This window comes from Shewanella sp. BJSY2023SW001 (assembly GCF_047314685.1).
Classification (GTDB): Bacteria; Pseudomonadota; Gammaproteobacteria; order Enterobacterales; family Shewanellaceae; genus Shewanella; species Shewanella indica.
Genome location: NZ_JBKORF010000054.1, coordinates 1 through 57025, shown reverse-complemented (window position 1 = coordinate 57025; position 57025 = coordinate 1). Strand labels below are relative to the sequence as shown.

The following is a 57025-nucleotide window of genomic DNA, read 5'->3' as shown; positions in this document are numbered from 1 at the left end:
TTGCGGCCCTGGCTGACCCAACTGAGGATGGCGCGGATGATCAGGATCCAGAACAACAATACCCCAGCCTTTTTAAACAAGGACACCAGCGCAAACATCAAGGTGGCAACCAGGTTGAACTCCTGGCCCGCCATCAGGGTCAGCAAGAGTATTTTGACCACCACCACCAGCAGTGCCAGCACCACAGAGGCCGTATCCAGACTGCCTATGGAGGGCAGTATCCGCCGCATGGGCGCTACAATGGGGTGGGTGGCCTTGACGATAAACTGGCTGAAGGGGTTATAAAAATCTGCCCGCACCAGCTGCAGCCAGATCCTCAGTATGACTACCATAAAATAGAGGTCGAATACGACTGTAATCAGGTAAATCAATGCGTCATTCATGAAAAGTTTCGCCCTTGGGTCGTTTAGAATTCTTTGGCCATGGCTTCAGCCCTGGCAATACAGTTGTTCATTGCTTGCTTGATCAGTCCCTTGAGATCACCCCGTTGGAAGGTTTCCACTGCTTCATGGGTGGTACCGCCCTTGGAGGTGACATTCTGCCGCAGTTGGCCGGCGCTCAGCTGAGGATTTTGAATCACCATCTGTGAGGCACCCAGCGCTGCCTGCTGCACCAGTAACCTGGCCTTGGATTCATCCAGCCCCAGCTCTTTGGCCGCATCCATCATGCCTTCCATAAACAGGAAAAAATAGGCCGGAGAGCTGCCCGCCAAGGCGATCACCAAATTGAGATCCGCTTCTTTGTCTACCCACAGGGTCTCGCCGCCACTGGCCATAATCTGCTGACAAAGATCTTTATCCGCCTGCTCAACCCCACTTGCGGCATAAAGGCCTGTCATGCCACAGCCAAGTTGGGTTGGGGTGTTGGGCATAGTGCGGATAAGCTTAATCTGTTGGCCGAAGTAGTCATTGTATCTGGCGGCCGGGATCCCTGCCGCTATGGTAATAAACAGTTTATCGGCCAGCGGCAGTGTTGCCAGTTGCTCACACACCTGTTGCATCAGTTGCGGTTTGACCGACAGCACTATGATATCGGCCCAGTCACAGGCGGCTTGGTTGTCTGTGGTGGTGAGGATGCCGAAATCGCGCTTGAGGGCATCGAGTTTAGCTGTGCTTGGGTTGCTGGCTTGGATCAATTCAGCCGGATAACCGCTGCCCACCAGCCCGCTGATGATACTGCGGCTCATATTGCCGGCGCCGATAAAACAGATTTTCTTTTGAGCCATGCTGTCCCCTGTCACTTGTGATTGGAGTGTATCCCGCATCGGCTTTGACCGTGCGGGAGATATTAGTATTTGGGCCAATACTATCAAAAACAAGGTCTCAGCGGCCAATCTCAGATCTTATTGGCTGGTTTATCGGCCGTAGTTACGCTCGCCGAAAATAGCGCTGCCGACTCTGACCATGGTAGAGCCCTTGGCGATGGCGAGTTCAAGATCCTGACTCATACCCATGGACAGGGTATCCACCTGTGGAAACTTGAGCTTCAGTTCGGCAAACAGTTGCTGCATGTGCGACAGCTCCGCCTCAAGCCTTGGGCCTTCACCGGCACTGGGAATTGTCATCAGTCCCCTGAGTTTGAGGTTGGGCAATGAGTCCACCAGGCTCGCCAGCTCAAACATTTCGCTCTGTGTTGCTATTCCTGCTTTGGAACTCTCACCCGAAACATTGATTTGAATGCAGATTTCCAGTGGTTGCATGCCTTCAGGGCGCTGCTCCGACAGGCGGCGGGCGATCTTTTCCCGCTCCAGGGTGTGCATCCAATGGAAGTGCTCGGCGACAATTCTTGATTTATTGGATTGCAGCGGGCCGATAAAGTGCCATTCTATATCGGGACAGCGCTGTGCCAATTCCATGGCTTTCTGTTGCCCCTCCTGGACATAGTTTTCGCCAAAGCAACGTTGCCCGGCGGCATAAGCTTGTTCAATGTCGGCGACCGGTTTGGTCTTGCTGACAGCCAGCAGCTTGATCTCGCTTGCATTTCGGGACGAAATTTGCGCCGCTTGAGCTATCCTGCGCTGGGCTAGTGCCAGTCTGTCTGCTATTGTTGTCATGATGTAAACTTTTTGGTTGAACGGATATCCCAAACTATGGAAATCACTGAATTATTGGCCTTTAGTGTAAAGCATAACGCTTCGGATCTGCACTTATCGGCCGGTGTGCCTCCCATGATACGCGTCGACGGTGAGGTCAGAAAGATTAATGTCCCTGCGCTTGATCACCAAGGGGTTCACAGACTTGTCTACGACATAATGAATGACAAGCAGCGTAAGGATTATGAAGAGTTTCTGGAAATCGACTTTTCCTTTGAAGTTCCCAATCTGGCGCGTTTTCGTGTCAATGCCTTCAATCAGTCCCGCGGCGCCGCCGCGGTTTTTCGTACTATTCCCAGCGACATTTTGACTTTGGAACAACTGGGCGCGCCGGAAATCTTCAAGAAAATCGCTTCATATCCTCGCGGCCTGGTGCTGGTAACCGGCCCCACAGGTTCGGGTAAGAGTACTACCCTGGCGGCGATGATAGATTACGTCAATGAGAACCGCCACGATCATATTCTCACCATTGAAGACCCTATCGAATTTGTGCACCAAAACAAGCAATGCCTTATCAACCAGCGGGAAGTGCATCGCCATACCCACAGTTTTAACGCCGCCCTCAGAAGCGCTCTGCGTGAAGACCCGGATGTCATTCTGGTCGGTGAGATGCGGGATTTGGAAACCATACGCCTGGCGATGACAGCAGCAGAAACCGGCCACTTGGTGTTCGGTACCTTGCACACCACCTCGGCGGCCAAGACCATTGACCGTGTGGTTGACGTATTCCCCGCAGGCGAGAAGGACATGGTGCGTACCATGTTGTCTGAGTCGTTGCAGGCGGTTATCTCCCAGACCCTAATCAAGAAGGTTGGCGGCGGCCGGGTGGCGGCCCATGAGATCATGATGGGTACCCCGGCTATCCGAAACCTTATCCGTGAGGACAAGGTGGCACAGATGTATTCTGCTATCCAAACCGGTATGGCTCATGGCATGCAAACCTTGGAGCAGAGCCTGCAGAACCTGGTGAATCGCGGCTTGATCAGTCGGGAGGATGCCATGGCCAAGAGCTCCAACAAACAAGCGAATTTCTAAGGAGTCCCCCATGGACGTCAGACCTTTTCTCAAGGCTATGGTGGAGCGCAAGGCCTCGGATCTCTTTATTACCGCCGCCTTTCCTCCCAGTGCCAAGGTGGACGGTGAACTCAGACCCTTGGCGGAAAACGCCTTTACCCCGGCGCAGTCGCTGGAGTTTGTCGAATCTTTGATGACGCCGGAGCAGAAAAAAGAGTTTCACGAGACCCGTGAATGTAACTTTGCCGTGGGCGCCAAGGAGCTGGGGCGTTTCCGGGTCAGTGCCTTCTGGCAACGGGAGTCGGCGGGCTGCGTGATGCGGCGCATCGAAACCAAGATCCCTACTGTGGAGCAGCTGTATCTGCCGCCCATCCTCAAAGACTTGGTGATGAGCAAGCGTGGGTTGGTGATTATGGTAGGGGGAACAGGTACGGGTAAGTCCACCTCACTGGCGGCACTTATCGGTTACCGTAATGCCAATGCCAGGGGACACATACTTACTATCGAAGATCCGGTGGAATTTGTTCACCAACACGGCAAGAGCATTATCACCCAGCGGGAAGTGGGTATAGATACCGAGTCGTTTGATGCGGCGCTCAAGAGCTCATTGCGCCAGGCGCCGGACGTTATCCTTATCGGTGAGATCCGTACCCAGGAAACCATGGAGTTTGCCCTGTCGTTCGCCGAAACCGGCCACTTGTGTATGGCAACCCTGCACGCCAATAACGCCAACCAGGCGCTGGATCGCATCATGCACCTGGTGCCTGAGAGTAAGCACCAACAGCTCTTGTTTGACCTGTCGCTTAACTTGCGTGGTATTGTGGCCCAGCAGCTGGTGCCCAAGGTGGACGGCAGCGGTCGGCGCGCCGCCATCGAAGTGCTGATTAACACTCCCAGGGTGGCCAGTCTTATTCAAAAGAACGAGCTGCACGTGCTTAAGGAGACCATGGCCAAGTCCAACGAGCAGGGGATGCAAACCTTCGATCAGGCGCTGTTCAAGCTCTACTGTGAAGGGGAGATCAGCTACGCCGATGCACTGCATCATGCTGATTCGCCGAACGACCTGCGACTCATGATTAAACTCCACAGCAACGACACAGGTAATTCAGGTTTCATGGAGGGGGTCACTCTGGATATGGATTAATAGGTTGATACCGTTTTCAGTAGGATTTTAACTACTCTACTTGGATGAAAAGGCGTCACTCTGACGCCTTTTGTGTTGATATTGAGTGGATTGTTCGAAAAACAACTGTGTTTTTGTTATTGTGTTGCGCCTGTTTTGTGAAAAGGATGGAAGGGGAATGCAATTGCGGCAAACCACTTTATTTTCAGCTTTGGGTCTGGCGCTGGCCGGTTGTTTCACTCTGCCGGCCGCGGCCGTGCCGGTTTCCGACGAGCTGGATATCGGCGGGGCGGTACGAGTCAACTATGGCTGGAAAGACTATGATGACGATGCCAAGTTAGAGTTCGAGCTGTTTCGTGCCGATGTCAAATACGACAATGGAGAACTGTTTGCATCGGCTCAGTATCGTTGGTATCAGGATCAGGATGTGATCCAGCATGCCTTCTTTGGCTATCGTTTTTCAGAAAATTCGGACATTCGCCTCGGGGTCACCCAGGTGCCTTTCGGTTTGCTGCCCTATGCAGCTCATTCCTTCTGGTTTGGTGCGACTTATTATCTCGGCTTTGAGGATGACTATGATGCCGGTATTCACTGGCACTACAGCAAGGACGGTTGGCGTTACGATCTCGCCTGGTTTGCCAATGATGAATATGGCGACGGCAGTCGCTTCAAACGTTATTCCTTCGATGTTGCTACCACAGAAAATGCTCCCTATGAAGAAGCCGGGCAGTTTAACGCCAGGCTAGAGCGCAGCCTGAAGTATGGCGAGTTTGCCCATAAACTGGGTGCCTCTGTGCAATACAGCCGTTTGGACTACAAGCCCATGGCTGGCGCTGTTGCCGGTGAAGACACTGATGGTCTGGCGGTAGCCGCCCATTGGCAAATGGATTGGCATGCCTGGCAGACTCAGGTGCAGTATCTGCATTATGACTATGACATGCCCGGCGAGCGTCTGGCGCTGTCGGCTTTTGCCTATCCGTTTGAGATAGCGGCCGAGGCCGATGTGGTTACATTTAATTTGTCGCGCAGCATAGATGTTGATTGGGGCCCTATTACTCAGCTCAACTGTTACAACGACTACAGCCAGGTATTTGCCTCTGGTACCGGGTTGGATGACTCGGTGCAAAATGTCACTGGGTGCGCCATCAGTGCCGGTAAGTTTTACTCTTATGTCGACTGGATTGCCGGTAAAAACATGTGGTTTGTCAACGGCCCGGGCATAGGTATTGCCGAAGGTGACAGCAGCTGGCATTCGAGGCTGAATATCAATGTCGGCTTCTATTTTTAACAGCTGAAGCTAAACTGCTGTAGAGTGCAAACAAGAGATCAAACAAATGGAGGTGTTATGCTGAAGACATTCAAGCCCCTGGCAAGATTGAATTTAACCGTGCCGACATTGAAGGGACTGGCTTTGACTGGTTTGGCTTTTACAGCATGGGTTTTGGCGCCCACGGTGGCTGTTGCCGGTCAGTGCCCCGATTACCTCAATATCAAGTTGAGAAAGCTCCATTCCCAGGAGTCTGTCGACCTGTGTGAACTCACCCAAGGTAAACCTGTGCTTCTGGTCAATACCGCCAGCAACTGTGGTTTCACGCCTCAATTCAAGGCGCTTGAAGCCCTGCATAAGGACTACCGCGAGCGTGGGCTGGTGGTGATAGGTTTCCCATCCGATGACTTCTTCCAGGAAGAAAACCAAGAGAAAGATACCGCCAAGGTGTGTTACATCAACTATGGCGTGACCTTCACCATGGTGGCCACCTCTGCGGTTCGCGGCAGCGATGTGAACCCGGTATTTGCTTATCTGGGGCAACAAGCCGGGGCGCCCAAGTGGAATTTCTACAAGTACCTGGTCAGTGGCGATGGGAAACAGGTGCAGAGCTTTAATTCCCGAGTCAAACCCGATAGCGATGAATTGATCAAAGCGATTGAATCTGTGCTTTAATATCTGACTTATTCGTTTTCTATCTGAGGTGATTTTGGCTAAGTTTATCGGTCTTGATAAAGACAAGGGCCACGCCGGGCGTGGTAAAACCGGGATATTGCTGTTAAATCTGGGGACGCCGGACGCACCGACACCCGCGGCGGTGCGGCGTTATCTGGCCGAATTTCTCTCCGATCCCAGGGTGGTGGAGATCCCCAAGGCGCTGTGGAAGCTTATTCTCCATGGCATTATTCTCAGGGTCAGGCCGGCCAAATCGGCGGCCCTTTACCGTGAGGTGTGGACTGATAAGGGCTCGCCACTGATGGATATCAGTGAGCGCCAGACCCGGGCCTTGGCAGAAAAGCTCAAGGCCGAAGGTGTTGAAGCCGAAGTTGCCTTGGCGATGCGTTACGGTAACCCGGCGGTGGGCGATGTGCTCAAACGCCTGCACAACCAAGGGGTCGATAAACTGGTTGTACTGCCGCTCTATCCTCAATATGCCGGCCCTACCACGGGCTCTGCGTTTGATGCCATAGCCAAAGAGTTGACTCAATGGCGTTACCTGCCGTCGCTGCATTTTATCCATACCTACCACGATAATCCGCTGTTTATCGAGGCGCTGGCCGAGTCCATCGAAGCAGACTTTGCCCAACACGGCAAACCGCAGAAATTGGTGCTGTCGTACCATGGTATGCCGGAGCGGAATCTCAAGCTGGGCGACCCTTACTACTGCTTCTGTATCAAGACCTCAAGATTGTTGGCCGAGCGTCTTGGGCTGGCAGAGGATGATGTGATCAGCAGCTTCCAGTCCCGTTTCGGCAAGGCCAAATGGCTGGGCCCTTACACGGATGAAACCATGATGGCTCTGCCAAAGCAGGGGATCACAGATGTAGCCGTTGCCTGTCCGGCATTCAGCGCCGACTGCCTGGAAACTCTGGAGGAGATTGCCGGGCAGAACCGTGAGTTCTTCGAGCAGGCCGGTGGTAAGTCATTCCGCTATATAGCGGCGCTCAACGACAGACCGAGCCATATAGAGATGATGGCGGAGCTGGTTCGTCCCTATCTGTAAGCGCTCTTCCCCCCCTATTCAGGGCTGCAATCCGGCAGCCCTGCCAACAATATTTGACACTACCTTTCTTTGCGGATCGCTTCGCTGCCCTTGTTGCCTGCCACGCTATGCCTTAGCTTGGCAAGTTGAATGTTAATTTATGGTTAACAACAGAAAAATAAGGATAAGGCATCATGGATCGCGAGCAGATATATGCCAGCATGGCCGGAGAGGGTCGACTGGATTATGAAAAGTACCTCAATACTCCCAAATTGCTCAGCTGTCAGAAGCCCTATGAGCAGCTGTGTAACGCCGATGAGCTGCAGTTTCAAATAGTGCATCAGTCGGAGGAGTTGTGGATGAAGCTCATCTGTTACACCTTGCTGGAGATTGATGAGCGTATGGCCGCAGGGGAGACCTTTAAGGTGTTGACCCTGTTTGCCCGGGTACATAAGGCGATGGGGTTTCTTATCGAGCAACTGAGTATTCTCGACACTATGTCTATCAAGGATTATCAGGCCATTCGGCTGCAGCTGGGCAACGGCAGTGGTCAGGAATCACCGGGATTCAAAACCCTGTTGCAGCTTTATAAGCCGCTGTGGCTCGCCTTTGAGCGAGTCTATCTTGAGCAAAAGGGGCTGACGGTCGAGCAGATATACAACAGTGAATACCATCATGATGAAAGCTATATGGTGGCCGAGGCCATGATAGAGTACGACCAGCTGTTTCAGCACTTCCGTTACCACCACATCAAACTCATTCACAGAAGCATAGGCATAGACAGCATGTCGCTGAAGGGGCGCAGCACCGAAATCCTCAACTCAGGTATGAAGATGCAGTTTTTCCCTAAACTATGGCAAATTCGTGGTCAGATGACAGATATCTGGGGCGGTGTTTACGGTGTCAAACGCGACTCGATTGCCGACTGAGGAGCATGGAATGTCGTTGAAATCGCGTTTTCATCTGCCCGAAGGGCACTATTTTTTGTCCCATTCTGTGGGCGCCATGCCAAAAGATTGCGAAGCTGCGGCCGGCGAGTTTCTCGGCGCCTGGAAGCATCAAGGCGGTGACGCCTGGCCTGTGTGGCTCGAGGGGGTTGAGCAGTTTTTGCAGCAACTTGCGGCTTTGACCCGAGTTCCCGCCAGTGGCTTTTGCCCGCAGCTGAATCTCTCTTCGGCTTTATCCAAGCTGGTCGGCGCCCTGCCGAATGCCAAGCCCGGTCAGCGGATCTTGGCCACTGAACTGGATTTCCCCTCCATGGGGTTTGTACTGCAACAGGCCGAGAAGAAGGGCTACCGCCTGCAGTTGCTTGAGCCGCAAGCCGGGCTGGTGTCTTTGAGTCAGTGGCAACAGGCTTTGGGAGAGGATGTGGCGCTGGCCTTTATCACCCATGCCATTTCTGAAACCGGTCAGTTGCAGTCCGTGAGTGAAATTTGCGCTCTGGCCCGAAGCTTAGGAGTAATGACTGTGGTGGATATTGCCCAGTCTCTTGGAGTCATACCGATAGATTTGGGGCAGTGGCAGGCTGATGCTGTCTTGGGGTCCTGCGTTAAATGGTGTTGCGCTGGCCCGGGGGCGGCCTTTTTATGGCTCAGCGATAGGTTGGCCCAGACGCTGGAGCCTGTGGATCTGGGATGGTTCTCCCATGAGGCGCCGTTTGAGTTCGATATCCATGATTTTCGCTACGCCAAGGGAGCAAAAAGGTTTTGGGGGGGCACGCCTTCCGTATTGCCTTACATGTTGGCAGCGGCGTCACTGCAGCAGCTGCGCGCTTTCGGCGATAGTCAAATCTATCAACACAATCAGCGCCTGGGGCAGGGGATCCTGGATTGTGCCTTGAGTCATGAACTCAAGGTGGTGACGCCCAATATCAGCGGTGAGCGCAGTGGCACTGTGGTAGTCGATTTCGCCGATAGGCAGGCGGCGCAGCAAGTGTTCAATCGAGTGGGGATCAAGACGGACTTGCGCCCAAGGTTCGGTTTTCGCTTTTCGCCGCATATCTATACCGATGGTGAGGATATGGAGGCTTTGTTGCAGGGGCTCAGACAGTTGGCCGGCAAAAGGTCCTGATAGCTTGGGGGCAGGGTCTGGGGCCGAACAGATGAGACTCATTCCTGGGGAAGCAGAAATAAGATTGGGCCAGCTGCGGCTTAAATTCTCCGGGAGTCTTTAAGCCGCCTGAGATTTCAGTACTGGTTCTCGAAATAGCTTTCGATGATCAGCACAGCAGAGACGGCATCGATCTGGCCCTTGGTCAGCGCCTTGAAGCCACCGAGTTCAAATAATCTGGCCTTGGCATCGGCCGTGGTCAGGCGCTCATCCTGAGTGGCCACCTTGACACCGAAACGCCCGGCAATACGGTTGGCAAACTTACGGGCTCTCTGGGTCATCTCCTGCTCCGTGCCATCCATATTGAGTGGCAGCCCCACCACCACCAGATCCGGTTGCCATTCTTCGATTAAAGCTGCTATCTGCTGCCAATCGGGAATACCATCCACTGCCTTGATGGATGTCAGTGGGCTGGCACTGCCGGTCAACTGCTGACCTATGGCTATGCCTATGCTCTTGGTGCCGAAATCGAAGCCCAGTACGGTTTTTGCAGTCATTTTGCCTCTGTAATCAAGCGTGTCCCATCTGGCTGGACATTTGCCAGATATCGAATCCCAGTGATTGGGTGGCCTTGAGCCAGCGATGCTCATGGGGAGTATTGAACAGTATCTCGGGTGTGGCGGGAATGGTCAGCCAGCTGTTTTCCGCCAGTTCTTGCTCCAGCTGGTGGCGGCTCCAACCCGCGTATCCCAGCGCCACCAGAAAATGCTCCGGCGCCTTTGAGGTGCCAAGGGAGGTCAGAATATCCCGTGAATTGGTCAGCATTATCTCGTCATTGATGGCAGTGCTGTTGGCCCAATAGGGTTGACTGCTGTGCAGTACAAAGCCTCGCTCAGGGTTGACCGGGCCGCCCACCAGTACGCTGTTGTCTACTGATGGCTTGAGGGATACCTCTTCTGCCAACTCCATCTGCAGCAGCAACTCGTCAACCTCAATGCCTATGGGACGGTTGACCATGAGGCCCATGGCACCCTTGTTGTCATGCTCGCACACATAGATGAGTGAACGCTCGAAGAAGGTATCATCGAGCGAAGGCATGGCGATAAGAAAATGATTTTGCAAACTGTCCATCATACTGCTCCTGGTACTTGTTGCCTGTCAGCCGCCGGCCAGCTTCACCTTGTAGCCCAGCTTCTCCAGCAGGCCCTGGAGTTGCTCTCGATTGTCGGTTTGAATCTCGATGTCGAACGCTTTTACCGTGCCACCGCAACCGCATTGCTTCTTGAGTTTTTGCGCCAGTTCTTTCAGCGCCTTGGCATCCAGTCCCAGCCCTTTGATCACTGAAACACCTTTGCCTTTGCGGCCCTTGCTGTCTTTATGGATCCGCACTATACCATCGGATGCCGGGATGGCGGTTTCTTCCTTGGGCTGGCTGATACGGCCTTTGTCGGTACTGTATACCAAACTGACATTAGGATCTGTTTTCATTGTTGATGCTGATCTATGGTTTATGGGCGCAGTCTAGCAGATTTAGTCTAAGCGCCCAATGGCTTGCTCCAAGCCGCTGAAATCAAAAAAAAGCCACCGTTAAGGTGGCTGGTAAAAAACTGAAATTGCGCAGGGAACAAGATCAGCAACCGGCTTGGACGCCGGCAATCACAAGAAGATGTCAGGAAAGTAGTATTCCGCCAAGCACTGCCATCACAGATAAAAAGGCGCAGGGCAGCATCAGCATTCTAAGTTTGGGCAGTAGTAGTGTCAGTGTCGTCAGCACGAAGCCGAAAGCGGCCAGATCAAAAGGTGAAATCTGTTGCTCGACCAATCTGGCACCGAGCCAACCGAGAATGAGCAGCGGCAGGATAAGCAAACGCCTGGCTTGATTGATGCTGCCTATTCCGGCTAGTTGCTGGGTTTGTTGCAGCAGAGAGTTTCGAGTCAACAAAACGCCACTGGCAATAATAAAGAATGCGAGATACCAAAGCATGAGTCACCCAAGGATTAATCTATATGATAATCATTATCATTAAGTGTCATGCTGAAGTCAAGCTGAATCGGTAAACTAAATTTTGTTAAATTCAGTTGTAGAGCAGAAGATTGAAATGTAAGCTGATTTCATGGGTTTTTGTGGCCATTTCCAGGCCTGGGTAAACGAGGAAATTTCGATGAAGTATCTGATAACAGCCGCAATGGCACTGATGTTAAGTGCTTGCAGTACACTGAATACTGGCTGGGATTATGACCCGGGTGTGAACTTCAGCCAGTACAAGAGCTATGCCTGGGTGGAAAAGCAATCCGAAGACACCAGCTATCATCTGGATGGTTTGATGGATCAGCGAGTGCGTGATGCCTTGGATCGGCAGTTGGCACAAAAGGGCTTGCAGATTGCTACCAAGGAAAACGCCGATATTCTGGTTAACTATCTGACCAAGGTAGACAAGAAAATCAATGTCGACACTTTCAACACCAACTATGGCTACAATCCATATTGGGGGCCAGGTTGGGGCTGGGGTGGCAATATGCAGACCCAAACCACAGTACGCGAATATGAAGTCGGTACCTTGATTGTGGATCTGGTCGACGCCAAGTCCGGCAAGCTCATCTGGCGTGGCTCGGTGGCTGACACCATTCGCGACAGCGATACTCCGCAAAAGCGAATTGCCAAGGTTAACGAGGCGGTTGCCAGTGTGATGAGCAACTTCCCGCCCAAGGTGGAAAAATAACCTCTGAGTTCCACTAGGTCCATTTAGGAAATCCAGTATCGGAATAAAGCGGCGCAAAGCCGCTTTATTGTTTTTTAAGCCGTTCGCGCAGCAGTTGCCGCATTCTGACATTGACTCTGGATATCTGGCTGACCGATGACTGGAGTACATACACATTGGCCTGCCAGCCGTCTAGTTCAAAATCCAGTTTTACGGCCAGCAATTTCCCCCTTATACATTGCCTCTTGGACCAAGGGCAGTTCTGTGGACACAGTGACAGGCGTGAGTGTTTTCTTAAGTCTTATGCCATTGAGTGGAACTACTTGTACAACCCAGGGGTTAAGCGGTTTTACGGCAATAACCGTGATGCGCGTGGTATTGGACTCAGGTTATTGCATACCCTAGGGGGGAAGGCCGACTCATTTGGGTGACGGTTCCCGCTATTGCCTTGGCGCTGGAAACCAGTTTGTTCAACGCTTTTTTTATCGAAGCCGGTATTCTGGGAGCTTCTTTTGCTACAACCTTTTGTTTAACGGGCTCTATTACTGCTTGTGGCTCAAGTCTATCGGCCCATCAAGGTGTTTTATAAAAAGGTAACTATATGCAAAAGATTTCAGCTGCTGTAGCAACTTACTACCGCAGATACTGGTTTATCTTGGCTAAAATTAAAGACGATTATACAATGTGTTAGCCGGTGACTTGTGACTTGGCGCACTAAAGCAAAGTGAACCGGCGGTGAATTGTGTTCTGCCTGAAACTCATCTATACAGTTGAAGGATTGATAGTTAGGGAGGCCTGGGTGAATCGTTATTTGGGCTTGGCAGGGGGGATTCCTCTGCTGTTGCTGAGCAGCGTTGTGTTTGCCTGGGAAGATTCTGACGGTGACGGTGTCCCTGATGCAAAAGATGCCTGTCCCGATACCCCGGCACAGGCACCCGTGAGCGCCAATGGTTGTGTCTTGGACAAAGCCCCCTCCCTGACAGATATCTGTTTACCTACAACATCAGGTGACGTCTATCCCCAAAATTGCGGTACAGCCAATCCAGTAAGGCTGTATTTCGACTTGGGTTCGGCGCAGATCCCCCTGGCTCAGTGGCCGCAACTTGCCAGAATGAAAGCATTTCTTCATCAATATAAGGTAAACTTGCATATTGAAGGACATGCCGACATCAGCGGTTCAGATGCCATAAATCAACCTTTGTCCGAAGCCAGGGCCGAAAGTGCCAAAATGGTGCTGATTGAGGATTATGGTTTTCCGGGGGCGCAATTCAGTACTCACGGATATGGTAGCAAGCAGCCTGCCGCCGATAATACCAGTGTCTCGGGTCGCAGCCTTAACCGTAGGGTTGAGTTTGTGGTCGATTTAAAAAAGTAAGTTAAATAAGGTTTTTAAGGGAGTATTTTAATGGAAAATCTCGAAGGGCTGTTCAAACAAGCGCCCGAGTTAATCGCGGCCTATGGCATCAAGATACTGCTTGCCATTGTCATTTTCTTTGTCGGTAAGTATTTGTCCAATGTGGCCAAGAAAGTCACGGCCAAAATGTTGGGCAAGCGCAAGATAGATCAGACAGTGGTTTCCTTTGTTGCCAATATGGCTTGGGCTGTGGTGTTTGTATTTACCGTTATCGCTACCTTGGGGCAGCTAGGTATTCAGACAGCCTCTCTGGTTGCGGTTCTCGGTGCTGCCGGTTTGGCCGTGGGCTTGGCACTGCAGGGCTCACTGTCCAACTTCGCCGCCGGTGTCTTGATGGTACTGTTCCGCCCTTGCCGTGTGGGTGACTATGTTGAAGCCGCAGGTGTTGCCGGTACTGTAGATGAAATCACCATCTTCTCTACCCGTCTGAAAACGCCGGATAACAAGGTCATCATAGTGCCTAACTCCACTATCATGAACGGTAGCATTACCAACTACTCTGCTATGGACAAGCGCCGTATCGATCTGGTGATCGGGGTTTCTTACGATGCTGATATCCGTCATACCAAGCAAATACTGACAAGCATTCTCGATAATCACGAGAAAGTGCTGAAAGAGCCTGGCTATACAGTGGGTCTGCACACACTAGCTGACTCTTCGGTTAATTACGTGGTTCGCCCTTGGGTGAAGTCTGCTGATTACTGGGGTGTCTACTTCGAACTGATGGAGCAGATTAAACAGTCTCTGGACGAAAACGGTATTGGCATTCCATATCCTCAGATGGATCTGCATGTCAAAGAGCTGCCATCCAAATAAGCTCTTAGAAGAAGACCGGCAGATGCCGGTCTTTTTGTACCTGTGTCCGGATAATGCGCTATATTAGCCAGGGTGAATTTAAAGCTGGAGCGAGAGAGAAAACTATGTTGCAACTGACAAAGTGGAGTGTTGTGTGTGCATTGACCTTGGCAAGTGCCACGACTATGGCGGCAGAAGGGAAAGTGGCCGCCGAGGTCAGGATGGGGGGCCAGAGTGTCACTCTGATGGGCAAATTGCCCGAGCTTAACCAGCTTGCTCCAGGGTTTAAGGTGGTGGATGACAAGTTTTCCCCGGTGACTTTAAGTGACTTCAAGGGTAAGACAGTACTTATCAGTGCAGTTCCCAGTCTGGATACCGGCGTCTGTGCCCTGCAGACCAAGAGGTTCAATAAAGAGTTCAGCAAGTTTGATGATTCAGTGGTCATGTTGACCGTCAGTGAAGACTTACCCTTTGCCCAAAAACGTTTCTGCAAGGTGGAGAATGTTGATAAAATCAAGGTATTGTCAGACTCAGTCTGGCGCGACTTTGGTAATAAATATGGTCTGCTGATCCCTAGCCGAGGCTTGCTGGCCAGAGCGATATTTATCATAGATGCCAATGGCCAGCTCAAGTACCGTGAGTTGGTGAAGGATGTGTCTCACCATCCAGATTACGATGCGGCGCTCAAGGCCTTGAAAGAAATCAGCCAGGGGCAAACATAAGGCTAAGCACGCCATGTGTCGCTGCCCTTTGGCGCTGGCTTGGGGTCAGCGGCTAAGGCTTTTCAGCCAGGCTATTTCTTCGGGCCAGATCTCCGGGCGTATGGTTTCCAATATTAAGGGTATCCCCTTGGTGGCTGGGTGGCCGAGAATATACTCGAAAGCGGTTTTGCCTATTTCGCCCATGCCCAGGGAGTCGTGGCGATCGACCCGGCTGCCGAGTCCCGTCTTGCTGTCGTTGAGGTGCATGCCCTTGAGGTATTGAAAGCCCACTATGCGTCCAAAGGCGTCAAAGCTTTCCCGGCAGCTTTCCTGAGTACGAATGTCGTAACCCGCGGCAAACATATGGGCGGTATCCAGGCAAACACCGACTCTGGATTTATCCTCAACCCCGTCTATGATCTGCGCCAGTTGTTCAAAGCTGTGTCCCAGGTTGGAGCCTTGTCCTGCGGTATTTTCGATGACGGCACAGACGCCATCACAAGCTGCCAATGCGAGGTTGATTGAATCGCTGATGTTACGCAGACAGTGGTTTTCACTTATCTGTCGCAAGTGGCTGCCGGGATGAAAGTTCAGCAAGGTTAATCCCAATTGTTTGCAGCGAAGCATCTCATCGACAAAGGCGTCGCGGGATTTTTCCAGCAGCAAGGGATCCGGATGTCCCAGGTTAATCAGATAGCTGTCGTGGGGCAGAATCGCCTCGGGTCTGAAGCCCAACTGTTGGCAGTTTTCCTGAAAGGCGGCGATGGAATATTCGGTTAAAGCTGCCGCCTGCCAGCGTCGTTGATTCTTGGTAAATAGTGCAAAGGCACTGGCCCCTATCTTGTGGGCATTGAGCGGAGCATTTTCCACACCACCTTGGGCGCTGACATGGGCTCCAACCCATCTTTCCTGACTCGTCACCCAGGCCTCTCTATATATTTGGCAAGCTGGATAAGTCGCTAATATTGCAAACTTGTCTATGCTTGAATGACTGAAAAACAACGGAAAGGGACTTTAACGTGTTTTCCTCTGCGGCTCAAACCGAATTCCCTGGCGATTGGTCTCGACTGTTGATTGAACTGGCTAAATTGCAATTGGGTTTGACCCGGGGACAGGATGTATTGCCAGCCTTGTGTCAGACCCTGGTACATGCCTCAGGGGCAGAGGCTTTGTTGATGGTGGAACGCTCAGAATTGGGTGCCAATGATATGTCGGAATCAGTCACCTGCTGGTGTCGGGATCCGGTTATCTATCTGACACTTTGGAGCAGTGTTAATCAATGGGCCAAAGAAGCGAGCCAACAAGAGCTTCATCAATGGCAGAAGTTTACTGTCTGGCCCATCAAAAATTCAGAACTATTGTTGTTTTTCCATTCATCGGCTCCCGGTTGGTTTGAGTCTTTGGCTGCATGTCAGGCCAATATCGGCCCCTTGGTGGGGGCCATCTATCAATGTCAGCTCAGCCGTAGTTCATCACAGTCGGCAGAGGATGAACTCTGCTTCAAGGCCGTTATAGACGGTGCCGACAGTTTATTACTGCTATTTAGTCTCGAACCTGAGCGAGAACTTATCCTTTACGCCAACCCGGCGGCCACCGCTGTGACCTTATATGCCAACCGGGAGTTGGTTGGCGCCAATTTAACCGGCCTGTTGTTTGAAGGCGAAGAAAGTGACTCCTTCAAAGAGCAGTTGCGCCGCAAGGGCTGTTATAGCGGGGAACTTTGGTGTCATAAAGGCGATGGCGGCAGGGAGTTATTGCATCTCAACTGTTATTGTATTTCCCGAAGTCGGCGTATATACGCCGTTATAGGTCGCGATTACAGCGAGCAGCATCAGTTGCAACAGGCCGTGGCCAGAACCCAGAAGATGCAGGCCATAGGGGAGTTGGTCGGCGGCATAGCCCACGACTTCAACAATATTCTAGGGGTATTGAAGGGCAACCTGGAGTTAATGCAGCTTAAAGTCTCTGATCCTAAAGCTGAAAAATACCTCAATACCGCCTTTAAGGCCTGCCAGCGAGGCACAGATTTGACCCGCAGACTGTTGTCGTTTTCGCGTCAGGAACAGTTCAATGCCGAGCCTTGCCAGGTCAATGAGGTGATTGAAGGTTTGCAGGAGTTGTTTGCCAAGTCCTTGACCAGTCAAATAACCCTGAGTATTGAGCTGGCACCGGATAACAAGCCTGTGATGCTCGACAAAGGTGATCTGGAAGACGCCTTATTGAATCTGCTGCTCAATGGCCGCGATGCCATGGAGGGCAAGGGAGAGCTCAAGATCCGTACAGGCAGTTGCTACTTGAGTGGTTATCTGCCCGGGATCGCCATAGGCAAGACCCAGGTGGAGCCTGGGCATTATGTATGGATCAGTGTGATTGATGGCGGTAGTGGTATTCCAAAAGCCTTTCAGGACAAGGTATTCGACCCATTTTTTACCACCAAGGACAAGAGTAAGGGCACAGGTCTTGGACTGGCTATGGTGTACGGTTTTGTTAAACGTTCCAAGGGTTATATCGCCATCTTGAATACGGGGTCGAGTGGCACTGAGTTCAGATTATGGTTTCCGCAGAGTCGAAAACTGACCCTTGAACCTCAGTTTGGCTCTTACACAAGTGAAGTGCCCAGGGTGCGGCGGCCTTTGAAGGCAATCGTAGTGGATGATGAGCCGGAGATGTTGGCGGTGATGGCTGACTATTGCGATTTACTGGGGATTGAAGTGGAGTTGTTCCACGACCCCCTCACTGTGCTGCAACGTTACGAGCAGCAGCGTTGTGATGCCGAGCTTCTTATCACAGATGTGTTGATGCCTGGTGGTATCAACGGCTACGAACTGGCACAAAAACTCAATGTTAAACACTCTCTGCTGGTGTTGCTGATCTCCGGCTTTATCCAGAACATAGGTATTTCCAGCGCCGATGAGATGCCGTTTCCGGTACTGCATAAACCCTTTGATCTGACAGGACTGACTCTGGCACTCAAGCAGGTGGGAATTAGGTTTGCTGATGACAGTAAGGGAGATTTATGGACAATTTAACTGTCTGGGTGGTGGATGATGATCTTGATTATCTGGCTTTGATAGAGGAAGTCTTGCAGGATGATTACTCAGTCCAAGTTTTCGACTCGGCAGCTGCTTATTTGGCAGCGTTGGAGTCGGCGACACCGGAAATCATCCTGATGGATATCAATCTACCGGATTCCAGCGGTGTGGACCTCTGTGCTCACTTGCAATCACAGGGGCGGGAGGCGTCAGTGGTATTTGTTTCCGGTATGAATACTCTTAATGAGCGTCTTAAAGCTTATGAGGCCGGGGCGGTGGATTTCATCGCCAAACCCTTTGAGCTGAAAGAGCTGTTGGCCAAGGTTCGCAGCGTGGCGCAATATCAGCAGCGCAAACAGTCTCTGATGCAGGCTGAGTCCATGTCGAGAAACATGGCGTTTCAGTCCATGAGTGAATCGTCCCAATATGGCTGTGTGTTGCAGTTCTTCCGCCAGTGTTTTCTTTGCAGCAACTACCGTGCTCTTGCCGATGCTTTTTTTGAACTGATGACTCAGCTCAACCTCAATACCTGTCTGAAAATACGCACAGACAGCGCCGAGTATTTTGTGCCGGACAACACCCAGATAAGCCCGATAGAAGCCAATATTTTCGAGCTTTTGGACAAACAGGGACGCCTATATGACTTTGGTAATCGAACCATGTGCAACGACAAGCATGTGTCATTCTTGATCAAGAATATGCCGGTCGAGGATGAGGTGTTGTACGGCCGACTCAGGGACGTGATTGCCGTTGTGGTCGAAGGATTGGAGGCCAGGGTATTGGATATAGAGCGCCAGCAGATGCTGCGTCGGGTGATGGATAGGTTGCACCTGTTGATGAAACAACTGGGTGATTCCATGCAGCAACAGGATCAACGCTTTTGCGATACCTTATCTGGGATCACTACTGAAATTCGCAGCAGCTTTCATGTGCTGGACATGACAGAAGAGCAGGAGAGTTACTTTACCTCAATGGTCGAGCGGCACCTGCGTGAAGCCAGTTCTGCCGGTGAGGCATTTAATCGTATCCGCAGTTCTCTCAAAGGAATGTTGGCGATGATGGAGGAAAGTCTGCGGGGCTGATATGCTTGCTAAAGCTTGGATAAGAGCCAATAACAGTATGGCCGGATAGCCTCACTGGACAAACATTGGTTAGAGAATAGGTGTTGTATTTATCGCTAATTTATGAATTGTTGATTTAGAAGGTTATTTTCCTTGATCTTTATCATGTCCCAGGAAAACATCTATGGTTAGTATTGAGTAATCTTTGGCCTGTTTACTACTATTACCTAGAAAGGCCCGACTTAAGATGGAGTGCCCTATGCTGCAAAGATTGATGAATGACCACAAGCATATTGCCATATTGCTGAAGTTGCTAAAGGGGAAATACCAGAAGCTGGCCGAAGGTGAGCATGTCAATTTTAATCTGGTACGGGATGTTGTTGAGTACATGCAGGGCTATGCTGAACATAGCCATCATCCGCTAGAAGATATCATTTACGACTACTTTCTTATCAAGGAAAGTCGTACCGAGCCGACCAGGCGCCTTGAACAGGAACATCAAAAGCTGATTGATGCCTCATCAACCTTGATGGCGACCCTTAACCTTATTCTCAACGATGTCGTCGTGGCCAAGGAAAAATTGGTTACTGAATTAAAAGAGTATGTGGATTTGCAAGAGAAGCACATGCTATACGAGGAGCGGGAAATTTTTCCTCTGCTTGCCAAGAGCTTGCAGGATGAGGACTGGCAGAAGATCCAAAGTATGTGTGAATTGAAGTTGATAGAGGATCCATTGTTCAGCAGCGATGATAACCAGTTGTTTGATGAGTTGAGAAACTACATTCATACTGCCGATAGATAATTTTGGTAGTGTTTAGAAATCCGTGTCACACTCGTCAGCGATTAACAAAAAAGAGCGCCAAGCGCTCTTTTTTAATGTCTCTCATATTCAGAGGAGGTTGTCGATATCATAATTAAAACTGCTGTCTATCTCCTGTAACTCCTTCAGCAGGCGATGTTTGTCTTTCAGTGCTTCAATCTCTCGCCATTTGCGCTTCTTGCTGGAGCTTCGAGAGCGGCTTGGTCTTTCAACGACTTCATCTAGCGCACTACCATAATCCAAACGATCCATGGCAACCTCCTTTGTTGTATGTTTTATCAACACTTAAATATCATACTTGGCAAACAGGGTGCAAGAATAATGTTTCTATTTTGTTAAAGTTGGATGATGCTTTGATGAAGGTGTATAGACAAGATGGCAGGCAAAAAAATACCAGCCAGTGGAGTTGGCTGGTATTTATTGATTTTTAAGCTGAAAAGGCTATATTTTAGCTTTTCTAAAGAGGTTGATCAGAGCATTGCTGGAAGCATCCAGATCCTGACTATCTTGTTCTGCACCGATACGCGACAGCACTTCATTTCCCAGCGTTTTACCCAGCTCAACTCCCCATTGATCGAATGAGTTGATATCCCAGATAGCACCCTGAACCAAGGTTCTGTGCTCGTAGAGAGCAATCAAGGCGCCCAGGGTAAGTGGGGTCAACTTGTCCATCAACAGGGTATTGCTCGGCTTGTTACCTTCCATAACCTTATGTTTGGCAATAAGCTGTTTCTCAGCTTCTGAGAGTGGGCTGTCGGCCAGTTCGGCCAAGGCTTCATCAAAGGTTCGTCCCTGCATCAGCGCCTGGGTCTGACCAAAACAGTTGGATGCCAGCTGAGCGTGATGCTCACCGATAGGATTATGGCTTTGCAGCGGCAGAATAAAGTCAGCCGGGATCAAGGCCGTACCTTGGTGCAACAGCTGGTGGTAGGCGTGTTGGCCATTGGTGCCTTCTCCGCCCCAAATAACCGGCCCTGTGCTGTAATCCACCGAATCGCCGTCCAGAGTGACGGACTTGCCGTTACTCTCCATATCCAGCTGTTGGAAATAGGCCGGAAGCCCTCTGAGGTAGTGATCATAGGTCAACACCACGTGGGACTGGGCATTGAAGAAATTGTTGTACCATACAGAGAGCAGACCCATGATCACCGGCATATTCTGCTCAAGAGGTCTGGATGCGAAATGTACATCCATTGCTCTGGCGCCGGCCAACAGTGCCTTGAAGTTATCCATGCCTATCAGGGCGGCTATGGGCAAACCTATGGCCGACCAGAGAGAATAGCGCCCGCCAACCCAATCCCACATTGGGAAGATGTTGTCTTCATCTATGCCAAACGCCGTTGCCTTGGCAACATTGGAGGTAATGGCCGCAAAGTGCTTGCTTATATCCTGCTGTGAACCGCCTTTGGCCAGGAACCATTCTTTAGCGCTGAGGGTGTTGGTCAGGGTTTCCTGGGTGCCAAAAGACTTTGACGACATCAGGAACAGAGTGGTTTCAGGATCCAGCTTCTTCAGTTTTTCACTGATGGCTGTGCCATCGACATTGGCGACGAAGTGGCATTGGAGTTTACCGTTCCAATAGGGACGCAGAGCCTCGGAGATAATCTTGGGGCCGAGGAAGGAACCGCCAATTCCGATGGAGATAAGATCTGTGATTTTCTTGCCGGTATAGCCGCGCCACAGACCTGAATAGAGCGACTCGACAAAAGTCTCCATTTGAGCCAGGGTTTGCTGAATTTCAGGGACCACATTGACGCCATCGACACGAATATCTGCATCGGCCGGAGCTCTCAGGGCTGTGTGCAACACAGCACGTCGCTCTGTGGTATTGATTGCTTCACCGGCAAACATAGCTGCTATTTTTTGTTCAAGTCCGGCTTCTTGGGCGAGCTTGAGTAACTCCTGCAGAACGGCCTCAGTGAGGCGGTTCTTGGAGTAATCCAACAGCAGTCCACAATCTTTAATCGACAGTTGATCAAAGCGCTGCGGGTTTTCGGCAAAGAGTTCACGCATGTGAGGCAGATCTGCACTCATCGCCTTGAGAGTCTGCCAGGTAGCAGATTGAGTCAAATGTGTCATGAGTAGTCCCTGATCTTCAGTTTCAAAACAATCCTTGATTAGCTCAGTTTAGCCTTGAGCATGGTCTCTAGTTTGCCCTGATCTATAGCAAAGTTACGGATACCTTCGGCCAGTTTTTCCACTGCCATGGGGTCTTCGTTGAACTCCCAGCGGAACTCTGCCTCGGTCAATGGCTTGGGTGGCTCTTGGGTTTCAGTAGCCGGTTGCAGCTTGGTTACTATCTGGATGTCTGAGTTGGCCAGCTCTTCGAGCAAAGATGGGCCTATAGTCAGACGATCACAGCCGGCTAGCTCAATGATTTCACCTGTGTTACGGAAACTGGCGCCCATAACCACTGTCTTATAACCATGCTGTTTGTAATAGTTGTAAATCTGGGTTACTGAGATTACGCCAGGATCTTCACTGGCGCTATAATCCTTGCCGGTATTTTTCTTATACCAGTCGAGAATGCGGCCGACAAAAGGTGAGATCAGGTAAACTCCTGCTTCTGCGCAGGCTCGGGCCTGGGAGAAGCTAAACAAGAGTGTCAGGTTGCAGTTGATACCCTTTTGTTCCAGTTCCTTGGCGGCGCTGATACCTTCCCAAGTGGAAGCCAGTTTGATCAGAATGCGAGACTTGTCGATACCGGCCGCTTCATAGAGTTTTACCAGCTTGTTGGCCTTGGCGATTGAGCCGGCTTTATCGAATGACAGGCGAGCATCTACTTCGGTTGAAATCCGTCCCGGTACCAGCTTGAGAATTTCCACCCCTATGTTGACCGCCAACTTATCTGCGGCGTCTTCCAGTTGTTGCTGTGGATCCTGGCTCTGAGCTTTAGCCCAGGAAATTGCATCATCGATCAGCGGTGCATATTCCGGGATTTGCGAGGCTTTGAGGATCAGCGATGGGTTGGTGGTGGCATCCTGTGGATGATAGAGTTTGATCGCCTCAATGTCACCGGTATCAGCAACTATGGTTGTAACGGATTTGAGTTGCGTGAGTGTGTTTGCCATGAAAAACATCCTTCTCAGATTGCGGCCGTTTACGCGGAAATTGCATGACGCTATTAAAAGCGATTTTGCCTCTGTTTCCAACCAGGATTGAAAAAAAATTACAAAAATGGTGAGAAATTGTCAATGAAGGCCGTTGTCGGTTAAAGGAAGTGTACTCCCATAGCCGAGGGAATTCTAATGACAAAAAAGAGTGAAAAATAAAAAAGTCGCTGCAGGGCAGCGACTTTTTCAGAAGAAGTTCAGTTTTACTTCAGCAGAGCTTCTTTTTCTTTAAAGCTCAGGAGAGCTTCGATACGGCGGTTAACCTTGTTGGCTTCAGCAGAAGAACCCTGCATCAGCGGCTGGCTTTCACCGTAGCCCTTGGCGTTGATACGGCTGGCATCGATGCCATACTGCTCAACCAGTACTTTGGCAACGGCGTCGGCGCGCTTCTGAGACAGCCACTGGTTGTAATCGGCTTTACCAGGCAGAGAGGCGTGGCCGGCGATTTCCAGATCAGCTTTAGGATACTTGCTCATAAAGTCAGCAACTTTCTGGATTTCAGCCATAGAGTCGGCTTTCAGTACAGATGAGTTGTTATCGAACTGAGCTTTAACTTCCAATGTTTCCAGTTTTTCAACATAGATAGAGCAACCGTTGGCATCTACCTTGTGGTTGGCTGGTGTGTTTGGACACTGATCCATATCGTCGTTGACACCGTCGTTATCGCTGTCAACTGGTTCTACGACCACAGGAGCGACTACAGGAGCTGGTTTTGAAGTGCTGCCGAAACGGTAGCTCAGTTCAAGACCCCAGTAGTTGCTTTCCATCGCCAGAGTGTTCCACTTTTCTTCGTCGAGGTTTTCATAACGACGATACTTGGCGGCCAGTTTCAGGTTCTCTGTGATGTTGTAACCGATACCAGCACCGAAGTAAGGCGCAACACCGCTATCGCTGTAGTACTCGCTACCCCATTGTCTGTTATTGGAAATGTGGTAGTTCATGGCACCAGCTTCAGCAGACAGGCTCCACTTATCAGCGAAAGGCCAGAAAGCCACTAGGCCCAGAGTGGCGCCCTTGACACCTACGTCGTTGAGTTTATTGCTGTAGTCGGTCCATTCGGCACGACCTAAATCGCGGTAACCCAGTTCTACACCGAAGTAATCGTTGAACAGGTAACCTGCAAATACGTCCCAAGCATATGGATCGTCTTCACCACAGGTTTTCATGGTTTTCTGATCACAGTTAGGTTCGTAGTTGTTTACACCGAGGCCAGCACCGACATACCATGGGCTGAGCTCGTCTGCTGCAGATGCTGCAAAAGGCATCATAGATGCAAGCAACAATACTTTAAATGTCTTATTCATCATGTTCTCCAAGTCCATTGCTATTTAATTACCCATATGTCCCGTATAGGAAACACGACTAGCACTTAATGTGGGGTTCCGTTTAGTGTTTTAGCTAGCTGGCTCAATTATCCATTGAAATACAGCAATTTTCCACTTTTCAAGCGATAATTTTATTGTTCATTATTTGTGCTGTCTGGTTTTTTAACAATTGAAACTAAAGAAAAAGCGCCTGTTAGAAGGCGCTTTTTTATTTTTGCAAAACAATTTCTTAACTAAAATTTTTGCTTTTTGTTTAGCTAAGGTTCAGCTTAGCGGGTCCAAATCCAGTTTTCGATATACTCAGGATCTACACCATTGGCCTTGATATAGTTTCTATGGTCAACCAAACGTTGCAGCATATCTGTGGTAATCGCGACGTGACGGGTTTCATCAATAACACCTTGCTGGAATAATTTGTAAGCCATATCTATTACCAGGTGATAACGAGAAGTACCGTTACGTACACCCATATCAAATGGGGTGGTGGTTGAGCCTTCTTCTTCATAACCTTTAATTCTGAATCTATGACTACCTTTGTAATCGAAGATCAGTTTTTTGATGGTGTTTGGATAACCGTGATAGTTAAATACCACACCTTTGTCTTCGGTAAATATCTCATCCATCAACCAAGGTTTTTCCTGGAATTTAAGGCTGCCCAGGCCACTGCTGTGTAATTCTGTGACGCTTACAAAGCGGATACGCACTCTTGGCAGTAATTCGCGGATTAATACCAATGCCGCCATACATTCCTGAGTCACATAGTCACCACAACCTACCAGGACGACATCCGGGTTTTCATCAGAGGCAAAATCCCACACCATTACACCTTCTTTGGCTTGTTTACGGGCCTCATCAAGGCTCAGCCATTGCGGTAGCTCTTTCTTACCGGCGACAAGAATATTCAATTTGTCACGGTCGGCGAAAGCTCGCTCTGTGTAAACCAAAGTGGTGTTGGCATCGGCTGGCAGGTAAGCCGAGATTATCTTGGGGTGTTTCTCAAGCATGGCCCCCAGGAAAGAAGGATTCTGGTGAGAATAACCGTTGTGGTCCTGACGCTCCAGCAAAGAGGAGAGAACTACGTTACAGGCCGGCAGCGGCTTGCGGAAGTGAACCCCTTGGCTGGCATAGACATACTTACAGTATTGGTCGGCCATGGAAGACACTACCTGAGAGAAGGATTCATAGGTAGGGAACATGGCGTGACGGCCGGTGACAGTGTAGCCGTGCATCATACCGAACAGCAGGTTTTCGGACAGTAGTTCCATAACCCGACCATCGCGGCTCATATCTTCATCCCAGCTTTCAATCGGCCATTGCCAGGCACGATCTGTGGCTTCAAATACCGCTTGCAACTGGTTGGAGTAAGTTTCATCCGGGCTGAAGATCCGCAGGTTGCGCTGGTCTTTATTAAGACGGAAGGCTTCGCGCATCCATTGGCCCATTTTCAGCATGGAGTAGCCACGATGACCTCTTGGGACTTCAGGGCCGTAGGCCAGTTTGGATAGGTCAGGATTGCTGAGGGCGCGTACCACTTCACCGCCATAGCTCATCTTTTGACGGCCACAGCAGAGTTCTGCAGGTGGCAACAGCGACTGGATGTCTTTGTCGAAGATTATCTGGTTCTGCTCGTTGATTGAGTAGAGTTCAGAGAATTTATAGCTGTCTAGCCAGCCATCCAATGCGGCCAGATGACCTTTGTCGGTGGCGCATTTGTTGACAATTACCTGGTGAGACTCGCAGTTGCCTTCGAGTTTTTTGCCATCGTATTCGGGAACACCTGTCCAGCCTTTGGCGGTGCGCATCAGGATCACCGGCCAGCGTGGCTTAACCACATCTTCACCATTGCGGGCACGCTTCTGGATGTCGTTGATCATCTCGTAAGCTGTATCCATCGCCTTGGTCATCTGCAGGTAGACATCTTCTTCCTGCTCGCTGTCCACTATGATGGGATGGTAACCCAGGCCTCTGAATTCAAGTTCCAGCTCTTCGTGGCTCATGCGTCCCATACGGGTAGGGCCGGAAATCTTGTAACCATTAATATGAACAATCGGCAGTATGGCACCGTTGGTGGCGGGGGAAACCAGGCGGTTGGCATACCAGGATGCAGCCAGTGGGCCGGTTTCAGATTCGCCGTCACCGACAAGCACTGCGGCAATCAAGTCTGGATTATCCAGCACGGCACCCCAGGCAACAGACAAGGAGTAGCCCAGCTCGCCCCCTTCAAGGATTTGTCCTGGAGCTTCGGGGTTGGCATGTGAAGGGTAACCGTAAGCGGCGGAGAATTTACGACAGATATCTTCAATACCGGTTTCGTTGTAGGGGATGGTTTCTGGATAGAAGTGGCTTAGAGAGCCTTCGAGGAAGAGGTTGGCCTGTACAGCGGGGAAACCGTGACCTGGGCCGACCAGATAGAGGAACGGGCGCTTGTGCTTGGTAATCAATCTGTTCACGTTAGCGTATACAAAGTTGATCCCCGGGCAGGTTCCCCAATGGCCCAAGAGCCTTGGCTTTATATCACTGTGTTGTAACGGGCGTTTGTACAATACATTGTGCTTCAGGTAAATCTGTGAGGTTGCCAGGAAGTTAGTGGCCCGGACAAATTTCTTCAGTGCACCTATCTCTTGCTTTTGGGTCATATCGTGCCTCGCTTGAGCTAGCTAAAAGTGAATCAGATTATCTTGTGGCTACTATATTTGTAGTTTTATTACAAAAACGTGCCCAACATCCAAGTTTTGAAAGTTTGTTTAGCTGGTGGTTTTTTTAGAAAATTAGTGTGACACCATTGTTGTTCAAGTTAAAACTCTAGTTTGTTCTGGTATTTTTATGGTGAATTTACTGTCGGTCGAGTGATTAAGTGTGATCTTGATCACGCGGTATTTTCAAGTTCCTATGCTATTTTCTTCGCCCTCAAGCCCGGTCGGCATACCTTGGGGTATGTAGGATAATTCGAAAAGAAACTGGCCGACGCTTATCCTTTTTCATTCAGGAAGGAATCTTAACCACAAACTTGGCGATATACCGTCAGAGATGGGCCAGGTTTGTCACGGGAAAGCTTACAATTATGATAATAGAAACCATAGTCGATTTTTTGAACTCTCTGCTTTGGGGAAAACTATTGGTCTATGCCTTGGTGGGCGCTGGCTTGTACTTCACTCTAAGGCTTTTGTTCATTCAGCTTACTCACCTGGGGCATTCTGCCAAGGTGATGGCTACCAGTAGGCAGGGCTGTGACAGCGGCTTGTCTTCATTTCAGGTATTTTGTACCAGTATGGCCGCCAGGGTCGGTGCCGGTAATATGGCCGGGGTGGCCGTTGCCATAGGTGCCGGTGGCCCTGGTGCTGTTTTTTGGATGTGGCTTATCGCTCTGTTGGGTATGGCTACGGCCATGATTGAGTCGACTTTGGCTCAGATCTATAAGGTAAAAGATAAAGATGACCAGTTTCGTGGCGGCCCCTCCTATTATATGGAAAGGGGGCTTGGCCAGCGCTGGATGGGGATTCTCTTCTCCGTATTCTTGATCATCGCCTTTGGTTTGGTTTTCAATGCCGTTCAGGCCAATACCATTACGGGAGCATTGGAAATTGTGTTTGATGTCAAAGAGGCTTACTGGTTTGACATTAAAGCAACTTATTGGATAGGTATTCTGCTGGTGATCACCAGTGGCTTGGTCATCATGGGTGGGCTGCGTAAAGTTGCGCGGGTATCCGAGGTAGTTGTACCTATTATGGCTTTTGCTTATATCCTGATCGCCTTGGTCGTTGTCGGGATGAATATTGAGCAATTGCCGACCATTCTCAAACTGATAGTCAACAGCGCCTTCGGTTGGCAAGAGGCCGCTGCCGGTGGGGTGGCTTATACTGTGGCTCAGGCGATGCAGTCAGGGATAGCCCGCGGTTTATTCTCCAACGAGGCGGGTATGGGGAGTGCTGCCAACGTCGCTGCCAGCGCCTCACCGACACCAAACCATCCTGCTTCCCAAGGGTTTGTACAGATGATAGGAGTGTTTATGGACACTATTGTTATCTGTAGTGCAACAGCCGCAATAATCTTGCTGGCTGGCGATCTCAGCAGTGTTAATATCGGCGAGGGGGACAAAGGGATCCAACTGACCATAGCGGCTTTGACCACTCATGTTGGAGATTGGGGTGGCTTTTTTGTGGCCTTTGCCATCTTACTGTTTTGCTTCACCTCAATAATCGCCAACTACTCTTATGCCGAAACCAATGTGCTGTTCCTTTCCAATAATAGCCGTAAAGTGTTGCCCCTGTTCCGCTTGTGCGTACTAGGCATGGTGATGTTTGGAGCTGTGGCGAAAATAACCTTGGTATGGAATTTGGCCGATCTTTCCATGGGCTTGATGGCGACAGTCAACATCATTGCCTTGGTACTGCTTTCCGGTATTGCCATGCGGGTGATTAATGATTACCGCGATCAGTTGAGTGAAGGCAAAGAACCTGTGTTTGATAAGAGCAAGTTTCCTGAGCTTGAAGAACATATTGAAGAGGGTATCTGGACCGGTGAACCTGTGGTTCGCAGTGGCAAAGGCTGGTAACTGAAACCGGCCCCAGATTGGGGCCATCGGAAAAACCACGCTATCAATGCGTGGTTTTTTTATTTACTGCCAGTATCATGGGCAGTTCTATACCAAATAAGACGGAGTGAATATGCTGATTTTGGTTTCACCGGCCAAGACGCTGGATTATGACAACCCGGCGGCGGTATCTGAATACAGCCTGCCACAGTTTCTCGAGCACAGCAGCGAGCTTATTCAGGTTTGCCGGGAGCTGACCCCAGCCAATATTGCTTCTTTGATGAAAGTCAGTGACAAAATTGCCGGCTTAAATGCCGCCAGATTCGCCGAGTGGCAGCCTGATTTCACCCCGGAGAATGCCAAGCAAGCACTCTATGCTTTCCGTGGTGATGTATATACAGGTCTGGATGCAGACAGCCTTGCCCCGGAAACGGTTGCTCGGGCTCAGCAGCATCTGCGTATTTTATCCGGGCTCTATGGTCTCTTGAGGCCCCTGGACTTGATGCAAGCCTATCGGCTGGAAATGGGTACCTCTTTGGTGAATCCCAGGGGCAGTAACCTGTACGCCTTTTGGGGCGATATCATCACAGATGCCATCAATCAGGCATTGGCTCAGCAAGGGGATGATATTGTGGTGAATTTGGCGTCCAACGAGTACTTCAAAGCGGTTAAACCCAAGCAGGTTGCCGGACGTATTATCACGCCTGTATTCAAAGACTGTAAAAATGGTCAGTATAAGGTAATAAGCTTTTACGCCAAGAAGGCCAGAGGCATGATGGCTCGTTACCTGTTGGAGCAAGAGGAACAGAGTCTGGAGCGATTAAAGGCATTTAACAGCGCCGGCTATTATTACAGTGAAGCCGAGTCCAGCCCTGGCTCCCCTGTGTTCCTGCGGGAAGAACAGAGCTGATACCCTTTCCCGCTATATAAAGATAAGAAAGCCGTTCATTATTGAACGGCTTTTGGCTTCTAAAGCGTGTGATTTACTGCTTGGCAGGCAGCGGTCGCAGTTCCAGTTCAGACTGTGCCATCAAATAGGCGAACTGGGCATAGGCCGCAACGTTTTGTGCCAGCGCCTTGGGATCTATTTTGTCCAGGGTATCGTTGGGGGTGTGGTGGTAGTCAAAGTAATCGGTACCATCCTGGCGCAGGGAGGCCACAGGAACGCCACTGGCCGGCAACATGGAAACATCCGGACCACCATAGGCACTGTTGTCACCGGCGGCAACGCCGTTTTGTTGCATCACCTGGGTCAGTTGCTGTAGTTTGGGCAGCACTTGCTCATTGACCTGAAAGTCGATGCGGTAGATAGGGCCAGCCCCGAAATCCGATTCGGCGGCGATATAGTGTTTATCCAGTTCTGCAGCGTGGGCCTTGGCATAAGCCTTGCCACCAACCAAGCCTATCTCTTCGGCGGCATAGAGCACGACACGTATCGTCCGAGCCGGCTTTTCCGGCAAATCTTGAATAAGCTTAGCGGCAGCGGTGACAATCGCGACCCCGGCACCGTCATCTATAGCGCCCGTGCCTTCATCCCAGGAGTCCAGATGAGCCCCTATCAGTACGATTTCATCTGGCTTGCTGCTGCCGGTGACTTCGGCGATGACGTTATAGGAAATGGCGCTGCCCTTGTTCTTGGGAGACATCTTCAAAGAGAGGGTGATATCGGCAGAACGCTTGAGCATGGCATTGACCAGATCGGCATCCGGCGCTGACATGGCCGCCGCCGGGATCCGCTTTAAGCCTTCTTCATAACGCATGGTGCCGGTATGGGCCATACGGTCATGATCTGTACCTATTGAACGGATAACTATTGCCAGGGCACCTTTTCGCGCTGCCTCTATAGCGCCTCGTGAGCGGCCCCCTACGCTCTTGCCATAACCTTTACCTGTCTTGTGTCGCTCGGTTTTCTGATCGATAAAGACAATTTTGCCGGCAACATCATCAGGATTGGCTTCTTTAAGTGCAGCGAGGCTGTCAAAACGCACTATCTTGGCCGTGATACCTTCAGTAGGAGTGGCCACACTACCTCCCAATGCCGTGATAACCAGAGGCTGTTGGAAGGGGGCCACTATGCTGGCACTGGCTTCACCGCGTTCCCACACCGGAACTTCCACAGCTTCTTTATAAACACGGTCAAAACCCAGTGACTGCAGCTTTTTCTCCGCCCAGGCAACCGCCACGGCGTCTTTTGGGCTACCAGCCAGGCGAGGGCCGACTTCCACAGTTAAAGATTCCACAATTTGAAAGCCGAGGTCAGAACTGAGGGCTTTTTGCTGCAATGACTCAGCAAGCAGTTGATTTGTATTGGAAGGTGAGGGGGATTGACAGCCAATAAGTGATGAAATCAACAGTGGAAGTAACAGGGCGGTTCGATAGCTTTTCATGTGTTTCCTTTGTTTTTATTAGGTATGTCCCATTTTTGAAAACAATCTAACAAAAAGTGTGCTTTATGTCCCGACTATCTCCGTAAGGCAAGGCTATATTAGGGACGGAGTTTGTATTAGGAGAATAGGCTCGTCATGAATATTGAGTTGATGCAGCAGCGAGCGGACCATGCCGTCGTGTTATTGAAGGCGCTGGCCAATGAGAGGCGTTTATTTATTCTGTGCTATCTCCTGAGTGAGGGAGAGATGTGCGTTGGGGAAATGAACAAGAAACTGGGATTGAGTCAGTCGGCTTTGTCTCAGCATCTGGCTTGGTTGCGTAAAGACAATCTGGTGGCCACCCGCAAAGAAGCCCAGACAGTGTACTATTCGCTCAAGAGTGAAGAAGTGCGCGAAATCATCAAGCTGTTGAATAACATCTATTGTCATTGATGTTATTGAATTTTAGATATAAAAAAACCGGCAATGCCGGTTTTTTTTATACAGGTATCGAATTAAGCAGCCAGTGCTTTGATACGAGTGTTCAGACGAGCCTTATGACGGGCAGCCTTATTCTTGTGGATCAGGCCTTTGGTTGCCATACGGTCAAGAATGGGTTGTGCAACAGCGAAAGCTTCAGTAGCCGCTTTGTGATCGCCAGCTTTGATAGCAGCGATAACTTTTTTCACGTAGGTACGCAACATAGAGCGACGGCTAGCGTTGTGTTGACGACGCTTTTCTGATTGAAGCGCGCGCTTCTTTGCAGTCTTGCTATTAGCCAAGGTGCAACTCCTAAAAACTGGATTTGATACTTTTAAAGGCCGAGGAGAATGCCCGGTTTTCGTCACTTTGTCAATGACAATGATTGAATATCCATCATAAAGATAAATTAATCCAACCTGATTTGGCTATCCTCAACCCAACTCGTGTAAGATGTGGCGCAATTCTACCAGCAATTGCTGGCATGTGACAGAGCTTAAGTGGAATTTTTGAGACTTGCCGCCGTTTATGGCGGCTTGAGTCTTCTGGGGGAATATTTGAGCAAAAAATTGGTACGGTCCGGCGCTATCGTCAGCGTCATGACCTTGATTTCCCGTGTATTGGGATTAATACGGGATGTGGTAGTCGCCAACTTGATGGGCGCGGGCAGCAGTGCCGATGTGTTCTTTTTTGCCAACAAGATCCCTAACTTTTTGCGGCGATTGTTTGCTGAAGGTGCTTTTGCTCAGGCCTTTGTACCTGTATTGACTCAGTATCAGGAGAAAGAGTCCAGCGAAGAGGTCAAACTCTTATTATCAAAGGTAGCCGGTACCTTGGGGTTATTGGTAACAGTCGTGACCTTGATTGGGGTTTTGGCTTCGCCAATATTGACCGCTTTGTTTGGTGCAGGCTGGTTTATGGCCTGGGTTAATGATGAGCCTGACGGCGCCAAGTTTGAACTGGCTTCGTTAATGTTGAAGATCACTTTTCCCTATCTTTGGTTTATCACTTTTACCGCCTTGGCCGGCTCGATTCTCAATACCCGTGGCCGTTTTGCCGTTTCGGCCTTTACTCCGGTATTTCTCAACGTCGCCATTATCGCTGCAGCATTGTGGTTGAGTCCTACCCTGGATAAGCCTGAAATCGGTTTGGCCTGGGGGGTGTTCTTCGGTGGTGTGATTCAGTTTTTGTTTCAAATTCCTTTTCTGCTGCAGGAAAAAGCGCTGGTCAAGCCCTCTTGGGGCTGGAATCATCCCGGGGTGGTTAAAATCCGCACTTTGATGATCCCGGCGTTATTTGGGGTTTCTGTGTCACAAATTAACCTGCTGCTGGATACTTTTATCGCCAGTTTTCTGGTTACAGGCTCCATCAGTTGGCTCTATTATTCGGATCGCTTGTTGGAGTTCCCGCTGGGGTTATTTGGTATTGCCATTGCTACCGTTATTTTGCCTGCTCTTTCCAAAAAACACGTTAATGCAGAGGGGGAGGGGTTTGATCGCACTATGGATTGGGGGGTTCGCGCCATTCTGCTGCTGGGTTTACCGGCCATGATGGGGCTGATTGTATTGGCTCAGCCCATGTTGATGGTGCTTTTTATGCGTGGTGCCTTTAGCGTCAATGACGTGGAAATGGCTTCCTATTCTCTGGTGGCCTACGGCTCAGGTTTGTTGAGTTTTATGCTGATCAAGGTGCTGGCGCCCGGATATTATGCTCGTCAGGACACCAAGACACCTGTGCGTTATGGCATCATTGCTATGGTTAGCAACATGGGTTTCAATATTATTTTTGCCGTGCCATTTGGGTATGTAGGACTGGCCATTGCTACTTCTCTGTCTGCTTTACTCAACGCGTCTCTTCTATATCGCGGTTTGCATCTGGCTGGTGTATATAGAGTTAGTAAGCAAACTATTATCTTTTTTATCAAGGTCTTATTGGCAACGGCGGCAATGGTTTGCCTGTTAATTTACTTTTCACCAGAGCAGGCGCAATGGCTTGAGTGGTCGTTTGTTGAGCGATTCGCTCATCTGTTTTCCCTGATACTCGGCGGTGCTTTAGGGTACTTTATGGCATTGGTACTGTTTGGGATCCGTCCGTGGCGGCTCAAAGCCCGGAACTGAGGGCTGATTCTGCTGCCGAGCTGTTATATAATCCGCCAATTTACGTTTGAGCAGTCATTGATTTCATGGAACTGATTCGCGGAATACACAATATATTGCCGGCCCATCGCGGTTGTGTGCTGACCATAGGTAACTTTGATGGTGTACACAGGGGCCATGCCGAAGTGATAGCCAATCTGGTCAAAAAGGCGCGTCACTTTGGTTTGCCGGCCACCCTGATGACATTTGAGCCGCAACCGCAGGAACTGTTTCGCGGCCAGGATGCCCCTGCGCGCTTGAGCCTGCTTCGTGATAAGGTCAGGTTGCTTGCTGAACTGGGAATAGACAGACTTGTGTGTGTCAATTTCAATCAAAAGTTTGCCCAGATGCCGGCCAAGGAGTTTGTCGAAGAGTTGCTGGTGCGTAAACTTGGGGTCAAGTATCTGGTGGTCGGTGACGATTTCTGTTTTGGACGGGCGCGTCAGGGCAACTTTGAGCTGCTTCGCACTGCCGGTGAACAACACGGTTTTGCGGTAGTCAGTACCCAAAGCTTTTTGGTTGGCGATCACAGGGTCAGTTCCACCATGGTCAGAGAAGCACTGGCCAAGGGCAATCTTGATCAGGCCAGACGTTTATTGGGACATCCCTATACTCTCAGTGGTAAGGTGGCACATGGCAAAAAGCTGGGCCGGACGCTAGGGTTCCCCACAGCCAATATTGCCATGAAGCGTAAAGTGGTTCCCGTGAGGGGCGTTTTTGCGGTCAGGCTCTGGTGGGATGGTAGCGAACAATACGATGGCGTTGCCAATGTGGGTTTTCGCCCCACGGTTCAGGGACAAAACTGCCAGTTGGAAGTGCACCTGTTTGACTTTGAAGGTGACCTCTACGGGCGTAAAGTAGAAGTGGAATTAGTGGCCAAGATCCGTGACGAGAAACCGTTCGAGTCCCTTGAGGCACTTAAGAAACAAATAATGAATGACGCTGATGAGGCTCGCGCCTTACTCAGCAATGAAGCAGGCTGAGCTCTCTTAGCTAAATTAATGGTATTAGGATCAATGAGCGACTATAAATCAACTTTGAATTTGCCGGAAACCGAGTTTCCGATGCGTGGTAATTTGGCAAATCGCGAGCCAGAGATGTTGAAACGCTGGACCGAGGAGAATCTGTACCAACAGATCCGTGATAGCCGTATTGGCCGCAAGCTTTTCATTCTGCACGATGGCCCTCCATATGCGAATGGCGATATTCATATTGGTCACTCAGTTAACAAGATCCTCAAAGATATTATTATCAAATCCAAGACCTTGTCGGGGTTTGATGCGCCTTATGTGCCAGGTTGGGACTGCCATGGTCTGCCGATTGAACTCAAGGTAGAACAGAAAGTGGGTAAGCCTGGACAGAAAATTTCTGCCGCCGAGTTTCGTGACGAGTGCCGTAAGTATGCCGCCAAACAGGTGGATGGTCAGCGCAATGACTTTATCCGTCTCGGCGTACTCGGTGACTGGTTCAAACCTTACCTGACCATGGATTTCAGCACTGAGGCCAACATCATTCGCTCATTGGCTAAAGTGATCGACAACGGCCACCTGCACAAAGGGGTTAAGCCGGTGCATTGGTGTACCGACTGTGGTTCTGCCCTGGCCGAAGCCGAAGTGGAATATGAAGACAAGACTTCACCGGCCATAGACGTGGCCTTTGCCGCCGTGGATAAGGCTAAAGTGCTAGCTGCTTTCGGGGTTACTGAGTATCAAGCGCCAGTCTCCATGGTTATCTGGACTACTACTCCCTGGACCTTGCCTGCCAACCGCGCTTTGTCACTGAGTCCTGATTTGGACTATGTGCTGGTAGAGATTGAGTCTGAAGAAGGTGCCAAGCAAGCGGTTATTCTGGCGGAAGCCCTGCTGGAAAGCTGTATCACCCGTTATGGTGTCAAGAGCCATCAGCTCCTGGGTCGCGCCAAAGGTGCCGAGCTTGAGTTGATGCAGTTCCAACATCCTTTCTATGATTTCAGTGTGCCGGCGATCCTTGGCGATCACGTGACCACAGAGTCCGGTACCGGTGTGGTACACACTGCCCCTGGACACGGTCAGGACGACTTTGTGGTTGGCCAGAAGTATGGTTTGGAAGTGGCTAACCCTGTAGGTGATAACGGCGTTTACAAGGCAGATACCCCGCTGTTTGCCGGCAAGCACGTGTTCAAGGCCAATGATGAAATTGTAGCGCTGCTGCAGGAAAAAGATGCCTTGCTGCACCGCGAAGCTTATCGTCACAGCTACCCTCACTGCTGGCGCCACAAGACTCCTATTATCTTCCGCGCCACACCGCAGTGGTTTATCTCCATGGATAACAAAGGGCTGCGTACTCAAGCTATGGGTGAAATTGAGCAAACCCAGTGGATCCCGGATTGGGGACAGAGCCGGATTGAGAAGATGGTCGAGAACCGTCCTGACTGGTGTATCTCGCGCCAACGTACCTGGGGCGTGCCTATCACTCTGTTTGTTCACAAGGAAACCGAAGAGCTGCATCCAGACAGCGTGGCTTTGATGGAGCGTGTTGCTCATCGCATTGAGCAGCAGGGCATTCAAGCCTGGTGGGATCTGGATGAGTCTGAACTCCTGGGTGAAGATGCAGCACAGTACCGCAAGGTGACCGACACTCTGGATGTTTGGTATGACTCAGGTTCTACCTTCTCATCAGTGGTTGCCGCCCGCCCTGAATTCCAGGGGCAGGGAATTGACCTCTACCTGGAAGGCTCGGATCAGCACCGTGGTTGGTTCATGTCATCACTGATGATTTCAACCGCCATGAACGGCAAGGCACCATACAAGCAGGTACTGACCCACGGCTTTACCGTGGATGGCAAGGGCCGCAAGATGTCCAAGTCTATCGGCAACGTGATTGCACCACAGCAGGTAACCAACAAACTGGGCGCCGATATTCTGCGGCTGTGGGTGGCTTCTACCGACTACAGCGGTGAAATGACGGTATCCGATGAGATCCTTAATCGTAGCGCCGATGCTTATCGCCGTATCCGTAACACCGCCCGCTTCCTGCTGGCTAACCTGAGCGGTTTTGAGCCAGAGACAGACATGATTGCCATCGAAGACATGGTGGCACTGGATCGTTGGGTGGTGCGCCGCGCCGCCAAACTGCAGGAAGAGTTGCTGGAAGCCTATGATGCCTACAACTTCCATATAGTGACCCAGAAGCTGATGCAGTTCTGCTCGGTTGAATTGGGCAGCTTCTATCTGGATATCATCAAGGACAGACAGTATACCGCCAAGCGTGATGGTCACGCCCGTCGCAGCTGTCAGTCGGCTCTGTATCTGATTGCCGAAGCCATGGTGCGTTGGGTGGCCCCGATTCTTAGCTTCACTGCCGATGAAATCTGGCAGTTGCTGCCCGGTAAGCGTGACGCCTATGTGTTTACTCAGGAATGGTACCAGGGCCTCAAGGCTGTCCAGCTGGACTCAGATTTGAGTGATGAATACTGGGCACAGTTGCTGCAGGTTCGTGATGAAGTCAACAAGGCACTGGAGCAAGGCCGCCGCGATAAGCTGATCGGCGGCGCGCTGGAAGCCGAGGTGACTCTGTTTGCCGATGCGGCGCTGACTGAAGCTTTGGCCAAACTGGGTGACGAGCTGCGCTTTGTGCTGCTGACCTCCAAAGCCGTGGTTAAGCCGCTTGCCGATGCGCCTGCCGCTGCCCGTGAAACTGAGCTGGCATCACTTAAGCTAAGCGTTGCCAAGTCAGAAGCGGCCAAGTGTGATCGCTGCTGGCACCACAGAGAAGACGTTGGCCAGATCGCCGAGCATCCGTTGCTGTGTGGCCGCTGTGTGACCAATATCGAAGGAGAAGGTGAACAGCGCCTGTTCGCCTGAGGATAATAAACATGCCCGCAGACTGGAAACAAAGTGGCCTGCGCTGGTATTGGGTGGCTGTGTTGGCCTTTTTGGCTGACCAGCTGTCCAAACAGTGGGTATTGGGGAACTTCAAGCTGTATGAGTCGGTGCAGCTGTTGCCTTTCTTTAATCTGACCTATGTGCGTAACTATGGTGCCGCCTTTAGCTTTCTCAGTGATGCCGGTGGCTGGCAGCGTTGGTTGTTCACTGCCGTCGCTGTCGGCTTCAGTGTGTTGCTGACCGTTTGGCTCAGACGGCAATCGGCTGGATTGTGGCGCCTTAACCTGGCTTACACTCTGGTGATTGGCGGCGCACTGGGAAATCTTGTCGATCGCCTGATGCATGGCTTTGTGGTGGACTTCCTCGATTTTTACTGGAAAACCAGTCATTACCCGGCATTCAATATCGCTGACTCGGCTATCTGTGTTGGCGCAGTCCTGATCATCTGGGATTCATTTTTCGGCGGTGACAAGGCCGCAGCCAAGCAGAATGAAGCCAAGGAGTAACGCAGATGTCTGATGTAAAATCCCTCTTGTGCCACCTTAATATATTGCTGGAAGACGGCTCGACTGCTGACAGTACCAAAGCCTCCGGTAAACCTGCCAGGCTCAATATTGGCGACGGCAGTCTGAGCCCGGCGTTTGAAGCTGAGCTTCTTGAGCTGAAAGCCGGCGATAATCACAGCTTTACCTTGGCCCCAGCCGATGCTTTCGGCGAGTCCAATCCCGATGCCATTCATCACTTGGATCGCACTCGCTTCCCGGCAGATATGACGCTGGAACCCGGTGTTATAGTCAGCTTTGCTGGCCCTGGCGGCAGTGAAATACCCGGAATAGTGAGGGAGATAGCCGGTGATTCTGTCACTGTGGATTTGAACCATCCGCTGGCGGGCCACCAGGTGACCTTTGAACTGGAAGTATTGCAGGAGCTTTGATATGTCAGTAGCAAAATCTACCGGTCTTAACATATTACTGGCCAATCCCAGAGGCTTCTGTGCCGGTGTTGACCGGGCTATCAGCATAGTGGAACGGGCGCTGGAACTCTTTTCCCCGCCTATCTATGTGCGCCATGAAGTAGTGCATAACCGTTATGTGGTTGAAGATCTCAAGCAGCGCGGGGCGATTTTTGTCGATGAACTGGATCAGGTGCCCGACAACAGCATAGTGATTTTCAGTGCTCATGGGGTGTCGCAGGCGGTGCGCAATGAAGCCAAGCGTCGTGGTCTTAAGGTGTTTGATGCCACTTGTCCTCTGGTGACCAAGGTGCATCTGCAGGTGACCCGCGCCAGTCGCAAGGGTATTGAGTGTATTCTTATCGGTCATGCCGGCCATCCCGAAGTGGAAGGCACCATGGGGCAGTACGATAACCCTGAAGGGGGAGTCTATCTCATTGAGTCTCCGGCCGACGTGGATGCATTGCAGGTGAAAGAGCCGGACAACCTTTGCTTTGTTACCCAAACCACGCTGTCGGTGGATGATACCCTGGATATTATTGCCGCGCTGCAGAAGCGGTTCCCTTCGATTGAAGGGCCCAGGAAAGACGATATCTGCTACGCGACCCAAAACCGTCAGGATGCGGTACGTAAAATGGCCCAGGATGTGGACTTGCTGATTGTGGTTGGCTCCAAAAACAGCTCCAATTCCAACAGACTGCGGGAATTGGCGCTCAAGTCTGGCACTCAGGCCTATCTGGTCGATAACGCCGATGATGTAGAACGTGAGTGGTTTGATGGTGTCAGCAAGGTTGCGGTTACTGCCGGGGCTTCTGCTCCTGAGGTGTTGGTGCAGCAGGTTGTTGAGGCTATAGCTAAATTGGCGCCGAGCGTGGTGACAGAAGTGGAAGGGCGCAAGGAAGATACCGTATTTGCCGTACCGGTTGAGCTAAGGTAAGAAACCGCGAGTTTATCGCGCTTATTTAAGCGAACAGCATTTTAAAAAGAGGCTATCTAAGCCTCTTTTTTTTATGGAAAAAATACTTCTTATCAGGCTTGAATTTATTAGCGATACTTGTTACTGGCGATTTACATTCGACTCAACTATCATTAACAGGTATTATTGTTGCGTTTAGCTAACTATAAGATATTAAAGAACTAATAGGCTGAATTTATTGTCAAAAACATGGCGCTGTCTGGAGATTTGACACCTATGAAAAAACGCAGGGAGGGGTTCTCTCTGATTGAGGTTATGGTAGCGCTCGTCATTTTGGTGATAGGGCTTATCGGGATATTTAACTTACATATAGTAGCCAAGCGCGCCAGCTTTGAATCATTTCAACAGACTCAGGCGGCCTACTTTGCCAACGATATCCTCAATCGGATGAAGCTCAATAACAAGGTTTTGAGTAGTTATGAGGGCTCCTATGATGGAAGCGGAAGTGCCCCTGCAAAATCCTGTGATGTGGGCCTTAGCGCCACTGTGACCTGCACTACTGCCGAGACTTTGGCTTGGGATCTTTACCAATGGCAGGAGCTCTTTACCGGCGCTGCTGAAAAGGCAGATAGCCGGAATGTCGGCGGCCTCGATAGCGCCACTGCTTGTCTGACTGTCAATGGCAGTGATGTCACTATCGTGATGGCATGGCGAGGCATTCAGGAAACCGCCGGCACCGCTTATGAAGCGACTGACTGCGGCGATAGCCTGGGGAAGCGTCGGCGGGTTTTTATCCTCAAGACTGTGATTAACCAAGGTTAAGGCGATGAGTGTGACAAATTCAAAGCAGTCGGGTTTTTCTCTGGTTGAGCTCATGGTGGCCATGGTTATCAGCCTGTTTCTGACACTAGGCTTGTTCGCCATGTTCAGTATGTCTGCCACCAATGTTACTACCACAGGGCAGTTCAATCAGTTGCAGGAAAATGGCCGTATCGCGCTGGCTATCATGGTACCGGATCTGAGTCAGGTAGGTTTCTTCGGAGATATGACGGGTACAGACTTTGTGCTGGGTACCAATACTCGGGTCGATAATACAGTTGGGACAGATTGCACCGGCGAGGGGCTCAACAACGCCACTCTGCCTAATGATAAACCTGCCCACTTCAGACGTCTTTGGGGCTATGAGGCCGGGGTGAGTACCGGCTCACTGAGCTGTGTCAGTTCAGTGATTGATAGGACAGATGTGATTCAGATTAAACGTCTGGTGGGGCCTCCCGGTACCGGCGGTGGTTTTCGGGTAGCGACAACGGCCAGCCAGGCGGTGTTTTTTAACGATACAGATCCCGCCCTTGAAAACCAAAGGGTGTGGGAATATCAACACCATGTTTACTTTATCAAAGACAATAACGGCGTGCCGGTTCTGACCCGCAAATCACTTTCTAAAAATGGAATGGATGTGGACGAACCCTTGGTCGAAGGCATAGAGAATATGCGCATTCTCTATGGGTTTGATGAGGATGGTGATGACACAGCCGATAGCTTTATGCCGGTGCAGAGTGTGACGGATCTAATGTGGGATAACCAGCTGTTTCAGCGAATTGTGGCCTTGAGAGTCTTTTTACTGGTACGTTCAGTTGCAGAGGACAAGGCATATACAAATGAGAATACCTATCAAATAGGTGATAAAACAATTACATACCCAAGGCCAGACGAGAATGACAATGTAAAACCTGATCACTTCCGCCGTAAGGTGGTTTCGACCACTGTGGTGCTTGAAAACCCGGTGTTGATAAGGAATTAAGTAGATGAAGATAAGGCAGCAGCGGGGAGTTGTACTTTTTTTTGCACTTATCCTCCTGATTATTTTGACCTTAATTGGTGTGGCACTGGCGGTTAACTCCAGTCAGTCGCTGCGCATGGCCGGCGCCGGTGCCGAGCGGGTGGAAGCCAAAGCCTTGGCCGATGGTGGGTTGCAGGCGGTTATTACAGAGTATGCCGGGGCGCCATTTGCGAATGTTAAAGATGAAGTGGGTTTGGACAGATTTTATGGTAAGCAGGTTATTTCGCCTTTACCGGAAACAGGGGTGAAGGATGTTAGTTGTCAAAGAACCTCCAATGCTACCGGAGCCAATTTAGTGAGTTGTCGCCGATTTCAGATAACAAGTACAGTCAGTTATGGCCGCGATAGCCTAGGTTCGTTAACGGTTGCATCCGGAGTTGAACAGCAAATACTTACAGGAAACTAAAATTATGTTTAATAAACTATTACTAAGTGTTCTGATGGCCATGGTTGTAGTTTCTGGAGTTACTATTGCTGATGATACAGAACTTTACCTAATTGATTCTACAGTCAGAAGTGGTAAACGTCCGCAAGTGCTATTTATCTTCGATAATTCGGGGAGTATGTCCACCGAAGATGAAAATGCTATAAGTTCATACTGCTCTGAAGAAGATTATAATAATAAACGTTGCACGTACGCTGATGGTTTTTCTGATTACCTTACTGGATATGCAGGCTATATTAATGAAAAAGGTATATATTGGAACGCTGGAGGTATAGATAATACGAGTACTATGCCTGTGCCTGATGACCCAACAGAGTCCCGTAGATTTTATAGTGATAATAATAATTGTCAGCTTGCCGCTGATGCATTAACTTCTAGAGGGCGATATACTGGCTATTTGCGGGAGTTTAAACTGAAAGGGAATTCCGGTAAATGGTATTCTCTGGCAGATAATGAAGGGTTTAATCAAGGGCAGATTGTTGATTGTTACGAGGATGTATTAAATGAAAATCCTGGCAATCCTGGGAAAAATAAGAAGGGTGGAGATTTTCGTTTAGGGTATCCTATAGATTCAAAAGATATGTATACAGTAGATACGGACGATGTCGCTAGTCAGTACAGCTTAGACCATACTGATTTCGGAAAGGGGTCTCCTGTCACCCTGTATACTGCTCATTATCTAGTTTGGTATGAGTGGGTAACAACAACTGAAGATGGTAAAAATAGTGGTGGAACTGGAACAAGGCTTGAGGTCGCAAAGGAGGCTTTAGTTTCAGCTCTTACAGATTTGGCTATTCCAATCGATGCGGGTTTAGCCGTATTTAATCTTAACTACCCTGAAGAGGGTGATGCGAATGGTGGTAGAATCGTATTCGATATAGCGGAAATGACCGATGGTAATCTAGCCAGTCTTACATCATTAATTAATGGTATGCCGGCGCAGACCAATACCCCCTTATGCGAAACATTGTATGAAGCATATCAATACTTTAGTGGTGGGCCTGTAACATATGGCAATAAAGATGCTAATGGGAAAGGTCTTTTCAATATTGATGACTATATTCCTAATAATCCGCCAAGTATTATATCTTCAGGTAATTACTCATCACCGTTTAAAAAATGCCCTGATACCGCATATGTTATCTATATTACAGATGGAGCACCAACTTTAGATAATAGCGCTAATGCGAACATTTTATCTTTGACTTCATCTTCAGATAGTGCTGCTGATTATTCTGGGTTTGAGTTTGTGAATGATGATGGTGAGGAAGAGGTTAGTTATTTTCCAGCATTAGCTGCTTACATGTATAACAATGACTTGGTTAAAGGTATTAAAGACTCAACAGGGATAGATAATAAACAGAATGTGCGAGTTTTTACAATAGGTTTCTCCGAAGGCGCGGAGACGGCCGCAGCTCTTTTAGAGGAGGCGGCTTTTAGAGGAGGTAATCCAAGAAATGACAATGGTATATCTAAAGGTTATTATATTGCTAAAACTGGGTTAGATTTAGTTGGAGCTATGGATGATGCTCTCAAGTCAATTTTATCAATAGACTCTTCTTTTACCTCACCAAGTATTGCCAGCAATAACTTTGATAAAACTCAAACTTATAATTCTGCTTATTTCGCGATGTTTTTACCCGGTGAGGGGCCCAGGTGGAGCGGTAATCTTAAGAAGCTTAAAGTTAATTCATCTGGAGAAATTGTTGCTCCTGGCGGCACTACTAACGCAATTGATCCTAGCGGAAATATTGCACCGACCGTGTGTACTTATTGGAACGCTTGTTCTGGGAATAAGATTGATGGTAATAAGGTTAACTCAGGCGGAGTGCTTCCAACTTTACAGGATAGTTTAAAAGGTAGAGCGATAAAGACTAATGTAGGCAATGGTTTGGTAGACTTAAAAAGCTCAAGCTTTAGCTCTGCTTACTCTCAAGATGATCTAGATTGGTTATATGGCGTTGACGTGGATGATGATGATGGTGATAGCATTACATCAGAAGCTAGAGAAGATATAATGGGTGATCCTCTCCACTCCAAACCCTTGGCAATTAACTTTGGTGGAGCTCCAGATGATAAAGGAGAAAATCTTGATGTTAGAATACTAATTGGTACTAATCAGGGTTTAGTACACATGTTTAAAGACTCAGATTCAGGAAGCGGTGATTATTCTATTGGTAATGTTCAAGAGTCATGGGCATTCATACCCAATGAATTATGGGGGAATGTCCCTGAGTTGCGTAGAAACTATGAAACTGGAGTACATAGTGTTTATGGAATGGATTTGTCTCCTATCGCTTATACTGAAACAGACTCAGCCGGAAAAGTGTCTAAGGCTTGGGTCTATTTAGGTATGCGAAGAGGGGGGAGTTCATATTATTCATTAGATATAACAAACCCAGATAGCCCAGTTTTTAAATGGATGATTAATTCTGACAGTGCTGGGTTTGAGGAGCTAGGTGAGTCATGGTCTGAACCTGTCATTACTCATATCCCAGGTGTTAGTGGCCCAGTGTTGATAATTGGCGGGGGGATGGCTTTTTCTGGAGGAGCTGGTAATGCTATATATATAATCAATGCTGCTACTGGTGAACTGATAAAGAAATGGTCTGAAGTTGGGATGAGTAGCATTCCCAATAGAGTCGCAGTACTTGATAGTAATAATGACGGTTTAAGTGACAGAATTTACGCTTCAGATGTGAGTGGGCAAATATGGCGAGTCGATATGCCTAGTAATGAGATGTCTAAATGGCCTATCTTTATGTTTGCCTCTATTGCTACCTCAGGTTCTCCTAATGATAGAATGTTTTTTGTTGAGCCAGTTGTGGCTCAGACTCAATTCAGCAATATACATAGTGATAATGGGGCTTTAAGTTATCAAAATATCCCTTATGATGCAGTAGCTATTGGTAGCGGGAATCGAACTCATCCTCTAGATACAGCAACAGACGATATGTTTTATGTATTTCAAGATAGAAATGTTGTGACTCAATATTTTTCAGACGGTACTCCACAGCCATTGGGTCTTGAAGATTTGTATGATGTTACGTCGTCGGCTCCTGCATCTCAATCTGAGGATGTTGCCTTTGGAACAAAAAGAGGATGGTTTTATAATTTTGGATCTTCAGGGGAAAAATCCCTATCAGCATCATTAATTTTTGACGGCAAGGTGTATTTTACATCTTTTGTTCCGCCAGTTAATTCAGATATAGATTTAGATGCAGGGATATGTGGATTTGCCGGTCAAGGCCGTTTATATGTATTTGACTTGCATAAGGGAACACGCAGTTTTAGTGAAGTTTTTTATGATGTTGGGGAGAGAGTGCCAGATACTCCTCAAATAGTTATCCCTAAACCAGAGACTGATGAGGATCCTACTGCATATATTATCGGCGTAGGAAAGGGTGAGTGTGAAAATGGTGATTGTAAAGGAACAATTTCTCTGGGAAGTGGTTTAACGACCAATCGAATTTATTACCATGTAAATGAGTAGGATAAGAGATGAAAAGACCAGCGGGTTTTACCCTGATAGAAGTCATGATCACTGTGGTCATTATCGGCATACTGGCGTCTATCGCTTATCCATCTTATGTGCAGTACATTGCCAAGAGTACTCGCTCCGAGGCTCATGCGGCCTTGATGCGACTGGCCAATCTGCAGGAGCAATACTATTTGGATAATCGTACTTATGCCACGGATATGACCAAACTGGGGCTCAATGCCAGTCCCTTTATTACTGAGAATGGTCATTACAGTATCGCGTCAACCGGCACAGCGGATTTCACCCTGACCGCAACGGCACAAGGAGCGCAGGCCAGCCGCGACAGTAAGTGTAAAACGCTGACCTTGACCGATGCCGGGATTAAAAGTGGTGCTTCAACGGAGTGTTGGAAATGATGAGATCAATTAAATATGGTTTGTTGCTCCTACTGCCCGGTATGCTATTTACAGCCCAAGCCGCCGAGCGGCAGGATGTTAAATGTCACTTGATTACCAGCAAGGGAGAGCAGATTGCCTTTTATCGCTGGGACTTGGACAAGCAGCAGCTATTTATGGCGCGTTTGAGCGGTAAGTCGTTAAAGGATGCCCGCGGTAAGCGTTACTTTATCAGGGAAGCCAGAGAGTGTGTGTTGCTCAAGGAAGCATTCAGCTCTGAGAAGGCTCGTAAGTTGGATGAGATGACTCTAAGATAATTTTCCCTAAGTCATGACACTTGAGCCAGTTCGGGTTAACAGCAATAGGCTCGCAATAGATCCTTCCAGGTCACTATACCGACAATTTCGCCGTCTTCCAGTACCGGCAGTGAACCTATATCTTTCTCCAATAAGAGCCTGGAAGCCTGCGCCAGGCCTACGTGTGGCGCAACGGTTACAGGGTTACGGCTCATTACTTGGTGTGCCCGCTTATTGAGGGTTTCCAGATCTCTGCTGCTGGCGGTATCGCTGCCAAGGTTGGGGCTTAAGGCCCGCAGCAGATCACGTTCGGACAGGACGCCTTCCAGCTTGCCTTCATCATTCACTACCAGTAAGTGATGAAAGCCTGCATGATGAAATATCTCTTTGGCCACACTCAGGCGATCGTCCATTTCCACTGTGACAACCCGAGTGATCATGATATCGGCGATGCAGAGCTGCATAGGGATCCTCCATAACCTTTCCTTTGTTATATCAGAGCCCTGTCAATAATGCTAACTCAGAGCATTTTCATCTTGCTGATTGAGCTCCTGCAGATGGCAATCGATATAGCGGCTGCGTTTTTTGAACTTGAGTTTGTCCAAGTCCACCAGCACCAAGCCATCGATACAGTCGGCAAAGTCGGCATCCACTCCAAAGGCGAGGAAGCGCACCCCATCAGGCTGACAAAGTTCGCCGTATTGCTTGTAGAGAGTTGGCACAGCGGCTCCCATACTGGCAAGGGTCTGCTTGAGCTGTTTAAACGCGTCTTGATAATCTGAATCGATATAGAGTTTGTCCAGCTCAGTCTGGCGCTCAGGTGACAGACCAAAAGGCGCGAAAGACTGTGCCAGTTGTGTCTTACAGGGAAACTGCTGCAGGTAGAAGTGCACCAACATCTCCTTGGCTGGTGCCGGCAGTTGGTTGCTTATGGTCACCGGCCCGAACAGATAGCGGTAGCCGGGATGACGAGCCAGAAAGGCACCTATGCCGTACCAGAGGTAATCGAGACTGCGCTTCCCCCAATATTTAGGCTGTACAAAGCTGCGGCCGAGTTCCAGGCCCTTGGTGAAATAGGGCGAAAATTCAGCTTGATAGTGAAACAGTGACTCACTGTAGAGGCTTTCTCCGGCACTGTGCAAGTTCGCAACTTCGGCAAAGCGGTAGGCGCCGACTATTTCCAGCTCCTTGGGATCCCAGAGCACCAGGTGCAGATAACTGGAGTCGTACCTGTCTATGTCTCTGCGTTTTCCCGTACCTTCACCTACGGCGCGGAAAGCCAGTTCCCGCAGCCTACCTATTTCCCGCATCACAGGGCTGCTGCCCTGATGGCGGTAGAGGAAAATCTGCTTGTCATCCTGAGTTTGACCAAGCTGCTCGCACTGCAGCAAAGCCTGTTGCAACTCACGACGTTTTTCCGGATGGGCGATGGCGATCTGGGTGTTGAAAAGTGGGCTACGATTCTTGCCGATGCGATAGAGATGGTTCTTCAGCAGACTGACCCGGGTTTTGAGTGGGAAGTTACTGCCGCTGACCGCTTCTGCCGGGATAAGCTCGCCGATACGCACCGGCAAAGTGTTACTGGCTTGTTTAAACATCTCCTTGACCAACAGCAGGGTAGCCAAAGGTTTATATAACATGGAAGCGCCGTAAAAGGTCGCCGAGTTCTTGGCATCGACATACATGGGCAGCAGCGGCGCATTGCAGCTGATAGCCATCTTCAGGAAGCCGGTTTGCCACTGGGTATCGCGAATGCCGTTTGGTCTGAGCCGGGAAACCTCACCCGATGGAAAGATGAGCACAGCGCCTTCACTACGCAGATGTTGATGGATCTTCTCCAGGTGTTGTCTGGGGGTGCCGCCTGTCATATTGCGAACCGGCAGCAGGATGTTGTGCAGTGGCGTCAGTGTCATCAGCAGCTCGTTGGCAACTACTTTAATGTCAGGCCTGACTTCGCTGATAAGTTTTATCAGCACCAGAGCATCCAGCGAACCTATTGGATGATTGGCGAAGATAACGACCCGGCCCTGATGGGGAATGTTTTCCACCTCACTGTCCGGCACAGTATAGCTGACGGCAAAGCTTTCCAGCACTTGTTCAACAAAATCCACGCCCTTGAGAAAACTGAATTGGCCGGCGATATCATTGCACTCCCGCTCATTGAGCAGATAACGCAGTAAGGCCTTGGTTGGCTTGGCGAGCCAAGGCTTGCTGTTGATATTGGGCAGATTGGATTCCACAACTTTGTCGACGGTAAACATCATAATGGGGTACCTGATTTAAGCAGCTTGTTGTTCTTGTCTCTGCCAGGCGAAGCGTTTCAGTACTTCGGTCCGGCCCAGTTGTTCATTCCAGCGCTCGAGTTGCAGCTCGCCCTCGAGGGTTTCGGTCAATAGGGTGCAGTTCTCTACCCAGTCACCATCATTGGCATAGATAAAGCCGCTCATTTCCGTGAGCTCGGGCTGGTGAATATGGCCACAGATGATGCCGTCCACCTTCTGCTTGCGGCCATAGCGCACCACGGCTTCGCGAAAACTGTTGATGGCTTGCTGGGCCTTGCCGACTCTTTGCTTGATAAAACCGGCCAAAGACCAATAGGGGTACCCGAGACGGCGGCGAACCTTGTGCAGTTGGCGGTTGAGAAACATCAAGACATCGTAGAGGTGATCGCCGAGGCGGGCGGTGATGCGGCCGATACAGACTTCGGAGTCAAACTGATCGCCATGTAGCATCAGCAAGGTTTTGCCGCTCAGGGTTTGATGTCGGTACTCTTTGCTGATAATGACGTCGGCGAGTTGCAGCTGATGGTAGTCCTTAAACAGCTCGTCATGGTTGCCGGGCAGATACACCAGCTTGATGCCGCTCTGTGCCATCTGCAGCAGTTTTTGCAGCAGTTGGTTGTGACTCTCGGGCCAGAATACCCGGCGTTTGAGGGCCCAGATATCGACTATGTCCCCCACCAGATACAGCACCTTGGGCTGAACGCTGTTTAGGAAGTGCAGCAGGTATTCGGCCTTGCAGTCAATGCTGCCCAGGTGAATATCCGAGAGCCAGAGGGCGTTGAGCTTGATGACAGGCTCGGCTGTGCGGCGGGAGTATGGGCGAAATGTCGATGGTTTGTTGACCAATGACTTGCTGTCTTTCATCGCGGCTCCTGGATAAAACCAGTGAAACGGGTTTGACTGTGAAAGACTCTAAGTCAGTTATTTGACCTTGAAGTGACGTCTCGATGACCTTATTGTGACGCCCCCGAACTCATCTCGATATCATTTGGCAATATGATGCGAAACTCGCTGCCATGCCCCGGTGCACTGATCAGGCGGATCTCGCCGCCAAGCACTTGAGTCACCAGTTTAAATTCCCGCAGTTGTTCATGGGACTGATCGACGCAGAGCGGTTTGAAGCTGCGGCTCCGCTTGGCGGCGCGCTCCAGGTTAGTCAGTATCAGTCGGCAGCAATCGGCCATTTCACTCTGGTACTGTTCGCAAATCTTGCTGATCGACATCCTTGGCGTAAAAGCACTTGTTGAAGGCTTTAACATTCTCTGCCAGATGCGAAGCCGCGGTGACACAGATACTTACGGGGGGGATTTCATAGGTGATGCTGCAAAAACGGCCGCATGTAGCGGCCGTTGTCGGGAGGTTAGGTTACATTGCCCCTAGAACAGCAGATGTGCCATTCCGGCAATTACCGGCAGGGTGACCAGAGTACGTAGCAGGAAGACGGCGAACAGCTCCCAAATTTTCACCGGTATCTTGCTGCCGATAAGCAAAGCGCCTACTTCACTCATGTAGATCAATTGGGTGACCGACAGCGCCGCAATCACAAAACGTGTCATGTCGGCTTCTATGCTGGTGGCCAGAATCGAGGGGATAAACATATCGGCAAACCCAACGACTATAGTCTTGGAGGCCTGTGTTGCTTCGGGGATTTGCATCAATTCCAGCAGCGGAATAAAAGGCATGCCAAGATAGTCAAATACCGGGGTGTATTCGGCGATGACCAAAGCTATGGTGCCTATTGCCATTACGACAGGGAGTACCCCGAAGATCATATCGATGACATTCTTTACCCCCTCGGAGAGCACCTTGAATATACCGCCGGTATTGGCTGCCTTGGTGAGCGCCAGTTCCAGCCCCCAGGACAGGGAGTTATGGCCTTGCGGCAGTGACTCATCATCTTTCTGCCTGGGGCTGCCATCAACATAGAGATCTTTTTTGCGTGACAGCGGCGGCAACTTGGGCACAACTATGGCGGCAACAATACCGGCCAGACAGACGGTCAGGTAGAAGGGCACAAACATTGCCTGCAGTTTCACTTGAGTGAGCACCACAAGGGTAAAGGTGATAGAGACTGCCGAGAAGGTGGTGCCGATAACCGCCGCTTCACGTTGGGTATAGAAGCGGTTTTCATACTGCTTGCTGGTGAGCAGAATACCAACGCTACCATCCCCGAGCCAAGAGGCCATACAGTCGATGGCGCTGCGTCCCGGCAGGTTAAATACCGGTCGCATCAATTTGGTCAGTAAGGTACCGAAGAGTTCCAGCAGGCCAAAATTGAGCAATAAAGGCAGGAACATACCGGCAAAAAAGAACACACAGAAGAGTAGCGGCAGCAGGTCATTCATTACCAAGGCGCCGGTGGAATCGGCTCTGAGTATCTCAGGGCCAACCTGGAAGAAGGTCAGGCAGATAAATATTGCTCCCAATACTCTAACCAAGAGCCAGGCAGGGCTGATATTCAACAGAGAGTTAAGAAACTTGCTGTGGCGGACGAAGCCGGGACGAAGGAGCTTTACCAACACACTGGCAGTGGCCATAAATACCACTATCGCGCAAATTATGCCGGTCAGATAATCATTGAGCAAACCCTTGAGTTCACCGGCCAACACAGCTACAGGGATCGTCAGTTCGTTGTTATAACTGATAGGTGTCATAAAGAGTAAGACACCGAGCAGGGATGGCACCAGGAAGGTGAGTATAGTTGCTATGTTGCGGGGTTGTTTTTCGTTTGCCACGTTTGTTACACCCTGAATTTACACTAATGAATGAGTAAAAAGTTACTCGCCAGGGGCAATATTGGCTTTGGATGCATTTTCATTCAGCCAGCCCCAGAATTTAAGGGGGCAAGATTACCCCCTTAATGCGGCTATGTAAATTCATTCGCTGTCAGTTCTGTCTCTTTGATCACAACAGCATAGTTATTAGCAGTCTTTGCGTAATTATTGTTTGAGCAGTTCCTAATAAAAAAGTCTTCAAAAATAAATAGTTAAATAATTGTTGCTCGAGTCAAGTCCAGGATTGAGCCTTAACCGAAGGTTTGTCTCAGATTCAATGACCTGTCGGCACTGGCCTTTAATTGCAATACGGCGTGCTCTACTTGACCTAGGGCAGAAACGTTGTCACGGGTGGCGCCATGAATCATCTGGATGCCACTTGCTATTTCCTGTACCACTTGCCCCTGCTGAGTGGCTGCCACGGCATTTTGTCTGGCGAGATCGTGTATTTCACTCATTCCCTGGTTAACTGTGTTGATGGACTCTACTGCCGATAATGCTTCGGTTGCACATTTCTGTGCTTGGTGTCTACTGGCTTCCATCTCAGTGGCCCACTTGGTCAGCATGCTGAACATAGTCTCTATGCTGGCTGAAATGCTTTTGGTGGACTCTTGGGTTCGAGCCGACAAGGCTCTGACCTCGTCGGCGACTACGGCAAAACCGCGTCCCTGTTCACCGGCTCTGGCTGCTTCTATGGCTGCATTGAGGGCCAGCAAGTTGGTTTGATCGGCAATGGCATCGATTTCCGACATGGCATTGGCAACTTGCTGAGCTTCATCGTTCAGATGCTTGGCATTGGAAGCCGCCCTGGCAACATCATCGGCTAGGTGGAGAATATGTTTGCTGTTCTGATGCATCACATCCCGGCTTTGACGACAGAGGCCATAAGCCTCATCTATACGGCCAGAAGTAGCCTGAGTATTGTCGGCTACCTCACTGATTGTGGCGTGCAACTCTTCGATAGCGCTGGCAATTTGATGCATCTGTTGCTGCTCCAGATCCATGCCGACTCTGGCCTGCTCGGTGGCCACCACCAACTGAGCGGCAATATCATTGGTTTTCAGAGCTTGATCCTGAGTCCTGCCCAATACGCCTTGAAGCATGGCAGCTTTACGTTGTAACTGGAATTCGAGCACAGATGAGGTGTCTTGCCCGGCATAGATGAAGCGACTGATAGAGTCGTACTCTTGCTTGAGTGTCATCAGTCGGGCGGGAATACGAAAGGCTTCGTCATAGAAGATTGCCAGATTGAGCGCCATCAATATGGCCCCGGCCAACATCACTCCCAATCCCCAAATATAACCACAGAGTAGCAGACCAGCCCCAGCCATCAGTGCTGAAAGCAAGCGTTTTTGTGTCAGCGTCAGTGGATCTTTGACTTCTTTCCCTTGGTTCAGACGGTGGTAAACTTTGATGGCCCGCTTAACAGTCTCTTGGCTGGGCTTAACCCTGACGGATTGATAACCAATGATTTTTCCCTGTTCAAAGATGGGGGAAACGAAAGCATCGACCCAGTAAAAACCACCATCCTTACAACGGTTTTTGACCAATCCCCGCCAGGATTGGCCCGCCTTGAGGCATTGCCACATTTCGGCAAAGGCTGCTTTGGGCATGTCGGGATGGCGAACCATGTTGTGGCTGTGGCCCAATAGCTCGACTTCAGAGAAACCCGAGATCTTGGCAAAGGCAGGGTTGACGTAAGTGATAACGCCGCGAAGATCTGTGGTGGAAATGAGTTCGTCGGTGGATTGCAGACAGACTTCCCTGTCCGTAGTGGTGGAATTCCTTGTGGACATCTTTATTCCGGCTCAGAGTTAGTGGCCCTATGTTGATTCAGGCCTTATTATCGTTTTAAGTGTGATAAGCATAACATTTTTGTGGTTATTGGGGGGAGGGCTTTTTTGACAAATCTTTTAGGAACCAGTATTTGCATATCATTGATATGAATACTAATTGTAAAATTCTGTGGTCAGTGTTTTGGCCGGGATAAAACGCTATAAATAAACTGGCTATCGGCTGACTACAGTGGAATCTGCTGGTGCATTTTTGCCCTTGGACAAGCCATGTCAATTTCCGTGGCTGTCATCATCTTGACGATTAGAATCAATATCATCAATTAGTTGCTGAATAAGCCAGGGGCCAACGAACCGGAATCTATACTCTGGTGCCAAAATGCAATAATTCGACCGGGAGCGACTTTTGTTGTTTAAACTCGGGTAAATAAGCGATCAGTAACGCAAAAAGACCTTGCCCGGACTTTAAAAAAAATCTGGAGCATGTAAGTTAGACTGCAGAAACCTAATCCGGGGCAAACACTGGCATGTTAAGAAGACAGAGACTGGCAAGAATGGCGTTGAGCTTTGGTTTGCTGGGACTCTTTGGACTGCTGCTGGGCCTGGGGTTGGTTATCTTGGGCTATCAGAGTGGCGATGGCCGGGGCTTCAGTTTACTCAATCACAGTTTGAGTGAATTGGGCAGTTATGGTCATTCATCTTTGGCAGTGGTTCTTAATGGTGGTCTGTTCTTTGGCAGCCTGAGTTTGGTACTCTGCTGGTTGTTTATCCTGCAGCTATCTCGCCAATTGAGTGGTCATCTTCTTTATCTCAGTTTGACTCTGACCTGTATGGCGCTCGCCGGGGTGGGCTTATTTCCGGTCAATGTCTATCATCTCCACACTATGATGTTGAAGTGGTTTTTCATCTTTGGCTGTATCAGCGTAGGTTGCTATCTAATTTATCTAGTACAACGCCCCTTTGTCGCGGCCACCTTATGGACCTTAATCCCGGCGCTTATCAGCGGCATCAGTTTGGGCGCTTTTCTGTTTTTGCCATATCTGGAACTTGGTATTACCGAGGGAGACAATCCTTTTTACTATGAGTTGGTGCTGCAATTACCGCGCCCCGACTTTTGGTTGCCGGCGGTGCTCGTATGGCTGGGACTCGGCAGTTTTATGCTCTGGGTCCTGTGTTTGCTGCTGTGTACAAAAGAGGCTCCCGATGAACAGGAGCCTGTTGAACATCCATATTAAAAGCCCAAACACGAGCTTGCGTAAGATTTTGATTTAACGTCTATAGACCATGCCTGGCGCGCCGTGCCAGTATCCATTACAGGCTTCATTGCTCGTTTCGGCGTCGACTTCACTCCCTGCATCTTGCCGTAAAGATTCCGCCAGAGCGATAGAATCATGGCCATCGGGTGATACCCTGAACCAGTCAACGCCCAAACGTTTCATTTCTGGAATATCCCGTCTGAGATCGCAGCGGCCTGCCGATTGAGTCTGGATACCGTTGAGTCGCAATAGCGGCTGTTGCTCCTGGGTTTGTGCGACCAGGCCTTTGGGGTGCTGGATGCATATTGTCTGACAGTCATCTTTCGCCAGTCCCCGATGGCGGGCAGTGAAACAGCGGGCCGAGTGGGCCAAGGGCAGATAACCATAGCCCAATAACTCGACTTCAAAGCTTGGTGCGGGAGTAGTGACTTTCTGTAGCCAAGTCTTTGACAGCTCAATGGGCATCACAAAGCGCTGCATGCCCCATTGGTGCAGTTTGTCCAGGCTGGCTCTGTTGTAGTTATTGATACTGGCGCCACAGACAAAGGGCAGTCCCTGTTCTCGCGCCATACCTACGGCGGCCATATCGTTGGCTTCAACCATAAATTCGCCATTATCAAGTTGTTTCTTAAGCTCTTTAAGCTCGGATTGTGCTTCTATCAAGGCCAAGGTTGACAGTACGATCTGTTTACCGGCGTCTTTGAGTTCATGGGCCAGGGCCAGATAATCGGCAAACTTCATCTGCCTGCGGCGGCTGCAAACGGCTTCTCCCAGATAAATCAGTGGAATAGTGCTGTCTGCTACTTCACGGTAAAAGGCTTGTACCTGTGCTTTAGGCCAGCAATAAAGCAGCGGGCCAAGAGAAATATTCATAGAAAACTTCCTATTGCCAGCTGCGCTCGTAGGCACCCAGCGTAGTGGTTTGTCCCTCGGATACTTTGGCCAGTGCGGCATGCCATTCTGGTTTGGATTGGAACCGCTCAGGCGCATTCTGATAGGTGTCCAGTGCCTGGCGCCAAACCCGGGTAACTTGTTCCACATAGGCGGGGCTGCGTTGGCGACCTTCAATTTTGAGCGACACTATGCCAGCCTGAGCCAGTTCCGGCAGTAAGTCCAAAGTATTGAGGCTGGTGGGGGATTCCAGCAAGAAGCCTGGCTGGCTGTCTTCTTCGGTCAGATATCGTCCCTTACATACCACAGGGTAGCCCATCTGTTCATTCAACCCCGAGCTGTCAATCAAGACTTCGTTGAGACGGGTCTGGCGACAGCCTTGATTTTCCTGCCAGCGCACATGTTTTGCCGGTGAGCAGGAACCTCCTGAGTTGGGAGATTCCCCGGTCACATAAGAAGATAATTGACAGCGTCCTTCGGCCATAATGCATAGACTGCCGAAGGCGAACACTTCCAGGTCAACCGGGCTGGCTTTGGCGAGATCCTTGACCTGCTTGATGGAAAGCACTCTGGGAAGTACGGCGCGCTCAATGTTGAATTCTCGCTTATAGAGCGACAAGGCGCCGATATTGGTGGCGCTGGCTTGTACCGACAAATGCAACGGCAGGTGAGGGTAGTGATTATGGGCATAATCCAGCAGCGACAGATCGGCCATGATCAGCCCATCAATATCTGTGTTGGCGGCCAGATCGACGGCTTGATACCAGCGTTTCTCTTCACCCGGCTGCGGAAAGGTATTAATAGTCAGATACAGTTTGCGCCCTTGTGACTTTACTTCTTTGGCTGCCTGTTGCAGCTTGGTCGGTGTGAAGTTCAACCCGGCAAATGAGCGGGCGTTGGTATCGTCTTTCAACCCCAGATAGAGGGCATCGGCGCCGGCGTTGAGAGCGGCCTTGAGTGAAGCCAAGTTCCCGGCCGGACACAGGAGTTCCATGTTAACTTTCTCCCTAATTGCAAACAAAGCAGCAGTTTATCGACCTTTGGATCTCATAGAGTTGATATAAAACAGGTTTATAACCATAAAACTTAGTTAGACTGCCAGAGTTTGGGCTTTTTTATCAGGAGTAACTCAAGATGCGCACGGCTTTAGCCGCCAAGGCGGCGCGCGATATTCTCACCCTGGCTCCCAAGTTGGCCGGGAAACCGCTGAATTTGGTTCCTTTCACTATCAAGGCGGGTGTACTGCAACAGTTGTTGGCGGTATTGCTTAGCGAGCAGGTTCAGGATGGCGAGTTGGATTTTCTTGAAGACCAATGGGTTGGCGTCCGGGTCGAGGATATGGAATTGGCATTTGAAGTCAGCTTCAAACAGGGCTTCAAGGTGCGACCTTTTACGGCTCCGGAAGTCACTTTCAGTGCCAATAGCGCCGAACTCTTGCTGGTGGCAGCCGCCAAAGAGGATCCGGACACTCTATTCTTCCAGCGCCGACTGAGTATAGAAGGCGATACCGAATTGGGACTCGAGGTTAAAAACTTGCTGCTTGGCATAGATGTTCAAAGTATGCCAAAGGGGTTAAAACTAGCGCTGGATAAATTGGCTAATATGCTGACCACGCTTCTGCAAAGTTCACAAGCATCGCCTCAATGGGCCTGACAAGCAGTAAAATAGAGACATAAAAAAAGCGACCCATTTGGGTCGCTGTCAGAGTTCAATCTAAACTCTGGATGGTGCGCTAGAAACCATCTTGAAGGGAGGATAATGATGAAACACTCGGTTCACTAATTCTGACTACCGATTTTTCCGCGAGTTCCCGCACCAAGCAAAATAATTCATTTTATTTGTTTCATTCCGAACAGTAGATTCCAGAAAAGTCTGCCATATTATGATGTTGCAGTGAGTTTGACTCAGTCTTTTCATTTTCTTGAATGGCAATATTGGCATCAACTATTTATTTACCTGGGTGAGTTGAGCAGCAGGATAAAAAAATGGCAACCCAAGGGGCTGCCATATAAGGTCGTACAAAACTAATTCGTACAAAAAGTCGTGCAAAGAATGAAAACCCGCTGCGCTAGCGCCGGGCTCCCATCCAAGGGAGGTGATGATGAAACACTTGAAAAAGGTT

General features: G+C 49.9%; 55 protein-coding genes (1 of these 55 cut by a window edge). 31 read left to right on the top strand and 24 right to left on the bottom strand.

Translation table 11 applies throughout. The features are described from left to right. The 3 genes from ACMHXH_RS13005 to ACMHXH_RS12995 all read right to left on the bottom strand — a co-directional run. Nucleotides 1–383: the 5' portion of a YggT family protein gene (locus tag ACMHXH_RS13005; RefSeq protein ID WP_039034907.1), read on the bottom strand. It extends 169 nt beyond the left edge of the window; 383 of the gene's 552 nt are visible here — the first part of the coding sequence; the start codon lies at nucleotides 381–383; its stop codon lies beyond the left edge, outside the window. 23 nt (nucleotides 384–406) lie between these two features. Further along, a complete protein-coding gene (gene proC, locus ACMHXH_RS13000) occupies nucleotides 407–1225 on the bottom strand; it encodes a pyrroline-5-carboxylate reductase (protein WP_039034906.1) in 819 nt (272 codons plus the stop codon). 129 nt (nucleotides 1226–1354) lie between these two features. Further along, complete coding sequence (locus ACMHXH_RS12995) at nucleotides 1355–2053, bottom strand: YggS family pyridoxal phosphate-dependent enzyme (RefSeq protein ID WP_039034905.1); 699 nt, start codon at nucleotides 2051–2053, stop codon at nucleotides 1355–1357. 36 nt (nucleotides 2054–2089) lie between these two features. Here ACMHXH_RS12995 and ACMHXH_RS12990 point away from each other — a divergent pair, with 36 nt between their 5' ends. The 7 genes from ACMHXH_RS12990 to ACMHXH_RS12960 all read left to right on the top strand — a co-directional run bounded on the left by ACMHXH_RS12990 (nucleotide 2090) and on the right by ACMHXH_RS12960 (nucleotide 9268). Continuing rightward, a complete protein-coding gene (locus ACMHXH_RS12990) occupies nucleotides 2090–3127 on the top strand; it encodes a type IV pilus twitching motility protein PilT (RefSeq protein ID WP_025009461.1) in 1038 nt (345 codons plus the stop codon). Between the two features lie 10 nt (nucleotides 3128–3137). Beyond that, nucleotides 3138–4250, top strand: coding sequence for a PilT/PilU family type 4a pilus ATPase (locus tag ACMHXH_RS12985; protein WP_039034904.1), 1113 nt, complete (start codon nucleotides 3138–3140; stop codon nucleotides 4248–4250). A gap of 157 nt (nucleotides 4251–4407) precedes the next feature. Further along, complete coding sequence (locus tag ACMHXH_RS12980; protein WP_039034903.1) at nucleotides 4408–5517, top strand: hypothetical protein; 1110 nt, start codon at nucleotides 4408–4410, stop codon at nucleotides 5515–5517. Between the two features lie 57 nt (nucleotides 5518–5574). Further along, nucleotides 5575–6171: a glutathione peroxidase gene (locus ACMHXH_RS12975; protein ID WP_082014316.1), complete on the top strand. Its 597-nt coding sequence runs from the start codon at nucleotides 5575–5577 to the stop codon at nucleotides 6169–6171. A gap of 34 nt (nucleotides 6172–6205) precedes the next feature. Further along, nucleotides 6206–7219 (top strand): ferrochelatase, encoded by a 1014-nt coding sequence (gene hemH, locus ACMHXH_RS12970; protein WP_162206639.1) that lies wholly within the window; start codon nucleotides 6206–6208, stop codon nucleotides 7217–7219. Nucleotides 7220–7392: 173 nt separating this feature from the next. Then, nucleotides 7393–8127: a tryptophan 2,3-dioxygenase family protein gene (locus ACMHXH_RS12965; RefSeq protein WP_335911956.1), complete on the top strand. Its 735-nt coding sequence runs from the start codon at nucleotides 7393–7395 to the stop codon at nucleotides 8125–8127. A 10-nt stretch (nucleotides 8128–8137) separates the two neighbouring features. Further along, entirely contained in the window at nucleotides 8138–9268 is a 1131-nt protein-coding gene (locus ACMHXH_RS12960; protein ID WP_039034900.1) for an aminotransferase class V-fold PLP-dependent enzyme, read from the top strand. Nucleotides 9269–9384: 116 nt separating this feature from the next. Here the strand turns inward: ACMHXH_RS12960 and ruvX are convergent, their stop codons facing one another. The 4 genes from ruvX to ACMHXH_RS12940 form a co-directional block, all read right to left on the bottom strand. Then, nucleotides 9385–9804 carry a Holliday junction resolvase RuvX gene (gene ruvX, locus ACMHXH_RS12955; RefSeq protein WP_025009458.1) on the bottom strand — a complete coding sequence of 140 codons (420 nt, stop codon included), beginning with the start codon at nucleotides 9802–9804 and terminating at the stop codon, nucleotides 9385–9387. Nucleotides 9805–9817: 13 nt separating this feature from the next. Next, nucleotides 9818–10378: a YqgE/AlgH family protein gene (locus ACMHXH_RS12950; protein WP_162206688.1), complete on the bottom strand. Its 561-nt coding sequence runs from the start codon at nucleotides 10376–10378 to the stop codon at nucleotides 9818–9820. A gap of 27 nt (nucleotides 10379–10405) precedes the next feature. Next, entirely contained in the window at nucleotides 10406–10735 is a 330-nt protein-coding gene (gene yciH / locus ACMHXH_RS12945) for a stress response translation initiation inhibitor YciH (protein ID WP_144361726.1), read from the bottom strand. A 181-nt stretch (nucleotides 10736–10916) separates the two neighbouring features. Beyond that, nucleotides 10917–11231 carry a hypothetical protein gene (locus ACMHXH_RS12940; RefSeq protein WP_052248172.1) on the bottom strand — a complete coding sequence of 105 codons (315 nt, stop codon included), beginning with the start codon at nucleotides 11229–11231 and terminating at the stop codon, nucleotides 10917–10919. Between the two features lie 178 nt (nucleotides 11232–11409). Here ACMHXH_RS12940 and ACMHXH_RS12935 point away from each other — a divergent pair, with 178 nt between their 5' ends. Further along, nucleotides 11410–11967, top strand: a complete 558-nt coding sequence (locus tag ACMHXH_RS12935; RefSeq protein WP_025009455.1) for a DUF4136 domain-containing protein — start codon at nucleotides 11410–11412, stop codon at nucleotides 11965–11967. Between the two features lie 64 nt (nucleotides 11968–12031). Here ACMHXH_RS12935 and ACMHXH_RS12930 read toward each other — a convergent pair whose 3' ends face one another. Continuing rightward, nucleotides 12032–12169 (bottom strand): hypothetical protein, encoded by a 138-nt coding sequence (locus ACMHXH_RS12930; protein ID WP_157822968.1) that lies wholly within the window; start codon nucleotides 12167–12169, stop codon nucleotides 12032–12034. Nucleotides 12170–12745: 576 nt separating this feature from the next. Between ACMHXH_RS12930 and ACMHXH_RS12925 the strand changes: the two genes are divergently transcribed. The 3 genes from ACMHXH_RS12925 (at nucleotide 12746) to tpx (ending at nucleotide 14877) form a co-directional block, all read left to right on the top strand. Next, on the top strand, nucleotides 12746–13321 hold the full coding sequence (locus ACMHXH_RS12925; RefSeq protein ID WP_071477000.1) for an OmpA family protein: 576 nt from the start codon (nucleotides 12746–12748) through the stop codon (nucleotides 13319–13321). 30 nt (nucleotides 13322–13351) lie between these two features. Next, nucleotides 13352–14176: a mechanosensitive ion channel family protein gene (locus ACMHXH_RS12920; protein WP_025009451.1), complete on the top strand. Its 825-nt coding sequence runs from the start codon at nucleotides 13352–13354 to the stop codon at nucleotides 14174–14176. 164 nt (nucleotides 14177–14340) lie between these two features. Next, entirely contained in the window at nucleotides 14341–14877 is a 537-nt protein-coding gene (gene tpx / locus ACMHXH_RS12915) for a thiol peroxidase (RefSeq protein ID WP_233962797.1), read from the top strand. A gap of 45 nt (nucleotides 14878–14922) precedes the next feature. Here the strand turns inward: tpx and nfo are convergent, their stop codons facing one another. Then, complete coding sequence (gene nfo / locus ACMHXH_RS12910; protein WP_071477002.1) at nucleotides 14923–15777, bottom strand: deoxyribonuclease IV; 855 nt, start codon at nucleotides 15775–15777, stop codon at nucleotides 14923–14925. 98 nt (nucleotides 15778–15875) lie between these two features. On the opposite strand from nfo, the gene ACMHXH_RS12905 reads away from it, so the two are divergent. From ACMHXH_RS12905 to ACMHXH_RS12895, 3 genes are all read left to right on the top strand, one after another. Next, nucleotides 15876–17885 carry an ATP-binding protein gene (locus tag ACMHXH_RS12905; RefSeq protein ID WP_071477003.1) on the top strand — a complete coding sequence of 670 codons (2010 nt, stop codon included), beginning with the start codon at nucleotides 15876–15878 and terminating at the stop codon, nucleotides 17883–17885. Continuing rightward, on the top strand, nucleotides 17873–18970 hold the full coding sequence (locus ACMHXH_RS12900) for a response regulator transcription factor (RefSeq protein ID WP_039034894.1): 1098 nt from the start codon (nucleotides 17873–17875) through the stop codon (nucleotides 18968–18970). The genes ACMHXH_RS12905 and ACMHXH_RS12900 overlap by 13 nt, the downstream gene beginning before the upstream one ends. Before the next feature lie 238 nt (nucleotides 18971–19208). Further along, nucleotides 19209–19751, top strand: coding sequence for a hemerythrin domain-containing protein (locus ACMHXH_RS12895; RefSeq protein WP_039034893.1), 543 nt, complete (start codon nucleotides 19209–19211; stop codon nucleotides 19749–19751). Nucleotides 19752–19838: 87 nt separating this feature from the next. Here ACMHXH_RS12895 and ACMHXH_RS12890 read toward each other — a convergent pair whose 3' ends face one another. The 5 genes from ACMHXH_RS12890 to ACMHXH_RS12870 all read right to left on the bottom strand — a co-directional run bounded on the left by ACMHXH_RS12890 (nucleotide 19839) and on the right by ACMHXH_RS12870 (nucleotide 26843). Then, nucleotides 19839–20021: a DUF3545 family protein gene (locus ACMHXH_RS12890; protein WP_039034892.1), complete on the bottom strand. Its 183-nt coding sequence runs from the start codon at nucleotides 20019–20021 to the stop codon at nucleotides 19839–19841. 189 nt (nucleotides 20022–20210) lie between these two features. Next, on the bottom strand, nucleotides 20211–21848 hold the full coding sequence (pgi, locus tag ACMHXH_RS12885) for a glucose-6-phosphate isomerase (RefSeq protein ID WP_335911953.1): 1638 nt from the start codon (nucleotides 21846–21848) through the stop codon (nucleotides 20211–20213). A gap of 38 nt (nucleotides 21849–21886) precedes the next feature. Then, complete coding sequence (gene tal / locus ACMHXH_RS12880; protein WP_039034890.1) at nucleotides 21887–22840, bottom strand: transaldolase; 954 nt, start codon at nucleotides 22838–22840, stop codon at nucleotides 21887–21889. Nucleotides 22841–23085: 245 nt separating this feature from the next. Then, nucleotides 23086–24189 (bottom strand): OmpA family protein, encoded by a 1104-nt coding sequence (locus ACMHXH_RS12875; protein ID WP_039034935.1) that lies wholly within the window; start codon nucleotides 24187–24189, stop codon nucleotides 23086–23088. 287 nt (nucleotides 24190–24476) lie between these two features. Continuing rightward, a complete protein-coding gene (locus ACMHXH_RS12870) occupies nucleotides 24477–26843 on the bottom strand; it encodes a phosphoketolase family protein (protein ID WP_335911950.1) in 2367 nt (788 codons plus the stop codon). A 428-nt stretch (nucleotides 26844–27271) separates the two neighbouring features. Between ACMHXH_RS12870 and ACMHXH_RS12865 the strand changes: the two genes are divergently transcribed. Further along, entirely contained in the window at nucleotides 27272–28759 is a 1488-nt protein-coding gene (locus ACMHXH_RS12865; RefSeq protein ID WP_039034934.1) for an alanine/glycine:cation symporter family protein, read from the top strand. A gap of 112 nt (nucleotides 28760–28871) precedes the next feature. Then, nucleotides 28872–29648, top strand: a complete 777-nt coding sequence (gene yaaA / locus ACMHXH_RS12860) for a peroxide stress protein YaaA (protein WP_039034888.1) — start codon at nucleotides 28872–28874, stop codon at nucleotides 29646–29648. 73 nt (nucleotides 29649–29721) lie between these two features. Here the strand turns inward: yaaA and ACMHXH_RS12855 are convergent, their stop codons facing one another. Beyond that, nucleotides 29722–31125: a M28 family metallopeptidase gene (locus ACMHXH_RS12855; RefSeq protein ID WP_039034887.1), complete on the bottom strand. Its 1404-nt coding sequence runs from the start codon at nucleotides 31123–31125 to the stop codon at nucleotides 29722–29724. A gap of 135 nt (nucleotides 31126–31260) precedes the next feature. Between ACMHXH_RS12855 and ACMHXH_RS12850 the strand changes: the two genes are divergently transcribed. Next, complete coding sequence (locus ACMHXH_RS12850) at nucleotides 31261–31557, top strand: ArsR/SmtB family transcription factor (RefSeq protein ID WP_025011907.1); 297 nt, start codon at nucleotides 31261–31263, stop codon at nucleotides 31555–31557. A 62-nt stretch (nucleotides 31558–31619) separates the two neighbouring features. On the opposite strand, the gene rpsT is transcribed toward ACMHXH_RS12850, so the two are convergent. Continuing rightward, a complete protein-coding gene (rpsT, locus tag ACMHXH_RS12845; RefSeq protein WP_039034886.1) occupies nucleotides 31620–31886 on the bottom strand; it encodes a 30S ribosomal protein S20 in 267 nt (88 codons plus the stop codon). Between the two features lie 255 nt (nucleotides 31887–32141). Here rpsT and murJ point away from each other — a divergent pair, with 255 nt between their 5' ends. The 12 genes from murJ (at nucleotide 32142) to ACMHXH_RS12785 (ending at nucleotide 45928) form a co-directional block, all read left to right on the top strand. Next, the gene (gene murJ / locus ACMHXH_RS12840; protein WP_144362143.1) at nucleotides 32142–33701 is read left to right on the top strand and encodes a murein biosynthesis integral membrane protein MurJ; all 1560 of its coding nucleotides are present in this window, start codon (nucleotides 32142–32144) and stop codon (nucleotides 33699–33701) included. A 65-nt stretch (nucleotides 33702–33766) separates the two neighbouring features. Continuing rightward, the gene (gene ribF, locus ACMHXH_RS12835; RefSeq protein WP_071238256.1) at nucleotides 33767–34702 is read left to right on the top strand and encodes a bifunctional riboflavin kinase/FAD synthetase; all 936 of its coding nucleotides are present in this window, start codon (nucleotides 33767–33769) and stop codon (nucleotides 34700–34702) included. A 33-nt stretch (nucleotides 34703–34735) separates the two neighbouring features. Continuing rightward, nucleotides 34736–37561: an isoleucine--tRNA ligase gene (ileS, locus tag ACMHXH_RS12830; RefSeq protein ID WP_071477007.1), complete on the top strand. Its 2826-nt coding sequence runs from the start codon at nucleotides 34736–34738 to the stop codon at nucleotides 37559–37561. 11 nt (nucleotides 37562–37572) lie between these two features. Next, nucleotides 37573–38088: a signal peptidase II gene (lspA, locus tag ACMHXH_RS12825; RefSeq protein ID WP_025011911.1), complete on the top strand. Its 516-nt coding sequence runs from the start codon at nucleotides 37573–37575 to the stop codon at nucleotides 38086–38088. A gap of 5 nt (nucleotides 38089–38093) precedes the next feature. Beyond that, entirely contained in the window at nucleotides 38094–38516 is a 423-nt protein-coding gene (fkpB, locus tag ACMHXH_RS12820; RefSeq protein ID WP_039034883.1) for an FKBP-type peptidyl-prolyl cis-trans isomerase, read from the top strand. A 1-nt stretch (nucleotide 38517) separates the two neighbouring features. Beyond that, on the top strand, nucleotides 38518–39471 hold the full coding sequence (ispH, locus tag ACMHXH_RS12815) for a 4-hydroxy-3-methylbut-2-enyl diphosphate reductase (RefSeq protein ID WP_039034882.1): 954 nt from the start codon (nucleotides 38518–38520) through the stop codon (nucleotides 39469–39471). A gap of 255 nt (nucleotides 39472–39726) precedes the next feature. Further along, nucleotides 39727–40272, top strand: a complete 546-nt coding sequence (gene pilV, locus ACMHXH_RS12810; protein ID WP_082014314.1) for a type IV pilus modification protein PilV — start codon at nucleotides 39727–39729, stop codon at nucleotides 40270–40272. A 4-nt stretch (nucleotides 40273–40276) separates the two neighbouring features. Then, complete coding sequence (locus ACMHXH_RS12805) at nucleotides 40277–41251, top strand: PilW family protein (RefSeq protein ID WP_071477008.1); 975 nt, start codon at nucleotides 40277–40279, stop codon at nucleotides 41249–41251. A 10-nt stretch (nucleotides 41252–41261) separates the two neighbouring features. Continuing rightward, nucleotides 41262–41696 (top strand): PilX N-terminal domain-containing pilus assembly protein, encoded by a 435-nt coding sequence (locus ACMHXH_RS12800; protein ID WP_071477019.1) that lies wholly within the window; start codon nucleotides 41262–41264, stop codon nucleotides 41694–41696. 4 nt (nucleotides 41697–41700) lie between these two features. Then, nucleotides 41701–45228, top strand: a complete 3528-nt coding sequence (locus ACMHXH_RS12795; RefSeq protein ID WP_413738143.1) for a pilus assembly protein — start codon at nucleotides 41701–41703, stop codon at nucleotides 45226–45228. 8 nt (nucleotides 45229–45236) lie between these two features. Further along, on the top strand, nucleotides 45237–45632 hold the full coding sequence (locus tag ACMHXH_RS12790; RefSeq protein ID WP_039034878.1) for a type IV pilin protein: 396 nt from the start codon (nucleotides 45237–45239) through the stop codon (nucleotides 45630–45632). Continuing rightward, nucleotides 45629–45928 carry a TapY2 family type IVa secretion system protein gene (locus ACMHXH_RS12785; protein ID WP_071477010.1) on the top strand — a complete coding sequence of 100 codons (300 nt, stop codon included), beginning with the start codon at nucleotides 45629–45631 and terminating at the stop codon, nucleotides 45926–45928. Before ACMHXH_RS12790 ends, ACMHXH_RS12785 begins: the two co-directional genes overlap by 4 nt. 35 nt (nucleotides 45929–45963) lie before the next feature. On the opposite strand, the gene ACMHXH_RS12780 is transcribed toward ACMHXH_RS12785, so the two are convergent. The 6 genes from ACMHXH_RS12780 to ACMHXH_RS12755 form a co-directional block, all read right to left on the bottom strand. Further along, entirely contained in the window at nucleotides 45964–46371 is a 408-nt protein-coding gene (locus tag ACMHXH_RS12780; protein ID WP_071477011.1) for a CBS domain-containing protein, read from the bottom strand. 51 nt (nucleotides 46372–46422) lie between these two features. Then, on the bottom strand, nucleotides 46423–48171 hold the full coding sequence (locus ACMHXH_RS12775; RefSeq protein ID WP_083399869.1) for a GNAT family N-acyltransferase: 1749 nt from the start codon (nucleotides 48169–48171) through the stop codon (nucleotides 46423–46425). 15 nt (nucleotides 48172–48186) lie between these two features. Beyond that, on the bottom strand, nucleotides 48187–49053 hold the full coding sequence (locus tag ACMHXH_RS12770) for a UDP-2,3-diacylglucosamine diphosphatase (protein ID WP_071477012.1): 867 nt from the start codon (nucleotides 49051–49053) through the stop codon (nucleotides 48187–48189). Between the two features lie 89 nt (nucleotides 49054–49142). Then, nucleotides 49143–49412 carry an ATP-binding protein gene (locus ACMHXH_RS12765; RefSeq protein ID WP_071477013.1) on the bottom strand — a complete coding sequence of 90 codons (270 nt, stop codon included), beginning with the start codon at nucleotides 49410–49412 and terminating at the stop codon, nucleotides 49143–49145. A gap of 153 nt (nucleotides 49413–49565) precedes the next feature. Then, on the bottom strand, nucleotides 49566–50924 hold the full coding sequence (locus ACMHXH_RS12760) for a YjiH family protein (protein WP_071477014.1): 1359 nt from the start codon (nucleotides 50922–50924) through the stop codon (nucleotides 49566–49568). Between the two features lie 290 nt (nucleotides 50925–51214). Next, nucleotides 51215–52759 carry a methyl-accepting chemotaxis protein gene (locus ACMHXH_RS12755; protein ID WP_413738140.1) on the bottom strand — a complete coding sequence of 515 codons (1545 nt, stop codon included), beginning with the start codon at nucleotides 52757–52759 and terminating at the stop codon, nucleotides 51215–51217. A 524-nt stretch (nucleotides 52760–53283) separates the two neighbouring features. Here ACMHXH_RS12755 and ACMHXH_RS12750 point away from each other — a divergent pair. Next, nucleotides 53284–53991, top strand: coding sequence for a hypothetical protein (locus ACMHXH_RS12750; RefSeq protein ID WP_071477015.1), 708 nt, complete (start codon nucleotides 53284–53286; stop codon nucleotides 53989–53991). Between the two features lie 33 nt (nucleotides 53992–54024). Here the strand turns inward: ACMHXH_RS12750 and ACMHXH_RS12745 are convergent, their stop codons facing one another. Together ACMHXH_RS12745 and ubiU are read right to left on the bottom strand one after the other, a co-directional pair. Beyond that, nucleotides 54025–54885 (bottom strand): U32 family peptidase, encoded by an 861-nt coding sequence (locus ACMHXH_RS12745; RefSeq protein ID WP_071477016.1) that lies wholly within the window; start codon nucleotides 54883–54885, stop codon nucleotides 54025–54027. 10 nt (nucleotides 54886–54895) lie between these two features. Next, nucleotides 54896–55897 (bottom strand): ubiquinone anaerobic biosynthesis protein UbiU, encoded by a 1002-nt coding sequence (ubiU, locus tag ACMHXH_RS12740; RefSeq protein ID WP_039034872.1) that lies wholly within the window; start codon nucleotides 55895–55897, stop codon nucleotides 54896–54898. Nucleotides 55898–56037: 140 nt separating this feature from the next. Here ubiU and ubiT point away from each other — a divergent pair, with 140 nt between their 5' ends. After that, complete coding sequence (gene ubiT, locus ACMHXH_RS12735; RefSeq protein ID WP_039034871.1) at nucleotides 56038–56556, top strand: ubiquinone anaerobic biosynthesis accessory factor UbiT; 519 nt, start codon at nucleotides 56038–56040, stop codon at nucleotides 56554–56556. Nucleotides 56557–57025: the final 469 nt, after the last annotated feature.

What these genes read in the sequence shown, in the direction of transcription:
- proC (WP_039034906.1), bottom strand. Translation starts at nt 1,225, where the DNA reads ATGGCTCAAAAGAAAATCTGTTTTATCGGCGCCGGCAATATGAGCCGC.
- ACMHXH_RS12995 (WP_039034905.1), bottom strand. Translation starts at nt 2,053, where the DNA reads ATGACAACAATAGCAGACAGACTGGCACTAGCCCAGCGCAGGATAGCT.
- ACMHXH_RS12990 (WP_025009461.1), top strand. Translation starts at nt 2,090, where the DNA reads ATGGAAATCACTGAATTATTGGCCTTTAGTGTAAAGCATAACGCTTCG.
- ACMHXH_RS12985 (WP_039034904.1), top strand. Translation starts at nt 3,138, where the DNA reads ATGGACGTCAGACCTTTTCTCAAGGCTATGGTGGAGCGCAAGGCCTCG.
- ACMHXH_RS12980 (WP_039034903.1), top strand. Translation starts at nt 4,408, where the DNA reads ATGCAATTGCGGCAAACCACTTTATTTTCAGCTTTGGGTCTGGCGCTG.
- ACMHXH_RS12975 (WP_082014316.1), top strand. Translation starts at nt 5,575, where the DNA reads ATGCTGAAGACATTCAAGCCCCTGGCAAGATTGAATTTAACCGTGCCG.
- ACMHXH_RS12965 (WP_335911956.1), top strand. Translation starts at nt 7,393, where the DNA reads ATGGATCGCGAGCAGATATATGCCAGCATGGCCGGAGAGGGTCGACTG.
- ACMHXH_RS12960 (WP_039034900.1), top strand. Translation starts at nt 8,138, where the DNA reads ATGTCGTTGAAATCGCGTTTTCATCTGCCCGAAGGGCACTATTTTTTG.
- ruvX (WP_025009458.1), bottom strand. Translation starts at nt 9,804, where the DNA reads ATGACTGCAAAAACCGTACTGGGCTTCGATTTCGGCACCAAGAGCATA.
- ACMHXH_RS12950 (WP_162206688.1), bottom strand. Translation starts at nt 10,378, where the DNA reads ATGGACAGTTTGCAAAATCATTTTCTTATCGCCATGCCTTCGCTCGAT.
- yciH (WP_144361726.1), bottom strand. Translation starts at nt 10,735, where the DNA reads ATGAAAACAGATCCTAATGTCAGTTTGGTATACAGTACCGACAAAGGC.
- ACMHXH_RS12940 (WP_052248172.1), bottom strand. Translation starts at nt 11,231, where the DNA reads ATGCTTTGGTATCTCGCATTCTTTATTATTGCCAGTGGCGTTTTGTTG.
- ACMHXH_RS12935 (WP_025009455.1), top strand. Translation starts at nt 11,410, where the DNA reads ATGAAGTATCTGATAACAGCCGCAATGGCACTGATGTTAAGTGCTTGC.
- ACMHXH_RS12920 (WP_025009451.1), top strand. Translation starts at nt 13,352, where the DNA reads ATGGAAAATCTCGAAGGGCTGTTCAAACAAGCGCCCGAGTTAATCGCG.
- tpx (WP_233962797.1), top strand. Translation starts at nt 14,341, where the DNA reads ATGGCGGCAGAAGGGAAAGTGGCCGCCGAGGTCAGGATGGGGGGCCAG.
- ACMHXH_RS12900 (WP_039034894.1), top strand. Translation starts at nt 17,873, where the DNA reads ATGGACAATTTAACTGTCTGGGTGGTGGATGATGATCTTGATTATCTG.
- ACMHXH_RS12895 (WP_039034893.1), top strand. Translation starts at nt 19,209, where the DNA reads ATGCTGCAAAGATTGATGAATGACCACAAGCATATTGCCATATTGCTG.
- ACMHXH_RS12890 (WP_039034892.1), bottom strand. Translation starts at nt 20,021, where the DNA reads ATGGATCGTTTGGATTATGGTAGTGCGCTAGATGAAGTCGTTGAAAGA.
- pgi (WP_335911953.1), bottom strand. Translation starts at nt 21,848, where the DNA reads ATGACACATTTGACTCAATCTGCTACCTGGCAGACTCTCAAGGCGATG.
- tal (WP_039034890.1), bottom strand. Translation starts at nt 22,840, where the DNA reads ATGGCAAACACACTCACGCAACTCAAATCCGTTACAACCATAGTTGCT.
- ACMHXH_RS12875 (WP_039034935.1), bottom strand. Translation starts at nt 24,189, where the DNA reads ATGATGAATAAGACATTTAAAGTATTGTTGCTTGCATCTATGATGCCT.
- ACMHXH_RS12870 (WP_335911950.1), bottom strand. Translation starts at nt 26,843, where the DNA reads ATGACCCAAAAGCAAGAGATAGGTGCACTGAAGAAATTTGTCCGGGCC.
- yaaA (WP_039034888.1), top strand. Translation starts at nt 28,872, where the DNA reads ATGCTGATTTTGGTTTCACCGGCCAAGACGCTGGATTATGACAACCCG.
- ACMHXH_RS12855 (WP_039034887.1), bottom strand. Translation starts at nt 31,125, where the DNA reads ATGAAAAGCTATCGAACCGCCCTGTTACTTCCACTGTTGATTTCATCA.
- ACMHXH_RS12850 (WP_025011907.1), top strand. Translation starts at nt 31,261, where the DNA reads ATGAATATTGAGTTGATGCAGCAGCGAGCGGACCATGCCGTCGTGTTA.
- ribF (WP_071238256.1), top strand. Translation starts at nt 33,767, where the DNA reads ATGGAACTGATTCGCGGAATACACAATATATTGCCGGCCCATCGCGGT.
- ileS (WP_071477007.1), top strand. Translation starts at nt 34,736, where the DNA reads ATGAGCGACTATAAATCAACTTTGAATTTGCCGGAAACCGAGTTTCCG.
- lspA (WP_025011911.1), top strand. Translation starts at nt 37,573, where the DNA reads ATGCCCGCAGACTGGAAACAAAGTGGCCTGCGCTGGTATTGGGTGGCT.
- fkpB (WP_039034883.1), top strand. Translation starts at nt 38,094, where the DNA reads ATGTCTGATGTAAAATCCCTCTTGTGCCACCTTAATATATTGCTGGAA.
- ispH (WP_039034882.1), top strand. Translation starts at nt 38,518, where the DNA reads ATGTCAGTAGCAAAATCTACCGGTCTTAACATATTACTGGCCAATCCC.
- pilV (WP_082014314.1), top strand. Translation starts at nt 39,727, where the DNA reads ATGAAAAAACGCAGGGAGGGGTTCTCTCTGATTGAGGTTATGGTAGCG.
- ACMHXH_RS12805 (WP_071477008.1), top strand. Translation starts at nt 40,277, where the DNA reads ATGAGTGTGACAAATTCAAAGCAGTCGGGTTTTTCTCTGGTTGAGCTC.
- ACMHXH_RS12795 (WP_413738143.1), top strand. Translation starts at nt 41,701, where the DNA reads ATGTTTAATAAACTATTACTAAGTGTTCTGATGGCCATGGTTGTAGTT.
- ACMHXH_RS12790 (WP_039034878.1), top strand. Translation starts at nt 45,237, where the DNA reads ATGAAAAGACCAGCGGGTTTTACCCTGATAGAAGTCATGATCACTGTG.
- ACMHXH_RS12785 (WP_071477010.1), top strand. Translation starts at nt 45,629, where the DNA reads ATGATGAGATCAATTAAATATGGTTTGTTGCTCCTACTGCCCGGTATG.
- ACMHXH_RS12780 (WP_071477011.1), bottom strand. Translation starts at nt 46,371, where the DNA reads ATGCAGCTCTGCATCGCCGATATCATGATCACTCGGGTTGTCACAGTG.
- ACMHXH_RS12775 (WP_083399869.1), bottom strand. Translation starts at nt 48,171, where the DNA reads ATGATGTTTACCGTCGACAAAGTTGTGGAATCCAATCTGCCCAATATC.
- ACMHXH_RS12770 (WP_071477012.1), bottom strand. Translation starts at nt 49,053, where the DNA reads ATGAAAGACAGCAAGTCATTGGTCAACAAACCATCGACATTTCGCCCA.
- ACMHXH_RS12765 (WP_071477013.1), bottom strand. Translation starts at nt 49,412, where the DNA reads ATGTCGATCAGCAAGATTTGCGAACAGTACCAGAGTGAAATGGCCGAT.
- ACMHXH_RS12755 (WP_413738140.1), bottom strand. Translation starts at nt 52,759, where the DNA reads ATGTCCACAAGGAATTCCACCACTACGGACAGGGAAGTCTGTCTGCAA.
- ACMHXH_RS12750 (WP_071477015.1), top strand. Translation starts at nt 53,284, where the DNA reads ATGTTAAGAAGACAGAGACTGGCAAGAATGGCGTTGAGCTTTGGTTTG.
- ACMHXH_RS12745 (WP_071477016.1), bottom strand. Translation starts at nt 54,885, where the DNA reads ATGAATATTTCTCTTGGCCCGCTGCTTTATTGCTGGCCTAAAGCACAG.
- ubiU (WP_039034872.1), bottom strand. Translation starts at nt 55,897, where the DNA reads ATGGAACTCCTGTGTCCGGCCGGGAACTTGGCTTCACTCAAGGCCGCT.
- ubiT (WP_039034871.1), top strand. Translation starts at nt 56,038, where the DNA reads ATGCGCACGGCTTTAGCCGCCAAGGCGGCGCGCGATATTCTCACCCTG.